The organism is Thalassospira sp. MCCC 1A02898 (genome assembly GCF_001618185.1).
Taxonomy (GTDB): Bacteria; Pseudomonadota; Alphaproteobacteria; order Rhodospirillales; family Thalassospiraceae; genus Thalassospira; species Thalassospira tepidiphila.
This window is the reverse complement of record NZ_LPXK01000001.1, coordinates 1-57,671: the sequence shown is the minus strand read 5'-3', so window position 1 is coordinate 57,671 and position 57,671 is coordinate 1. Positions and strand designations below refer to the sequence as shown.

Sequence of the window (57,671 nt, the reverse complement as noted above, 5' to 3'; positions counted from 1 at the left end):
AAGCGTCTGACCATCACGCGGATCACTTGGTGCGCTGGCGATTGAGGACGTGCAGGTCGTGCAGATATTCAGGCGGGACTTGGCGGTCATGCGGGTGATCTTATCCGGGCTGGTGACAGGTAAACGATGCGGGGGCGCATCCAATCAGCTTGCGACTGGTTTGGTCAAGTCATCATCAAGATGACGGGTGACATATTCCTGGATCGCACCGGCAAGCTGGCGATTGACCAGCGGATGGGCTTCTTCGGCCAGCATGACAGCAACACCGACGGCTGGCAGTGGCGGAAATCCGTCCCGCGCATCAAGAATTTTGAATTCGTCGGTCACACTGGCGGCAGCAAGGGCGGCAACACCCAAACCATCGCGGACCAGATGCAGCATCGAGGCCGCCTGCCGGGATGTCGCATAAAGCGTGAAGGGCCGGTTGGATTTCGAAAAGGCGTCAATCGCCCATGCATGGAACTTGCAATCTTCGGCCGGCAGAACAAGCGGCAGCGGATCAAGAAGGTGCTGCTTGTGGACTGCCGATGTCACCCAGACCCCAAGTTCATGGCGCAGGAAATATCCCTCTTCACCTTTTTCCGACCGGCTGATGATCGACAGATCAAGCTCCCCCTGATCAAGCATCCGGCGCAGCAGGATCGTCGGATTGACCGAAACAAAAAAGCGCGCCTGTGGATGCACCGCACTTATGGCGCGCAGAACAATTGGCAAAATCTTTTGCGCGTAGTCATCGGGGCAGCCGATGCGGATCGGACGGCTTTCTTCCTGAGAACGCAATTGTCCCATCGCCTCATCCGTAAGGCTCAGGATCCGTCTGGCATAGCCGACAAAGGTGATGCCTTCATGGGTCAGTTGAACGTTGCGTCCGTCGCGCTCAAACAGCTTGTTGTCGACCAGTTCTTCAAGCCGCTTCATCTGCATGGAAAAGGCCGATGGCGTGCGCCCGATACGGTCGGCAGCACGGTTGAAGCTGCCGCATTCGGCAAAGGCAACAAAGCTTCGAAGCAGATCGGAATCCATGGCTTCTCCTTTGATCAGAAAAATTGATCAGGAATTTTGAACAATAGGGTCAAAACTATTCGATTGTCCGATTACGATCCAGCGGCAAATATCAAACCCGGCCGGCCAATGCTGTTTTGAATGCGTGAAACGCATGTGCCAAAGGATGACTACAATGATTTTGAACGACTATTTGATGTCGGGTAACGGCTATAAAGTCCGTTTGCTGCTTTCGATGCTGGGTCAACCGTTTGAATATGTCGAACGCGACATCATGAAAGGCGAAACCCACACGCCCGAATACCTTGAAAAGGTCAACCCGAACGGCAAGATCCCCGCACTTGTGCTGGATGACGGCAGGAGCCTTGCCGAAAGCAACGCCATTCTGATCTATCTGGCCGAAGGCACCAATTTCATCCCAGAGGATGCCTATGACCGGGCCGATATGATGAGCTGGCTGTTCTTTGAACAATATGACCATGAACCGAACGTCGCTGTTCTGATTTCCTGGTATGCGATCAAGGGCCTGCCGGAACATGCCGATATTCTTGGACCGATGAAACAGGCAGGGGCGAAGCGTGCGCTTGATCTGATGGAAAAGCGTCTTTCAGGTCATAACTGGCTGGTGGGCGATGCGCTTACCATTGCCGATATTTCGCTTTATGCCTACACGCACCGGGCCGAACTTGGCAAAATCAGTCTGGCACCCTATCCCGGCATTCGCGCCTGGCTTGACCGGATGACGGCGGTTCCGGGCTATGTGCCGATCACCTGGACGCCTTAAAGGGCACCAAAAAGCAGCCACCACAAACAGGAACGTCACCCAAGGCTAGGGGGAGGCGGGGAAAGTTGTTCCCATCCGTGGTGGCTGAATACCCTGACGGGAGAAACGTCAGGGTGGCGGTACACTCGTCAGGCTGATTTCAAAAGCTTTTCTGGCAAAAGCGGATCGGTCTGGGCCGCAGAACTTCGCGCCTTGAAACGCGCAAAGGCATCGGCGACATTGGGCGCGTTTGCCAACATTTCAGGGCCGCCCGGCATCGCGTTCAGATAATGCATCATCGGCATGATCATCATGTCGGGAATGGTGAAACGGTCGCCACAAACCCAGCCATCGCCATAAGCAGCATCAAGAACAGAAAGATCGTGACGGATGCGGTCCGCCATCTCGTTCATACGGCTGGTAAATTCCGGGTCACGACGTTTGACATCATCGGCAAAAAATATCGGAATAACGAAATTACGGATGATGTCCGGATCAAGCCGGGTTATGGCGACACTGATCCACTGGTTCATCCGGGCCACTTTTTCGGCATGCACCGGGCGCAATAACGGCCCGGGGAAATTATCATCAATATAGCGGCAAATGGCGGCGGTTTCATAAAGCACGAACGGCCCGTGTTTCAGGACCGGCACCTTGCCAAACGGGTTGTTGCGCAACAGTTCCGGTGTTGGTGGATGGCCGGGTGGCTGGACATTCCGGCTGCTGAACGCGAACGGTATTTCCTTTTCCAGACAGGCAATGCGAACCGTGCGTGTCAGGTTGCTGCGCGGCATTCCGATAATTGTGACATCCGACATGGCAAGACCCTTTTGTTCGGTGAACTTGCAGACAGAATTACGTCCCCCATAATATGTTCAAGAACATATTATCAGAATGTGTCATGGTCGATCTGTCGCCCGATCCAAACATCCGATGACGTGCTGATTACCTGCTGGAGTTCGAAATGCCCTATGCGCCGACGCACAAGCCCAAAACCCGCATTCGCATCGTTAATGCGGCAAGTGCGCTGTTTAAAAAGCACGGATTTGAAAATGTCACGATTGATCAGGTCATGGCAGCGGCCGGGCTGACGCGTGGCGGGTTTTATGCCCACTTCAAGAACAAGGAAGCCCTGTTTGTCGCCTGTGTTGAAAACGGCATGTCGCTTTTGTCATCGCCCGTGCTGGCAAAATTGCGCAAGGCCGAGCTGTCCGGAAGCGACTGGGTGACATCCTTTGCCGAACTCTATCTGTCACGGGTGCATATTGATAACCCCGAACTTGGATGTGCGCTGCCAACCCTGTCGTCCGAAGTCTCACGCTCTGGCGATCAGGCGCGTGCAGCGTTTTCAAAGCTGATTGATCAGGCATCGGGTAAACTTGCCTGGAAACTGGCAAAGGAAGACGGTGTTCCGGGCATGGACAAGCCCGTCCCGGTCGATGGTAAGTCCGTGCTGCCAGATGTTCCTGATGGTTATCGCACCGAAGCCACATCGATGCTGGCGATGCTGGTCGGGGCGGTGGTGCTGAGCCGTGCTGTCGATGATGAGACGGCCGACGATATCCTGACTTCCACGCGTAAGACGATCCTGCAATCGCGAGATCACCTAAGCGCGAAGGCTGGTCAGAAAACCGCCTGATCAGTTGTAAAAGCCCGACAGGATTTCGGCATATATTTTCACAAGGTTTTCGATGTCATCGACCATGGCGTGTTCATCGACCTTGTGCATGCTTTGTCCGACCAGACCGAATTCGGCAACTTCGGTATATTTCTGAATGAAGCGCGCATCGGATGTGCCGCCCGTCGTGCTCATTTCAGGCCGCTTGCCGGTGACTTTCTCCGAGGCATCGGCGATCAGGTTGGCGAGCTTGCCCGGATTGGACAGGAACGCCTCGCCAGAAATTTTGACCTTAAGATCGTGCGCACCGGCATGCTCGGCACAGACATCCTCGATCCATTTTTTAAGATCGCTGCCTGTGTGCTGATCATTAAAACGGATGTTGAACGCCGCACTGACCTTGGCCGGAACCACATTGGTCGCGGTATTTCCGGCATCAACCGTGGTGATTTCAAGGTTGCTGGGCTGGAAATGATCGGTACCCTGATCAAGCGCGCGGGAATTAAGCACATCCAAAGTCTTGATCATGCGCGGGACCGGGTTGTCGGCCAGATGCGGATAGGCGACATGGCCCTGTGCGCCATAAACCGTCAGCCAACCGGTGATGGAGCCACGGCGGCCAACCTTCATCATCTCGCCCAGATATTTCGGGTTGGTCGGTTCGCCGACGATGCAGCAATCGAACTTTTCGCCCTGCTGATCGCACCATTCGACCAGTTTGACCGTGCCGTTGATCGCGTCAGCCTCTTCGTCGCCGGTGATCAGGAAAGAGATGCTTTCATCGAAATCCGGATGGGCGGCAAGAAACGCATCGACCGCACCAACAAAGCAGGCAATGCCGGTTTTCATGTCCACCGCACCACGGCCAAACAGACGGCCGTCTTTGACTTCGCCGCCGAACGGATCGACGGTCCAGGCGGCAACATCGCCGGCGGGAACGACATCGGTATGGCCGGCAAAACAGAAATTGCGCCCCTTGGTCCCCAGACGGGCATAGAGGTTGTCGATCGCATCACTGCCATCACCGTCAAAGACCTTGCGCGTGCACTTAAATCCCCGTGCCTCCAGCGCCTTTTGCAACACATCAAGCGCGCCTTCATCGGCGGGAGTAACCGACGGGCAGCGGATCAGGGATTGTGCAAGTTCAAGGGCGGTCGACATTGGCACTCTCTTGGTCTTAAGGGGTTGCGTCTTTATAGGAATTTACGCCTATTTTTATGTTTCACGTGAAACAAAATAGGAACAAATATACATTAAGGGGCGAAACAGCCATGCGTTTCGCCCCATATATCATGATCACATTGCGTGTCGCAGATCAGTCGCGCAGCAATTCATTGATCGAAGTTTTCGAGCGGGTCTTTTCATCAACGCGTTTGATGATAACCGCGCAATACAGGCTCGGCCCCGGGCTGCCATCCGGAAGCGGTTTGCCCGGAATGCTGCCCGGAACGACCACGGAATAGGCCGGAACGCGACCGACAAAAGTCTCGCCGGTGGTGCGGTCGATGATCTTGGTCGATGCGCCGATAAAGACACCCATCGAAATGACAGCACCTTCTTCGACAATCACACCTTCGACGATTTCCGAACGTGCGCCGATAAAGGCGTTATCTTCGATGATGACCGGGCCAGCCTGAAGCGGCTCAAGCACGCCACCGATACCGGCACCACCCGACAGGTGAACGTTCTTGCCGATCTGTGCACAGGATCCAACCGTCGCCCAGGTATCGACCATGACACCGGTATCAACATAGGCGCCAAGGTTCACGAAGCTCGGCATCAAAACGGTGCCCGGTGCGACATAGGCCGAACGGCGCACGATGCTGCCCGGAACGGCGCGGAAACCGGCCTTTTTGAATTCGGCTTCACCCCAACCTTCGAACTTTGACGGAACCTTGTCCCACCAGTTGGTGTTTTTGCCCGGACCACCTGCGATGGTGGTCATGTCGTTGAGACGGAAGGACAGCAGAACCGCCTTTTTGGCCCACTGATTGACAACCCACTTGCCATTGGTCTTTTCGGCAACGCGCAGGTCGCCGGAATCCATGGCGGAAAGCGTCTGTTCAACAGCCTTGCGGATTTCACCCTGGGTAGAGGAGTTAATCTCGTCGCGATTTTCCCATGCGACGTTGATCACGCCTTCAAGCTCGGTTCTGTTCATTTTTCGAAGGTCCTTGCGGTCAGCCAAAATTGCGTTGGCGGAGAATGGTCAATGCGCGCGCGCAAGTCAACTCCGCCAGTTTACGTAGAAACGCCTGTTTCAGGCAGATTTCCGTTCCTGATCCCGTATGGCCGATAGACATAGCCGATCATACCGCCAAGCTCAATCCTGGAACGATGACAAATCAGCGCTGCCGTGCCCGGTAGCGGGAAACTAAAGCACCCTGATTGGGCGCAGCTTTAACGGAGGATTACGATCCGCTGTTAAGCCCGCGCAAGAAACCGACAAGATCATCGGTTTCATGATCAATGCGCGGATCATCGCGGCCGGCCTGCGCCCATTCAAGATCGGTATGCACCCAGACGGTGGTCATGCCCATATCCTTGGCCGGCAGAAGGTTTTTGGCCATGTCTTCGAAATAGACCGCACGGGTCGGATCGATGCCATCGCGCGCCAGAAGCAGGTCATAGGGTTCCTGCTTGGGTTTCGGGATGTATTCGGCATCGACAATGTCAAAGATGGTTTCAAAATGATCAGCAATACCAAGGCGGTCCATCACCCGTTCGGCATGACCGCGTGAGGCATTGGTGAAAATCAGTTTACGGCCCGGAAGATCATTCAGCGCACTGGCAAGATCGGGTGCCGGGTCGACCACGGACAGATCGATGTCATGGACCTTGGCAAGGTAATCGGCCGGATCGATTTCATGTTCGGTCATCAACCCGCGCAAGGTGGTGCCATAGCGATGGAAATAGTCCTTTTGCACCCGGTGGGCTTCGGTTGCCTCAAGCTTCAGCGCGTCACGGACATATTGCCCGATCAGATCAGACACCTGTGAAAACAGGTTGCAGGCCGCCGGATAAAGCGTGTTGTCGAGATCAAAGATCAGAACGCTGTCATCGTCGACACGGGGCAATTCGGATCTGCGTTTCGGGGCGGTGGTCATGATCTGGGGCCTTCCGGATATGCTTGTTGGACAGACGTGCCTGGCGCGCGTGTCAGGCAGTCGACATTTGTATGCGATCCTTACGGTGTTGCAAACCATCAGGATCAATCAGAACCACAAATGGTGTACCCGTGGTCATTTGTTCGCCGTTGAATTGCATGCTGCCCGCGTGAACGGCACAGGGGTTTAAAACGGCCAAAAAGAGCAAACATATATTGGGTTCTTGTCCGGGAACCATGTCTGGAGCCTTGGGCTGCGCGTATCAAATGTGATGGAGGTTCGGCCGGGAAAACCGGGCGAGGACATTATTATCCGTCCGCATAGGAAATTCAGGTTTTGTAAAACCCTTGTTAAGTAGAAACAGTGAAAATGACCGAAAGCCATTAAGGCGATCAGACTGGTTTCCGTGCTCGGGGGAAGGGAATCACTTGTTGATCCGGGCAGCGTGAGAGGGTGCATTGGATAAACTTATAAAGGCGCGAACAACCGAACTGCGCAAAGAAAGAAACCGTTTTGCGGCATTGGCCTTTGTCTGGGGGGATCTTCTTCTGGAACTGGACGGGGATCTGCAGATTGTTTTTGCCTCTGGCGCATCAGACGGGATTTTGGGGCATCGGCCACAAGATCTGTCGGGGAAGTCGTTCATCCAATTCCTGGCCAAACAGTATCGCCCCCTGGTGACAGAGATGTTGCGGGTCGCGCGCCGTCGCGGGCGCATGGACAATATCCAGGTCCGCTTCAATCAGCAGGCCGACATGTTAAGCCCGCCGGTTTCCATGAGCGGCTATTTCCTGCCTGATCTTGGCGATCATTTCTTTGTCGCACTCAGAGTTGCGATCAATGCCCTGTCGCCCGATGTTGCCGCCAGCCTTCAGCGCGGCACTGCTACGGGACTTCTTGATGAGGAAAGCCTGTCAAAGGTCGTCACGGAACGGTTGATGGCGCGCCGGGAAACCGGGATCGAGCACAAATTTACCCTGATGACCCTCAATGCGTTTGATCCGCTATGCGCGCGGATGAAACAGATCGAACAGGCGGAAATGATGGCCAGCGTCGGAGCCTTTCTGCGCGCCCATTCGGTTGCGGGCGACACGGCCGGGCGACTGGGGACAGAACAATTTGGCATGTTACATCGCGCAGATGTCCCGATTGGCGATCTTGAAAAACGGATCGAGGAATGTGTGCGCGATGCCGATCCGACCGGGGTTGGGATCGAGGTCAGTTCATCCGTGACCGATTTTACCGCCGAGCTGATCCCGCCGGGCGATCTGGCGCGCGGGGTTTTGTATTCCATCCGGCGGTTCTGTGACCGGCAGGAGCACAGCTTTACGTTTTCGCGCCTGATGGGGCAGGCGGATAATCTGGTCAACAATACCTTTTCGGCGATGCAGGATTTTGGCATCCGGGTCGATCAGTTGAAGTTCGACACGGTGTATCAGCCGATCGTGCGCCTGCCGAATGCGGAAATCCATCATTTCGAAGTGCTGGTAAGGTTCTATGACGATGATGGCAAACTGATCCCGACACAGGAACTGGTCAGTTTTGCCGAGCAGGTCAATATGGTCCATCGTCTTGATCTGGCGATGTTGCGCCGAAACCTGAAATGGATCACCTCCCAGCTTGATCAGGGGATAACGGCCCGGGTTGCTGTGAATATTTCGGGCCATTCGCTGGGAAATCCGGATTTTTGCCGGTCTGTGATTGCGCTGTTTGAGCGCCATCGCGAAGCACTTGGCCAATTGATGCTTGAGATCACCGAAACCGCCGAAATCAGCGATATCGATACGGCGGCAAAATGGATTGCCCGTTTCCGTGAATTCGGGGTCGAGATCTGCCTTGATGATTTCGGCACCGGTGCGTCGAACTTCCGGTATCTCAGCGCAATGGATATCGATTATGTAAAGATTGATGGCGAATCAATCCGGCAATCGACCAAGACAGCCAAGGGACTGGCGTTCCTGCGATCACTTGTCGATTTGTGTCACGACATCAATGTCGAGGTTGTCGCCGAGATGATCGAGACAGACAAGATGCGCGAACTTGTGACCAAGGCCGGTTTTGACTATGCGCAGGGCTATCTGTTCGGCAAGCCAGAGGCCGACATTACGCTTTATTGGCGTGATTCTGTTTACAAGCGGTGATGCTGGCAGGCGAGGACATTTCCGGGCGGGGATATTGAGTCGCGAGATGCGGCGTTAACTGGCCCGATCAGTTTTTGCCGTCCTCGGAAGTCACGCCATATCGGGCGAGGATTTTGTCAAACAGGCCATTTTCCCGGATCGTGACAAGGCCGTTGTTTAACTCGGTCAAGAGGGCCTTTGGGTCCTTGGCTTTACGCGAGATGCAAGAATAGTAGGGATTGTTCGAAATCACCTTGAAGTGAATTTGACCGGCCCCGCTAAAATTGTGTTCCGAATTGTGCAACTCGTAATCCATCGGCGCCTTATAGGACAAGGCGGCATCAATACGGCGCGAAAGCAGCATATCAAGCAGGGTGGCTTCGCTATTAACCACGAGAACATCAAGTCCGGCATGGCGTGCAGTTACTTCGAGGCTATAGCCGTTGACGACGCCGACAATCATGTTCCTGGCATCGGCAATCTTTTCAATTGATGTCAGGGCATTCTCGCCCATGGCATAGAACGCCACGCGGACATGTCCCAGCAGATAAGAATAAAACAGGTCCTCTTCGCGTTCAGGCAGGTAACTGCACGAACACAGGCCATCGACCTGTCCGGTACGGGCAAGAAAGTAGGCCCGTCGCCAAGGGTAAAATGGCGTGATCAGGGTGATGTTACGGGTTGCAAAGGCAGCGCGCAGAATTTCGATGTCGTAACCCGGTAAAGTGGCGTTCTCGGCAATTTTTGAGGGCGGGAACGGATTGCACGCAAGTGTGACAGTCCGCTGGTTGCCAGCGGGTGGGATCAGCGTGTTCTGGGCAGATGCCGGTTTGCCAGTGCCAGTAAGGGCCAGTGCAACAAGGATCAGGCTGATGACGTGTACGAACGCACGCAAGTTTCGGCGCCCGTTGAGAACAAGGCACCGCAAAAGCACATGCAAGGAAATATCGGCCCGGTTTGTCACGAATGTGCTGCAATCATTCTAAAAAGAACAACGAGATCAACATGCTATCACGTTTCAGGTGATTGGCACGCGCTTTTCACACGATGAGTGAAGCAATTTAAAGTAGAAATACCGTTAAGATACGTCGCGCGAATAAAAAAGGCCGGTGTCAAACACCGGCCTTTTTGCAAAGTGACGTCCGAACTTATTCGGCGGCTTTGACTTCCGCGCTGTTGCGGATGGCAGCTTCGCGGACATCGTCTGCGACATGTTCTTCGAACTTCGCGAAGTTCTTTTCAAACAGGCCGGTCAGGTTGGTGGCAGCCTTGTCATAGGCAGCCTTGTCTTTCCAGCTTTCGCGCGGGTTCAGAACACTTGCGGGGATATCGCCGCAGGCGGTCGGATAGGCCAGACCGAAGAACGGATCGGTCGCGAATTCGGCATTTTCAAGATCGCCATTCAGTGCGGCATTCAGCAGGCCACGGGTATAGGCAATCTTCATGCGCGAACCAACGCCATAGCCGCCGCCGGACCAGCCGGTATTGACCAGCCAGCAATTGGCTTCGTGTTTTTCCATCATTTCGCCAAGCAGCTTGGCGTAAACCGACGGATGACGCGGCATGAACGGCGCACCGAAGCAGGCCGAGAACGCCGCAGTCGGTTCCTTGACACCTTTTTCGGTGCCGGCAACTTTCGCGGTGTAACCCGACAGGAAGTGGTACATCGCCTGTGCCGAGGACAGCTTTGCGATCGGCGGCAGAACGCCAAACGCATCACAGGTCAGCATGATGATGTTTTTCGGGTGACCACCACGACCGGTTTCCGATGCATTCGGAATGAATTCGATCGGATAGGAAGAACGGGTATTTTCGGTGTGACGGGCATCGTCGAGATCAAGCTCGCGCGATTGCTTGTTCATCACAACGTTTTCAAGAACGGTACCGAAACGCTCGGTCGTTGCAAAGATTTCCGGTTCTGCTTCGCGCGAAAGTTTGATCACCTTCGCATAGCAGCCGCCTTCGAAGTTAAAGACGCCGTCTTCGCCCCAGCCGTGCTCGTCATCCCCGATCAGGGTGCGCGATGCGTCGGCAGAAAGCGTGGTTTTACCAGTACCCGACAGGCCAAAGAACACGGCGGTGTCGCCATTCTTGCCCATATTGGCCGAGCAATGCATCGGCATGACGCCCTTGGCCGGAAGGATGTGGTTAAGAACCGAGAAGATCGATTTCTTCATTTCGCCGGCATACCAGGTGCCGCCGATGATGACCATTTTGCGCTCAAAACTGACCATCACGAAGACTTCGGAGCGGGTGCCGTCGTCTTGCGGGTCAGCCTGAAGGCCAGGTGCGTGCAGAATGGTGAATTCCGGCGCGAAGTCGCGCAGTTCTTCTTTCTGCGGCTGGATGAACATGTTGCGGGCAAATAGGTTATGCCATGCGTTTTCGTTGATCACGCGCACCGGCAGGCGGAAACGCGGATCGGAACCGGCAAAGCAATCCTGAACGAACAGTTCGGTGCCCTGGAAATATGCGCGCACTTTCTGATAGAGGCGCTCAAATACTTCCGGGCTGACCGGGCGGTTTACATCGCCCCAATCGATATCTGCCTTGGTGCTTTCTTCTTCGACGATGAAGCGATCCAGCGGGGAACGGCCGGTATGTTCGCCGGTAAGGGCGACAAAGGCACCGCCTTTGGCGATTTTACCTTCGTTGCGACGGATCGCATGTTCATAAAGGCCGGCAGCGTCAAGGTTCCAGTGAACGGCGCCAAGGTTTTTGAGGCCATGGGTTTCAAGGCCTACACGGCTGACAACGGGTCCTGATTGCAGCACGAAACTCTCCTGGTGGGAATGAAAATCTGGGGGTTAATGTCCTATTTTACACTGCCAATTGTGGGTAATCGGAAGCGCTGAGACATATTGTTACAAAGGTGTCTTAAAAGCAACCGCTCCTTTTGCCTTATACCTAGGAAAACGTAAGTGTTTTTGCGTTTGCGAAAATTACATTTTCAGGGTCGCGGGTTTAATGTTCAGAATACAAATGGTCCGACTTATGCGCGCCATATTTTGCACATTTTGACCAAAATTTCGCGTGCCTCGTCCGGCGTTCGGACCGGGGTCGGGAAGTCGATTCTAAGCGGTGCGATATCGACCGAATTGGCGGTCAGAACCATGCCATCGCAGTCAATCGATTGCATCTGCCAGCCAGCACTGGGGTCGGCGGTGGTGAAGTGACCAACGATGCCAGACAGGGCATCGGCATGGTCGGCATTCATATGCGCAACGATCCCGTCATGGCCGTCGATCAGGGGGGTGATGTTTGCGGGTATCAGCTTGTCACCCGAAAGGCGGCGTTGTTTGCCAAATCCACCTACCCAGTAGGCTGCATCGACAGAAACCCGATAGAACCCGAAATCGGCAAACCCGGCATATTGGGCAGCATCGGGATGGGTTTGCAGATAGCGTTTCTTCACCCGATCAAGGTCAGTGGCGGCTGTTACCGGCATGGCGCGCCCGAAGATGGTTAATCGGGCGGTATCGGTTTCAATTGTGGCCGTACCATCGTTGTTTTCGGCCAGATCGTGGTTTGTCACCAGAAGCGAAACGCGATTGTCGGCCTTGATATGACGGGTGTGATCGGCAAGTTCGGAAATCAGAAGGCAGGGCGTACCATCCATGTCGCAAGCCGGGACAACCATCGATGTCACCGGCCAGCCATCAGGGATCTGAGCATGATCGTACGCGGTTGTTGCCAGAACCGCCCGTCTGGCATGACGCTGCATCTGGCGCAGGGCGAGTGATGACGGTGCGGTATCTGACATAGGGTGCCGTTGCCTTGTGGTTGTTGCCTATCAACAGATAAAGCCATCTTACTGACAGCGCAACCGCGTCCAGCAGGACGTGTAGGTGCGCGTAAAAAGATCAAATCGGATATCGCATAGGTTGAAAAAATTGCGTGCCGTACGCACGTTTACCATTGGGACCGAGTTCAAGGATCGAACATCGTCGGAAAGAACCAGAAAATCGCCAATCATTGGGCTGTAATCGCGTTTGGGTGAACCCATATCGCATATCAGAGGATACTGTATCAGGAGATGGTAAGGGGTCGTTTCGGGGATATTGATTTTGCGCCCTTTGTGAGGGCATCACGCGGTTGTTCGTTCGTAAAAGCATCGGGAAATGGTTGTTTGCTGACCGATCCGGTTCTTGTCGCGGGCAGGTGCGCGAATGAACAAGGGAAACAACGTTGATTGAGCCCGTAATGCCGGAAACCTCGTCGTCAAGGATAGCTTCAAGCGCCTATGACGCGCGGCAAGGCGATACAAGCTGGCGTATTCTGGTCGTCGATGACGACAGGGATGTTCACGAGGCGACGGACTTCGCCCTTGGGCGGGTGAAAATCCTCGGGCGGTCCCTTGAACTGATCCACGTCTTTTCGGCCGAAGAGGCGCTGAAACTTCTGCGTGAAACACCTGATATCGCGGTCATTCTGTTGGATATCGTGATGGAGCGTCCCGATAGCGGATTGCGTCTGGTCGAGGAAATCCGTGCCGAAGGATACCGCGAACAGCGCATCATATTGCGTACTGGATATCCCGGCGATGCGCCGGAAAAGGAAGTCATCCGCGATTACGAAGTTGATGATTACTGGTCAAAGGACGAGTTGACCCGCACCCGTCTTGTCACATCGCTGACAACGGCGATCCGGGCGGTTGACTATGTGCGGGCTCTTAAGGGGACGCGCACCGGCCTTGAACTGGTGATCGAGGGCACGCAATACCTATATCAAAACAAGAGTATCGATATCTTTGCCGAAGGTGTTCTGACCCAGCTTGCCGCAATCCTGCGCGTCAGCCCGCAAGGCGGCATTTGTGCCCTGGGTAACTTGCCAGCCCGCGAAGATGATCTTGTGGTGCTGTCGAGTGTCGGGCGGTTTGCTTCGTGTGTCGGCAAAAACCTTTCGGAAGTCGAAGACATCGACCATCACCTGATTTCATCGGGGAACAAAGGCCGCACGGCACCGATCATTTCAGGCAACAAGATCCTGTTTAGCCATCGAAGCGATACGGGACGCCGGATGCTGATCTATTTGGTCCATGATCATGTCTTAAGCCCAGAAGACACCGTGTTGGTTGAAGTTTTTGCCACCAATCTCGGGATCTGTTTTGACAATCTGGCATTGATGAACGAGTTGGCCGAATTGGCGTTTGTCGATCAGCGCGTCGGTCTTCCCAATCAGAACGCGTTTGATCGAGAACTGATGCATATGACGCGAAATGGCAGCGATGCGGCCATCGTCGCGATGATCGCCATCGAAGATGCCGCACAGTTTTGCGTTGCATTTGGTGTCAATTATTTCGAGCGGATCATCACTGCGGTTTATGAACGCTTGCGCGGCGTGGCGGGGGACGGCGTATTTGTCGCGCGCGTCGGGGAATATACGCTTGGTCTTGTTGACAGTATCGGTACATTTGAAGTTTCCGCCATTGAGGCAATCTTCGACGATCCGTTCGATGTTGTCGGAAGCCCGGTTGTCGTGCGGGCAACCATCGGTGTTGTGCGCGGTAATCCGCAAGGGCGCCGGTCAAGCGATATACAACGGGCCGCAAGGCTGACTTTGCTGAAACAAAAGCAAAGAGGCCCAGGTGGCACGGCTGAGTTCGAGCCATCCATGGCCGATGAAGTGCAGGGCTCACTGCGGATGGTCGGCGCCTTGCGTGCGGCCGTGCGGGATCGGAGACTGACATTCGTTTTTCAACCGAAGATCTGTCTGAACACCGGCGCTGTCATTGGCAGCGAGGTTCTTTGTCGCTGGATGGAGGATGGAAAGCCGATCTCGCCGGGGCGTTTCATCCCGGTGGCCGAACGGGCAGGGTTAAGTGGTGCGATCACGTTCCAATGCCTTGATGCCGTTCGGAACCTGAACGAAATGCTTGGGCATGCGGGCCTGCCGCCCTTGAAGGTGGCGATCAATCTGGCGGCGAATGATATCGGCAATATGGATTTCATCGATCAGTTGATTGAGGCATGCAATTCCCATCATCTTGGACCGGAAACGGTTGGTTTTGAGATTACCGAAACCCAGCGATTTACCAACGATGGCGAGGCGACAGCCTGTGTTCAGAAACTGGCGGCCCTTGGGTTTGAGATTTGGCTTGATGATTTTGGCACCGGGTATTCGTCGCTCAATCATCTGAATATCCTGCCGGTGCGCGGCATCAAGATCGACAAGTCATTTATCAGTGGGCTTGCGGTGGATGTAGGGGCCAATCAGGTTACCGAAACTGCGGCAAAAATTGCAGAAACCCTTGGAATTTCTGCGGTCGCCGAGGGGATCGAGACCATCGAACAACAAAGGATCTGCAAGGATCTTGGCATTCAGTTTGCTCAAGGTTTCCTGTACAGCCCGGGAATTGTGCCGGAAGAATTTGTCGACTGGCTGAAAAGCCGGGATTGCGACGGATGGTCGGATGATGATTGATCCGGATGTACAAACGCCGTCTTCGGGTGACCAGGCCCTGCCTCTTGTCGATGGACGCGAGGCGCAGTGGTATCAAAGCAGTTATTTCTGGCAGGTCACGGGCGTTCTTGCGCTTGGCGGGATGTTTCTGTTTTTCGGGGTGATGGCGTTCTGGCACACAATTGAATCCAGCCGCGAAGACGAACGGACGGTTCGGCGTCTGCTTGTGGATGTTACCCATCGGGCGGCAGATATCCAGCAATGGTATGAAACCGCCATCCAGACCCTGAACCTGTCGATCCTGCATCCGGCAGTTGAGGAATTTCAGACCCGCCCGGACGAGACGATCAGATATTTCACGGAACTGGCGGGTGAAGTGCAACGTTTCAGCCAGCTTCGGATCATCCTGCCATCCGGTATGGAAGCCATCCGGGTTGATGCACGCGGCAACGAGGTGATCGTTGCCCCTGATGATGCGCTACAAGACAAGTCTGATCGTTATTATTTCGAAGCAGCCCGGTCTTTGCGCCTTGGCCAGGTTTATGTCAGCAGGCTTGACCTCAATGTCGAAAATGGCGAGATCGAAATGCCGCTGCGTCCGACAACCCGGCTGGTGGCACCGATCAGTGGCGTTGATCAAAGCATTGTCGGATATCTGATCGTCAATCTGGATATGCGGGTGCCATTGATCCCGTATGGCACTGCATCCGACGGTGTGACCCAAACCGAACTTATCAATCACGACGGATACTGGCTGGCCGGGGCGAGCGACGATCGCAACTGGGGCTTCATGCTTGGGCACAATGCGTCTGTGGCGCAGGCCAGTCCGGAACTTTGGCAGCGCATCAAATCAGTCGATCGACAGGCTGGTTTTGAATTTGATGGCCTGATTTACGAGGTGGAAACCCTTCCGGTTGAACGGATGATGAGCAGTTTCTCAAGCGGCAGTGTGCATTCGGAGACTGCAAGGTTTTATCTGGTCGGAAGTGCGCCCGCCTATCAGGCCTGGGCGGGGGATAAAACGGCAGAGGGGATCTTTGTTGGCCTCGTTACCATCATGATTTGGGGGCTGTCGGGGGGGATCGGGTATCTTTTGCTGCGACGACGACAAACCGCACAACTTCAGGCGCTTTTGACCAAGGATCTGCTTGTTCAGGGGCGCATGGCATCCCTTGGCCGGATTGTTGCCGGGGTATCACATGAAATGCGCACCCCGCTTGGCAATGCGCTTACGGTCAGTACCACCATGGCCGATGATCTGCAGGACTTGCAGCAAGGCCTGATCAAGGCAGGCGACTTTGATGAAGACCGCATGGAGGCGGTCAATTCACTTCTGGAAGGCAACAGAATTCTTCAGAAGAACATCATCCGGACCAAGGAACTTCTGAAACATTTCAATCAGACGGCGACGGACCAGACGGTTCATGTTCTTCGCAATTTCGATCTGACCAAGGTCGTTACCAATCTGGTCGAAACATTGCGCAAACAGTTTGAAAAGACCGGTATTGAACTGACGATGGCGCTGCCGCAATCCGCGCATCTGAACAGTTACAGTGACGCGATTGATCAGGTGCTGCTGAGTTTGATCATGAATGCCCATCAGCATGCCTTTGTCGGACGGGAAATCGGCAAGATCAGCATCAGGCTGAGCAATCGGGATGAAGAAAACTATCTTTTGGAAATTGCTGATAACGGGATCGGTATCGCGCCAGAAAATCACGAAAAGATTTTCGAGCCATTCTGGTCGGTTGACGGGTCAACCGGGGGCAGCGGGCTTGGATTGGCGATCATTTTGAATGTGGTGCAAAACACCCTTGGTGGTCAGCTCAAGATTTCGTCTGTACCTGGATCGGGGACCGTATTCCAGATGATCCTGCCAAAGGACGCCCCGTCCTACGAAGCAACGCAGGAAAGCCCGTTTTCCGTTCATGGCGACGCACAATTGGCATCCGTCCGTTCGGCCGGGTCAGTCTGAACAGCTTGCAGTGGTCGCGTTTTTGAGTTCGGCGCGGCGTTGGCGGGTCTTGGAAATAACGCGCTTTTTGGTGCCGTCGCTCATGGTCATCCAGGAACCGATTTCATCGCCGGTGCGATAACATCCCATGCAGTAACCCGATCTTGGGTCAAGCATGCAGGTGCCGTTGCACGGGGATTTGACGGGCATGATGATGGGCCTGTAAACGCGAAAACAAAGATTTCAAACCCATAAAAAGCAGTTTCGCGCGCAGCAATCAAGGGGAGGATCTTGGGCCGCGCGCGAAACGAACGGGGGGATGGCCGGTTATGGCTTAAATCAAATCACTTAAAGGCGATTGAACCACTCGCGGACCTGACGGTCGGCCTCTTCGCGTTGAATGCCATAGGCTTCCTGAATCTTGCCGACCAGTTTGTCTTGCTGGCCATCAATGGTATCGACATCATCGTCGGTTAGGCGACCCCACTGTTTTTTGACGTCACCGGTAAGCTGTTTCCAACGTCCTTCGATTTGGTCCCAATTCATTATCGTCTCCTGTTTTGGTTGACGGTTTGCTCGACCAAGGGATGTTGTGCCCTTTGCTAGAATCAACGAAGCAGCAGCGGTGTTGTTCCAAATTGTTTTGCCACGTCGGTTCAGGCAATCGGACAGAGCAAGCGGTTACAGCAACGGGTGGCAGCATTGCCCGGGGTATGCTTGCCATATCGCGCCCGGGGCGCTATAGCCCCCTACAGTTCTTTTTATGGAGTTGTTTTCGCACCGGCCTCAAATCGGCTGACTGGTGCGGCACGGAGGAAGATATGCGCGGCTATTTCGGGATTGGAATTGAAGGGGCAAGCAAGCCTTTGAATGTGGGCACCCTGTTTCGTTCTGCCCATGCCTTTGGCGCAAGTTTTGCGTTTACGGTGGATGCAGATTTCCGTGAGGAACGCTCCAACATCACCGATACATCGAAGTCGGGCGAACAGATGCCCTACTATCATTTCCCCGATCACGAAAACCTGTTCCTGCCGCAAGGCTGCCGCATGGTGGGGGTCGAACTGACACCCGATGCGATTGAACTGCCAAGCTTCAAGCATCCGTCGCAAGCGGCCTATATCCTGGGTCCAGAACGCGGCAACCTGTCAGATGAAATGCAGGAAAAATGCGATTTCATCATCAAGATCCCGATGAGTTTCTGTGTCAATGTGGCGATTGCCGCCAATATCGTGATGTATGACCGCGTGATCAATCTGGGCCGGTTTGCCCCGCGCCCAGTACGTGCCGGTGGCCCCACCGAACCCAAGCCCGAAGCCCATTACGGCGGCTGGATTTCGCGCACGCGCGATAAGCGCAAGGGTGACCCGGAAAAATTCCGTCAGGCCCCGCCGCCCGATTACTCCGTAATTGACGGCTCGCTTGATGATGACGACGCCTGATCACGGCATCACACTCCCCTGAGCAAAAAAGAAGCAACGGCCGCGAGGGAGGAGCACGGCCGTTGCTGTGTGTGATCTGCGGTTTGCTGTGCCTTGACAGGGGGGGGGGCTTGGCACGCCACGCAGATCAGGGTGTTTGGTGATGGTCAGGCGGCCTTGTGATCGGTCGCTGTCTCTTCCTTGTTTGTCGTGTCGTCCTGTTCGGGGTCGTCGATCTTGTCGTCCGGGCGTTCGCCATGCGGGTTGCGCAGAAGGTTTGCGATCATGCGCATGCCGACTTCGCCCTGAAGGGTCAAAAGGCTTTCGGGGTGGAACTGCACGGCACTGATCGGCAGGCTTTTGTGGCGGATGCCCATGATCACCCCGTCGTCACTGCGCGCCGTGACCGTAAGGTCGGCTGGCATTTCAGCCGCCTTGGCAAACAGGGAATGGTAGCGTCCGACAACGATGTCTTCGGGCAGGCCATCAAACAGCGGATCGGTTGTATCGAGTTTCACCTTTGACGGTTTGCCATGCATCGGTGTGACAAGTTGGCCGAGGGATCCGCCAAAGAATTCGACAATCCCCTGAAGACCAAGGCAAACCCCGAACACCGGCAAACCCGCAGCAAGGGCGCGTTCGATGCTGTCGCGCAGGTGATAGTCATCCGGCCGCCCGGGACCGGGTGACAGGAACACCAGATCAGGTTTGAAATCGTCAAACGCCTGATCGGGGAAGCCCGGACGGAGCGTGAGCGTTTCGGCCCCCGTCGCACGGATGTAGCTGGCAAGGTTTTGCACAAAGCTGTCTTCGTGATCGATCAGAAGCACGCGTTTGCCTACACCCGACACCGTCGGATCAAGGGTCACTTCATCCTTGGCATCGCGGGTGACGGCATCGATCATCGCTGATGCTTTAAGGACGGTTTCGGCTTCTTCGGCGTCCGGTTCGCTATCAAACAGAAGCGTCGCACCCGCGCGGACTTCGGCGACACCCTGTTTGAGCCGCACGGTGCGCAACGTCAGGCCGGTATTCAGATCACCATTGCACAGAACCGCCCCAATCGCGCCGCCATACCAGGCGCGCGCACTGCGTTCGACGGCCTCGATATGTTTCATCGCAGCACGCTTGGGCGCACCGGTTACGGTTACGGCCCAGCAATGGGTCAGGAAGGCATCGAGCGCATCAAACCCATCCCGCAGGCGACCTTCGACATGATCGACCGTGTGGATCAGGCGCGAATACATTTCGATCTGACGCCGGCCCAGAATGCGGATGCTGCCCGGTTTGCAGACGCGTGCCTTGTCGTTGCGATCGACATCGGTGCACATGGTGAGTTCTGATTCTTCCTTGGCGGAATTCAGCAAAGTGCGGATATTTTCGGCATCCTCGATCGCATCACGGCCACGTGCGATGGTGCCGGAAATCGGACAGGTTTCGATACGCTGTCCCTTGACCCGGACATACATTTCGGGCGATGCGCCAATCAGATGTTCACCGTCCCCGAGATTGATCAGGAAACCGTAAGGGGCCGGGTTGCGACGCTTGAGACGGCGGAAAATTTCCGACGGTTTGACATCACAGGCGGTGCGGAAAACGCGGCTGGGCACCACTTCAAACAATTCGCCACGGGCAAAGCGGTGCTTGGCATCCTCAACGATGGCGGCATATTCGCCCTGTTTCATATCGTTTTCGATGGCGGCGTTGTTGCCGCGTGATGGCGGATGGGGTTGTGAAATGCGCTCAAGACCCGCAGTGCTGCGACCATCGGGGGCGATAAAGTCATAATCAAACCGGGTGGCGACGCGTGAGGCATGGTCGACTGTGACCATCTGATCAGGCAGGAACAGGTGGATGTCCTTATGGTCCGCCGGGCGGTCCTGGGCCAGATTGATCTGTTCGAAATGAAGCGCGATGTCATAGCCAAAGGCGCCATAAAGCCCAAGACGCTCATCGCCCTTGTGCCCGAACAGATCACGCAGTGCGCGCACGACCGAAAACAGGCTGGGTTGCTGGCTGCGTTCTTCTTCGGGGAACCAGGCGGCGGGTTTTTTGACCACGCCATAAAGCCCGTCTTCGCCGTTGGTCAGGCTTTCGACATGGGGATGGTTTTCAAGCGTACTTGCAATGATATCAAGCAACACCCGCCCGCGATCATTGAGTGCGTGCACCGCAAAGCCGCGTTCGCGCCCGACAATTTCAAGCGGTGGGGCATCAAAGCCCATATCCCAACGTGAATAGCGCCCCGGAAACTCATAGCTTGAAGACAGCAACACGCCCTTGGTGGCATCAAGCGCATCAATCAGTCCTTCGGTTGCGTTTTCGTAAGCCACTTCGGTCATGCGGCGGATAACCGAAACACCGCCATCGGTGGTGTAGCGATATTCGCTGCTGTCAGTGGAAATGCCGGTTTGGCTTGTCGGGGTCGTCACGTTTTTTACTCCTGTGTGGGCCTTTCGCCGCAGGAGCCATGTGATCTTAAGACAAGGAAGAAGAAGTCTGAAAACACAAAGCCGCCTGCAAGAATGAGGCGGCCGGTATGTTTAGGGCACGAGTTTTGGCCGCCCGCTTAAGCGAGCCACCACCAACGATTTGCAATGCGGGTCGGGTTCATGCCGTGTGTTTTCATGGGTCAACCATGTGCGCAAAAAAACCGGGCGTCAAGACTTTTGCGGCGTGGGTGTTGTTTCGGTGTCGTGCAGTTCAAGGTGAAGCGGCTGATGGCAATGCGGACAGGTCAGGATTTCATCGCTTTCATTGCGATGGACATCGCGGATGTCCTCGATGATTGACTGCGCCTGTTCTTCGCTGATGCCGAGTTCTTCCTGATGGGATCGCAGTTTGTGGCGGACCCGTTCGGTCAAACGTTTGCCCAGCAGCTGGCGGGTGGCCTGATGGCGATACTCGCTTTCGCGCCGACGCAGTTCGGCGTTAAAGGCCGACGCCAGAATACCGGCCGGTACGGCAACAATCCCGATCCCGGTCAATGAGATGATGCTGGCCAGGAATTTTCCAAACGGTGTAATCGGCACAACATCGCCATAGCCGACTGTGGCGAGCGTAATGACACTCCAATAAAGCGCATCAAGCAGGTTGGAGAATTGTTCAGGTTGGGCTTCGTGTTCGGCGAGGTAAATCGCCCCGGCACTGAAAACCAGCATGCAGGCAAGGGCAGCACTTGCGGCACCGAAAATGCCCATTTGCTGGCGAAACACCAGCATCATCAGTTCCAGCCCCGTGGAATAGCGGGTGAATTTCAACAGGCGCAGCAACCGGACAATACGGATAAAACGCAAATCAATGCTGGTAAAGAACCACAGGAAGATCGGCAGGATCGCCAGCAGATCAATCAGTGCCATCGGTGTTAGCATATAGCGCAGACGCGCAAATCGGCCACTAAAGCGCGGATTGTCCGGGGCGGACCAGACACGCAGGCCATATTCGATGGCAAAGATCAGCGTGCAGACGATCTCGATTGTGGCAAACAGAATGAAATAGCGTTCGGCAAAGTCTTCGACCGAGTCAAAAATCACCGAGACGACATTGATGATGATCGCGCTGGCCAGAACCAGATGCACAAACAGCGAAAACCGCGACTCCCGGTCAACACCGTGCAGAAGTTTCTGGGTTCTTGATCGAAGGGTCGGTTTCATGTCGCGCTTACTCGGTCCGGGCAATGGAGTGCACTATTGCCCGGGCAGTTTTGCGCCCAATCATTTCAGAAATGGTTAAATCAGCTCTGATCGCAGTTGCTCAGAGGGATCAGTACCCTTTTGCCGCCTGGATGAAGGCCGAGATCTTGCGCGGGTCCTTGACCCCCTTGCTGCGTTCGACACCGGATGACACGTCCACCCAGGGCGCGCCTGTAATCTTGACGGCTTCGGCGACGTTGCTGGGATCAAGTCCGCCAGCCAGCATCCAGTTGCTTTGGAAGTTCTGACCGGTCAGCAGCGTCCAGTCGAACGAAACCGCATTGCCGCCGGGAAGGACGCTGTCCTTGGGCGGTTTGGCATCAAACAACAGAAAATCAGCAACGCCGTCATAGTTTTTGCGGGCCGTTTCGATGTCGTTTGCGGTGCTAACAGAAATGGCCTTCATGACCTTGAGGCCAAAGCGTTCCTTGACCTCGGCCACGCGTTCCGGGCTTTCCTTGCCGTGAAGCTGGATGACGTCGAGATTGCCGGCCTTGATCGCATTTTCAAGCGCCTCGTCACCGGCTTCGACAAACAGGCCAACCTTATAGATGCTGTTGGGGACCCGTTCGGTGAGCGTCTTGGCCCCTTTAAGCGATATATGACGCGGGCTTGGCGGGAAAAAGACATATCCAAGCGCATCTGCCCCGGCACTCATGGCTGCAATCGCGGCATCTTCGCTGTTAATTCCACAGATTTTTACCATGCAGGTCATCGGGGCATCCTGTCCTTGTCGTCGCTCTAATCTTCTTGGCAAACGCTTGTCGCGTCAGATTGACTTAACAGAAATGACCACGATCCAACAGGATATTTGCGTTTTGTCGTGGCTTTCCACTGGCAGGATAATCATTGCTGCGCTATTTTCCCGGCCATGAGCAAGAACACAGACCCTGCCGCGGGCGAAACCGGCGAAAACACAACCCACTTTGGTTTTCGTGATGTTCCCGAAAGCCAGAAGGCATCCATGGTGCGCGAGGTCTTCGACACTGTTGCGTCGAAATATGACCTGATGAACGATCTGATGAGCGGTGGGGTGCATCGCTTGTGGAAGGACAGTTTCATCAACGAGCTCAAACCGCGTCCGGGCATGAAGTTGCTCGACGTTGCAGGGGGTACTGGTGATATTGCGTTTCGCTTCCTGAAAAATGGTGGTGGCTCTGTCACGGTCTGTGACATCAACTATGAGATGCTCCATGTCGGGCGCGACCGCGCGGTTGATCACGGGATCCTGAAAAACATCAACTGGACGGTCGGTGATGCGCAGAAATTGCCGCTGCCAGACCAGTCGGTTGATGCCTATACCATCGCCTTTGGCATTCGCAATGTAACCCGCATCGAAGAAGCGCTTTCGGAAGCCTATCGCGTCCTGCGTCCGGGTGGAAAGTTCCAGTGTCTTGAATTTTCCAAGGTCGTCGTGCCCGGGTTCGATAAGCTGTATGATACCTATTCATTCAAGCTTTTGCCCGAAATCGGACGGTTTATCGCGGGCAATCGTGAAGCTTATCAGTATCTGGCGGAAAGCATTCGCAAGTTCCCCGATCAGGAAACATTTGCATCCATGATCCGGGCGGCCGGCTTTGAGCGGGTCAAATACCGCAACCTGTCTGGCGGGATTGCAGCTATTCATTCCGGTTGGCGGATATAAGGGCGTTTGACGCATGATCCGTTTTATTCGTAACAGCTTTCGCCTGCTTGCCATGGCGCGCACTTTGGCGCGCTATGATGCGTTGTTTCCACTTGCCCTTGTGCCGGGGGGGAAACTTGTCGCGTTTCTGGCCCGCCTGACAGCACCGTTTTCGCGCCGGTCTGATTTGCCACCGGGCAAGCGCCTTGCGCGTGCGCTTGAGGAATTGGGCCCGGCTTTCATCAAGCTTGGCCAGACCTTGGCGACCCGATCCGATTTGATTGGCGATGATGTGGCGGCCGACCTGTCGTCGCTTCAGGATCGCCTGCCGCCATTTTCGGCCAAGGTTGCCAAACGCATCATCACCGAACAGCTGGCCGAACCGTTTGACGTGCTGTTTGCCGAATTTGATGAAACACCCGTCGCCGCAGCATCCATCGCACAGGTGCATTTCGCGACCACGACCGACGGGCGCGAAGTGGCGGTCAAGGTCCTGCGCCCGGATATCCGGTATCGCTTTGCACGCGACATGGACCTGTTTTACTGGATTGCGGAACTTGTCGAATTGACCCAGCCGCGCCTGCGTCGTCTGAAACCGATTGAAACGGTCAAGGCGCTGGAAGACAGTGTTCATCTTGAGATGGATCTGCGTTTCGAGGCGGCAGCGGCATCGGAATTCCGCCAAAATTTCGAAGACGATCCGACCTATTACATCCCGCAGATCGATTGGGAACGCACCGCCGAACACGTGATGACCATGGAACGGGTCAAAGGTGTGCGCATCGATAATGTCGAAGCCCTTGACCGCATGGGCATTGATCGCTCCGATCTGCTGGCCAAGGCGGCCGGGGCATTTTTCCAACAGGTTTTCCGCGACGGTTTTTTCCATGCGGACATGCATCCGGGCAACCTGTTTGTTGATGAAAACGGCCGGGTCAGCCTGGTTGATTTCGGCATCATGGGCCGGGTGGATAAACAGACGCGTCTGTATCTGGCCGAGATGTTGCTGGGCTTTTTGACGCGTGATTATCACCGCGTGGCAGAGGTCCATTTCGAGGCGGGGTATGTTCCGCGTAACCAGTCGCTTGAAAACTTCCAGCAGGCCTGTCGTTCGATTGGTGAGCCGATCCTGGGCAAGGAACTGGCCGATATTTCGGTCGGGCGGTTGTTGGGGCAGTTGTTCCAGATTACCGAACAGTTCGGCATGGAAACCCAGCCACAGCTTTTGATGCTGCAAAAAACCATGATCGTTGCCGAGGGGCTTTCACGTATTCTCAGCCCGAATGAGAATATGTGGGAATTGTCGCGTCCGCTGATCGAAGACTGGATGCGTGAAAACCTTGGTCCGGAAGCCAAGATCAAGGAAGCTACCCTTCAGGCGGGCACCATGTTGCGCCGACTGCCGCGCGTGATCGAAGCCGCAGAACAGGCATCCGCCGTCTTTACCGATCAGGGATTGCGCCTGCATCCCGACACGGTTGCCGCCATGCGTGGCAAGCCAAACAACGGACAAAGCAAACCTAGCGGTTTTTCGCGCCAATCCCTTGTGATGTGGGTGGCGATTGCGGCACTGGCTGTTGCCGTTTACCTGAAATAACCCAATCACCTTATGGGGTGAAAGCTTGTGGGGCGACCATGATGGCAGATGGCGATAAAACCATTGAAATCAGCCTGGATCGGTCACGGATCGATCTTGAATATTGCTATGATTTTATCGCCGCGTCCTATTGGGCCGCCGGGCGGACGCGCGGTGAGTTTGACCGATCTGTCGAGATGTCATTTCCAGTCGGCGCCTATTGCGATGGACGTCAGGTGGGTTTTGCGCGCGTGGTCAGCGATCAGATCGCCATTGCCTATGTTGCCGATGTGTTTGTCGATCCGGATTATCGCCGCATGGGCATTGCCGCCAAAATGATTGATGCGTTGCATAACCATCCGGAACTAAAGCGTGTGAAACGCTGGCTTCTGGCGACAGCGGACATGCAACCGCTTTATCGTTTGCACGGCTATGCCGATCTCGACGACATGATGATGATGCGCCTTGATGAGGACGCAAGAAACCGCGATCCATTACGCTAGGACCACATCGAAAAACAAAAACGCCGCCACGGAAAACAGGGCGGCGTTTTTTGGTTTTAAGCCAGATGACGCTTAGCTTGCGCGCACTTCATTAAGGAAGTTGCCAACCTCACCACGCAGCGTGCCCGACTGGCTGTTAAGCTTGTCAGATGCGCCCAGTACCTGATGGGCGGCTTCGCCGGTCTGGCGCGCGGCTTCCTGCATTTCGCGGATGTGGTTGGACACTTCCTGCGTGCTTTGAACCGCCTGTTGAACCGAGGTCGAGATTTCCGTGGTTGCCTGACCCTGTTCTTCGACCGCAGCCGCCACTTCGGATGCGATATCGTTCAGGTTGGCAATGATGCCGGTAATCCCGTCAATCGCGCCAACCGCCTGCTGGGTCGAGCCCTGAATACCGGAAATCTGTTCAGAGATATCCTCGGTCGCACGCGCGGTTTGATTGGCGAGGTTTTTGACCTCGTTGGCGACCACGGCAAAGCCCTTACCTGCATCGCCGGCACGGGCGGCCTCGATGGTGGCGTTAAGTGCCAGCAAGTTGGTCTGTTCGGCAATTGCCTGAATAATCTGGACGACTTCACCGACTTTCTGAGCCGAGACATCAAGACCCTGAACCATTTCGTTGACCCGGTTTGCCTCGGTTGAGGCATTGGCGGTGATGTTCGAAGTTTCATTCACACGCGCGCTGATATCGCGGATCGAAACAGCAAGCTGTTCGGCCGCACTTGCGACGGTTTCGACACTATGGTTGGCCTGCTCAACAGCGGCAACCACGGCCTGTGATCCGGCTTCGTTTTGTTGCACGGCGGCCACCATCGTCTGGGCGACTTCCTGCATTTCACCCGATGCGCCAGATACGCCATCGACCACACCCATGACGGTTTGTTCAAACCGACCGGCAAGGGCCGCCATGGCTTCGCGACGCTTGGCCTCGGCGCGTTCGCGTTCCTGTTCGCGTTCGCGATCAAGCTGGGCGACGCGCTTGGCGTTTTCCTTAAAGATTTCGACCGAAGAGGCCATTTCGCCGATTTCGTCATTGCGCTTAAGGCCCGGGATATCGACATCCAGTTCGCCATCGACAAGTGACCGCATCGCGCCATTGATCTTGACCATCGGGGTCAGGATCTGCTGGCGCAGGACAAACCATGTGACGCCGAGCAAAACCACCAGAATGGCCGCAGCCAGAGCGACCTGAATGATAACGGCTTGCTGGACTTCGGCGTTGACGCGGTCAAGTGACCAGGCGGTAACCAGCATGCCCCGATACTGATCTTCGTCGCGGCGCTTCGAATATTTGGTGATCGGGGCACCGACGATCACGGCATCTTCGGAAATGAAGCTGATGACTTCCTTGTTTTCAAGCTGCCCGAGATAGGGCTCGATCAGGGCTGCCAGATCATGCATTTTGAGTGTTTCTGATTGATAGGTTCCGATGGCATCACCATCAGGATTTGCCGCGATCAGGCTTGCCAGCTGCGAGCCTTCCTTGTCGGTGATCTTGCGGAATTCCTTTTCGACCGATGCGCCGTCCATGGCAATGAAGCCCGGCTGAACCGCAGTTGACAGCATTTCGGTTTTTTCGACCGATTCATTATACATGATTTCGATCATGGCATTGCGCTGCGAGACGGTCTGAATGGTCATCATCGCGGCGAAGCCGACGATGAGAAGTCCCACAATCACAAAAATCACTTTACGTCCGACGGAGGCACCGGATCTCTTAGGTTCGGCCATTTACGGTCTCCCAATCCTTCAAAGGCAGAATTAACCCAATCCCTAGATCTGATGTCGGTGATCGGCCTGAAGCTCCGATCATGTTGCCGACAGTCAGGTTGTGACGAATTGTTGCCCTGCGTGATGTTCACAGTGACCAATTCGTGCGTTTATTTTTCCGTAATGAGGCACAAAGGTGTGGCGACTACATTCTGGTTTGTTGTTATGCCGCTGAGGCTACCCCATCTGGTAAAATTACTGAAACAAGAAACGATGGGCGTGGTGAATATTCCATTTCCATAAAACCAAATGAATAAATCCACTTATTGGTAAGGCTTTTTTGGTAAATTATGCTTTGTGCAGGAAAGGCCACATGCCGCCGAATCGGGCGGTCAGTGCCATGGTCAGTCTGTTAGAGATGCCTTTAATTGGGGCGATGGCTTTTGCCAGATAAGGGCAAAGGCACCGGGGGGAACAGGAATGGCGAAAGCGGCGACAACGCGCAAAAAACGACCGGCAAAGAAAGCATCAAAGCCGTCTGCGGATAATGTGGCGGCCAAACAGGATGATCCGGTGATCCCCGCCAAGGATACCATGTCTAAAACCGAAGACATTGCCAGCAGCGATCAAAGCATGCCGTCGGTCAAAAATGGCGATGCCGCGGTTCAGCGCCGCCAAGTAATCAGTGATTTGTTTCAGCGCGGTCTTGCCGCCCATCAGGCCGGCCAGATTGATGATGCCATCCGCCTTTACAGTACGGCCCTTCGCCAGAACCCCAATCAACCGGATGTCTGGAACAACCTTGGCGTGGCGCTTCGTCGCAGCAAGAAGTTCGAGGCCGCCCTGATTGCCTATCGACGGGCCGCAGACTTGCGCCCCGGCAATGCCGGCTTGTGGTCGAATATGGGCAATTGCCTGCGCGAAATGATGCGCTTTGACGAGGCGCTTGTTGCGCACAAGAAGGCGCTTGAGCTTGATGACAGTGTCAAGTCGCATACGTTTAATACCGGCCTTGTGTATCGCGATATGAACCGCTTTGAAGAGGCGCTTGACTATTTCGAGCGTGCGCTTGCGATTGACCCCGATTATGTTGATGCCAACTGGGACAAGTCATTGGCGCATCTTGCGCTTGGCAACTATGCCGAAGGTTGGGCGGGGTATGAGACGCGCCGCAAACTTGCCGATAATCCGATCCGGCCGCTTGAAACCGCCCCTGAGTGGGATGGCAAAGCCGATCTTCGCGGCAAACGCATTTTGCTGCGTGCCGAGCAGGGCTTTGGCGACATGATCCAGTTTGCGCGTTTTGTGCCGCTGGTAGCCCAAAAGGCCGCACATGTGATCCTTGAATGCCGCAAGGAACTGATCCCGATCATGAAAACTGTGTCGGGTGTGGGCACCGTTGTGGAAAAGGGCCGGCCGCTTCCGGAATTTGATGTGCATGTGCCGCTTTTAAGCCTGCCGCATGTGATGGGCATCGGATCCAAAGAGCTTCAGAAAATCTCGACCGATAGCTATATCTCCGCGCCGCAGGGCAAACGTGCGCGTCTGGCACCGCCGCCGGGCACGGTGCTTAAGGTCGGGCTGATCTGGGCGGGCAAGCTTAACCCGCGCGATCGTTCCTGCCCGCTTGAGACGTTGCTGCCGATCTTGTCGGCCAAGGGGGCGGCATTTTACAGCTTCCAGATTGATGAGCGCCGCGGCGATATCGACAAGCTTGGCCTGCATGCCTTTGTCACTGATCTTGGCGATCACATTCATGATTTCGGTGACAGTGCCGCGTTGATGCAGGCGATGGATCTGGTGATCACGATTGACAGCTCGCCGGCCCATCTGGCAGGCGCGCTTGGCGTGCCGGTCTGGATGTTGCAGCTTTACACCACCGACTGGCGCTGGATGGTGTATCGGGCCGATAGCCCATGGTATCCGACCTTGCGGATCTATCGTCAGGACAAACCCGGCGACTGGTCATCGGCCATCCAGAAACTCGGCAGTGATTTTTCAACCCTGCTGCAAGCGCGGATGAACGCAAAGTAAAAAAAAACTTACCGGCGAATACTTGCCGTCGTCCCGAACTCGGCGTCGTTAAACGGCTTTATTTTGTAGAATACGACCTCCGATAACCCCGAAATACGACCTATTTTTGGCGTATAAGGGATAAGATTATACAAAAAAATGAAGCAGGGCATGTGCATACCCCACTTCATCTTAATATCAACAAGTCGCATCAGAAATTAACGCACTTTGAAAATATCCAAGTTCTTGCTTAACTTAAGCAGTTCTCCACTGCTGCCACCTATGGCAACCGTATCCTTCGACTGTGACAGATACCACCATCTATTTGTTGTAACCTCATATTGAAGAACATCGCCCTTTTCATCAACAAACTCGACGTTGCCCGGCTCCGACGCGTTTAAGTCAATCGCTTTTGGCGCATTGATTGCCCGCCACTTTCCAGCATGAAATCGGTTCAGCTGCCCGCTTTTATCGATTATCCAAGGGTTATCCGAATCATCGAGTTCAACCTTTACAGCATTAACATTCACGCGCGCCCAGCCGCCGACTCCATTGTTAAAAGCCAGCTGATCTTGCGACGCTACAAATTCAAGGGTTCCTTGTGGCACATAGCGAAAAATCTCGTCATTTGGTGTCGTGATCCATACGGTATCACGACCCGCACTAATATCTTTCGCGATCGGTGCCGGTACATTTCTCCAGGTTGGGCCACTTTCATAAAAAACCTGACCCTGTGTATTCACAATCCAGGCTTGTTTGGGTCTCGCCGTTATGCGTACAGCTTCACCATTCATTTTTTGCCATGCCGCAGAGTTTGCCGCCCACTTGTAAAGGGCATAGCCATTCATGCCTTTTTGGGACCCTACCGCATATCTGTTCCCCAGTTTATCTACGGCAATATCATGCGCTTTACCTGGAAGAAGATTGGCGTTCTGAGCATTTGCATTACCGCCAGCGCCTTGATTTTCCAGAGATTCAATACTCTGCCCGCCGCCGGTATCGCCAATAATTTCTATGTTTTGCTCAACACCATGAGCATCAACATAAGGATAAATCAGTGCACTTGCCGCGACAAATAGACCGCCGATCCTGGCTTTTGACATAATTTTTAACTTCATCGTCTTTCCAACACTTTTTTAAGTTTTTGTCTCCTTGTTCCCTACATCCAAACTCAAACGTTTAAAACGATGTACAAACCGCACTTTGTCGTTTTTGTCTTGATTCGGATATCCGTGACCAAATTCGGATAAATCTCGTTTTATGCTGCGCAAAACCGATCCAGAAAATTAGCGTTGATTTTTCCAGCACTCCTGTAAGCAAGGCTGAATGCCGAGTAAGAAACGAACACGCCAGCGAATACTTGCCTTCGGGCCCAACAGGGCGTAGTTAAGCGGCTTAATTTTGTGGAATGCGGGTCTGGATGGTGATGCCTTTGGGTGACGCCTTTAGGTAATCTCTGGGCACATTCATTTGGCGAACCGATCTGGCGCAGGAGAATTCTTGTGAGCGAAGCTGCTTATAACAAAGGTTTCCCGGTTTCCTGGGAACAGATGCATCGCGATGCCCGTGCACTTGCATGGCGACTGTTGGAAAAAGGCCCGTTCAAGGGAATCGTGGCAATCACCCGTGGCGGTCTTGTACCGGCGGCGATCATTGCCCGCGAACTTGATATTCGCCTGATTGATACGGTGTGCGTACGCAGCTACTCTGACAAGACGCGTGGCGATCTGGAATGGCTAAAAGACATCAAGGGTGACGGCACCGATATGCTGATCATTGATGATCTGGTCGATACCGGCAAAACCGCCAAGGCTGTGCGCGAAAAACTGCCGCATGCGCATTTCGCAACCGTTTATGCCAAGCCGCTTGGCCGTGAAATCGTTGACAGCTTTGTGACCGAAGTCTCCCAGGATACCTGGATTTACTTCCCCTGGGACATGGAACTGTCGGTCAACGCCCCGATCTCTGAACGCGTTCGTTAATCGACCTGGGGAAACTGTCCGTATCCCTTGTAAGGCCGATTGCCAGACAAGGAGATTTCACGATGACCCAATATTTACGCCCGGACTTCCGTCGCCAGTTGCACACCGCACGCCGATGGGCCGGGCGTTTGTGTTTGGGGGCTGCCTCTGCCGTGGCTGTGACGGCGCTAAGTATATCAGCCCAAGCCCAACAGGTTTCCGAACGGGTGGCGCGCGTTCAATCGATGCTAACGGCTGAAAGCGGATATCGCCTTTCGGTGTTTGCCGAGGTCAGCAACGCGCGGACGATTGCGGTCGCCCCGGAGCTTAACGGCGCTTTTGTTGGGACGCGCGGACCGAACCTTTATTTCGTGCGCGACCAGGATGGTGATGGCTTTGCCGAGGACGTCAATCTGATTGCCGATGACTTCAAGCTGGCCAACGGGATTGCCTATAAACCCGGGACCCTGTTTGTTGCCGATCAACACCGCATCGTGTCCTATGATCTTGCCAATTTCGATGGAGAAAGCCTCGGTCGCCCGAGGATCCTGTTTACCAATCTGCCTGATGAACGCCATCATGGTTGGCGCTATGCCGCGTTGTCACCCGATGGCGATCGCCTGTTTGTGGCGGTCGGGGCACCGTGCAATATCTGCAAGGTCAGCGGCCTTGAAGGCACGATCATCTCCATCCCGGTTAATGGTGGGGCGCCGGACATTTATGCAAGTGGCATTCGTAATTCTGTCGGGCTGAGCTTCCATCCGGAAACGGACGAGCTTTGGTTTACCGATAACGGCGGCGATATGCTGGGCGATAATATCCCGCGTGAGGAACTTAATCGTGCCAGCCAGTCTGGCCAGTTCTATGGCTACCCGTGGTATGCGGGGAACGACACCAGAAGCCCGCAATTTTCCGATGAAACGGTGCCAGAAGAAGTCACCTTCCCGGAATTTACCTTTAATGCCCATAATGCGCCGCTTGGCTTCACCTTTGACGGTGGGGATGCACTCGTTGCATTACATGGATCCTGGAACCGCACAATTCCCGATGGGTACGAGGTTGTCCGGGTCGAATTCATCAACGGCAAACCGGTGACAGAAAACCCGTTCCTTGTTGGTTTCCTGCGCAGCAATGGCGAAGTGATCGGCCGTCCGGTCGATGTGAAACACTATGTCGACGGATCGATCCTGATTTCCGATGACCATGCCAGTGCGATCTGGCGCATGGTCCCGGAAGGCTAAAGTTTTCCGGTATTTGGTCGGGCAATTAATTGGATGGATCTGGATGGGACCGGCTTGCGTTGATCGGAAAAGCGGGCTATAAATCGCGCGCTTCGCGGGTGTAGTTCAATGGTAGAACGGCAGCTTCCCAAGCTGCATACGAGGGTTCGATTCCCTTCACCCGCTCCAAGCCTTTTCCCCAAAGACATCATCACATCCGGTCCGGCGCACAGGCGCCTGTATTTTGGCATGCGCCATTGCATGCCGTGGCATCGCCACTTGCATCCCCAATGTCACCTCCGTTGCCTAGGTCGCCACCCGGACAGCAGGCAACCAATCGATCACGCAGACGGTTTCGGGCGCGTTGGACGCGTGACTTCACTGTGGGGAGGGCGATGGCATTGCGGGTGGCGAAGTCGGTTTGTCGTTTGCCGTTGATGTCGATTTCTTCAAGTACGGTCTGGTCGGTTTCGCTCAATCGGCCAATGAAGCCCATCACGCAGTCATGCAAACCGGGTTTGTCGTGCGGTTCGTCATGGTTCAACAGGGTCGGATCGGTATTGAGGGTCCGAAGTGCGGTATTTTCGCGCCCCTGTCGTCGATAGAAGTCCGCCACCTTGCTGCGTGCGACGGCATAAATCCAAGCAGATGGATTGGCAGCCGTGCGAAGATCCGATTTTTTACGGATGATCGTTTCAAGGATGTCGGCAACGACATCGTCGACCGCGTCCTGTGGCAAGCGGTGATAGACAAAACTGCGCAGGCCTTTTTGCAAGGCCTGCCAGTCTGAGTTTGTGTGATGTGTCGATGCAAACTTCATGGTTCTTTACGCGCAGCACACCTGATATGGGTGCAGTTCCTTGCCCGACTGCTGGCCACAACAGCCAGCCCCGGACGTTTGTTGATCGGCAGGCTGGTCATGTGGCGCATCGTCAAGAATACGATACCACTCCCAGTCAAGTTCGTCTGGTCCTGTTGCCCAGAACTTGGTCTGCTTTGCGTGACAACATCCGGTTTCAGCAATGTCGCTGGTGACAAGATCACTTTGATGCAGCCGGGCTGAGGCGGTTTCAAACGCCTGCTCGCTCAGACATTCGACACCGATATGGTTCAGGTTTTCGGTTGCTGCCGGGTGTTCGAACAAAACCAGCTTAAGCGGCGGGTTTTCAATTTCGAAATTGGCATATCCCGGCCGTTGTTTGTGCACCGGGCTTGCGAACATTTCGCTGTAAAACGCAATGGCACGGTCAAGGTTTTTCACATTCAAGGCAAGTTGCAATCGCATCTTATTCTCCTGTTTGATCGAAGCGATAAACAGGAAGACGCGCGAAAACGCCAAAAGATGCACCTGCCACGAAAAGGGGCCGGTTAAGGTGACGGTGGCAGATAGTTCAGGTTCATGTCCCGCGCCTCTTCGTCGCTGCAGATTTTGGTGTCTGAGGCAAAATCGGCAAAGCGCGGATCAAGGGTGCTGAGGTAATTGCCCTTGCCGTCAGCGATGAACAGGCAGCGTCCGGTGGTTTCACCGTCGAGCCGTTTGCCCGCCCGCCAGTCAGACGGGTCAATCATATCGCCACCATGGATGCCAATGCCGGCATTGTCGGCATCGCGCGACAGCCGGTCATAGCGATGGGAATAGCCCGCAATCGGCAGGGCTTCGCCGTCACTGATCATTGCCGCCGCCACATCGCGTTCGCCGATGCCGCATTCGACGATGGGGAAATCACCGGCCTTGCCCGCGCGTTCCTGATCACCGGGCCAGCAATGGACATCAAACGGCGCCATGGCGAAATATTTGCGCAATTGCATGGCCGAAGACATGCCGCAATCCCAGAAACTGCCGTTATGCAGGCATTGCTGACCGAGTTCCGGGGCGTCCATGCCCGCGATATCAAGCACCTGACCGGCAATCATGATGGTATCGCCGTCAATCACCTGAACATCGCGGCCTCTGGCTTCCAGCCCGGCCGGATCAGCAAGTTGGGTCGCGTTGTCAGCCGCACGGACCGGCGCGCTGTGCCAGTGAAGGCCAATGGCAATCAAGGCCGGAATGGCAAGAAGGATGATCAGGCGGGTAACGCGTTTCACACTGGCCTCAAAGATCTGCGGGGTGAGTATTTGGCAAGAATGACACAACGGTCATGGCAAAAGAACAAGCAAAAAGAACGGCAAAATGATGACGCCCATCTCGGGTGGGTGGCGGGCAGCGGCAATTGCCATCAATGGTGTCATGCACAATAACCGGATGCATCAATTGTCAATTGGCGCTACAAGCGGGTTTGTCTTTTGCTGTCAGGGAAGCTTGCTTGTTCCGTCTGCAACCCATCTTTTTCGTTGTCGGGGTCATGGTCATTATCATCGGTATATCGATGATGGTGCCAGCTGCTGTTGATCTTGCATATGGCAACCCGGACTGGAAAATTTTTGCCCAAGCCTCGATCACGACCATCGGGCTTGGCGGTATGGCGTGTCTTGCCTGCCGGTCGGATATCGGCCCGCGTGTGACAGCACGTCAGGGTTATGTCCTGACCGTGGTGTCATGGATTGCGATCAGCCTGACCGGGTCCTTGCCGCTTTGGTATTCATCGCTTGAAATCAGTTTCTGTGATGCGGTGTTTGAAACTGTATCGGGCCTGACGACGACCGGATCAACCATCCTGTCGGGATTGGACGAACTGCCGCCGGGATTACTGATCTGGCGATCGATCATGCAATGGCTGGGCGGGATCGGGATCATCGTGACTGCCTTGGCCCTTTTGCCGATGATGCGGGTTGGCGGCATGCAGCTTTTCCAGATGGAAAGTTCGGATCGATCCGAAAAACTTAGTGGTCGCATGCGCGATATGTGCCTGCAGATCGTGATGATCTATTCTGTTCTGACCCTGGTGTGCATTGTGCTGTATCGCATCTTTGGCATGGGATGGTTTGATGCGATCAATTACGGCATGACGACGCTGTCGACTGGCGGCTATGCCACCTCGGACCTTTCATTTGCCAAGTTTGACACCAGCCTGTCGCTGCACTGGATTGCCATCCTGTTCATGTTCTTTGGTGGTTTGCCGTTTACCGCCTATGCGGTCTTTCTGCGCAAACGCGCGATCAAGGCCGTGATCGGCAATCAGCAAATCAAACTGTTCTGCCTGATCATTGCAGGTTTTACATTTTTGCTGACCTTGCGGCTGTTGCAGATTTCAGATGACGGGTTCTTCCGGTCGCTGACCATGGCGGCGTTCAATCTTGTGTCGGTGATTACGACCACGGGCTATGCATCGGGGGATTACCTGTTATGGGGCCCGGCCGCGGTCATGCTGTTTTTCTTTGCGACCTTTATCGGCGGCTGTTCGGGATCAACATCGGGCGGGTTCAAGATGTTTCGCCTGTATGTCGTGTTCACCGGGCTTCGTGCCCATTTCATGCGCCTGCGCAGCCCGTCAGCCGTTGTGGTCAGCCGCATTGATCGCCACGAAATTTCATCCGACATCTATAACGCGGTTACGGTCTATGTATTTCTTTTGACCATCAGCTATATCGCGGTGACGATTGCCCTTGGTTTGACGGGTCTTGATCTGATTACGTCAATGAGTGCGGCGGCAACAGCACTTGCCAATGTCGGGCCGGGGCTTGGCAATATCATCGGACCGGCGGGCAATTTCCAGTCCTTGCCGGACTCCGCAAAGTGGATTTTGGATGTTGCGATGGTTCTGGGCCGGCTTGAGTTCGAGACGCTTCTTGTGCTGTTGATGCCGTCCTTCTGGCGCGACTGATCCCTGATTCTCATTTTGCCGATTGTTGCTGTCGGTCTGTGACGGTTGCCACAGACCGAAGGTTTACTTTGCGTCATTTTCGCGCCGTGTATAAGTTTGTAGCGTCAATAACAAACACACAAACAGTGGACACGGACATGAAACTGCAGAAAACGATCACGACCAAAATCGCCGGGGCCCTTGCGGTCCTTTTCCTGGCTGGTGCTGTTTCCGCATGCTCGCCCGAGGTGGGCAGCGAGGAATGGTGCAATGACCTTAAGGAAAAGCCGAAGGGCGACTGGACGGCAAACGAGGCGACCGATTTCGCCAAACATTGCCTGATGTGATCAGCGCATTCGCCTGATCGGACATTAAAACGATCAGCCGATTCTCTTTCATAGTCTGGATATGTCGTCTTTATGGCGGCTAAATCCGCCCTTTGACGTCTGCTTGGCGGTGGTACTGTTGAAGGGCGGATTTTTTATGTCAGCCCGTTTAAAATCGCCATGGAACAATCTGTTGTCCGGTGCGTTTTTACCCAATCAGAACCGCGCATAAATGCAATGCAGCAAGGTGCATTTGCGTTACCTTGATTAATCCTTATAATGCGCGGCCCGCGAATGATCGCGGCAGTCGAATATGACAACAAATTTATTGCGAGGTTAGACAACTATTATGAGTGCCGAAAATCTCCATGTCGGTGTCATTGGCGCAACCGGTGCGGTTGGCGTCGAGCTGATCAATGTAATGTTTGATCGCAAGTTCCCTGTGGGTGAACTCACCCTGTTCGCGTCAGAGCGTTCAGCGGGCAAGACCGTGGAGACTAAATTCGGCACTAAGACCGTCGCGCTGTTTTCTGTTGAAGAAGCCAAGCAGTGCGACATTGTCTTCCTTGCTGTTTCCGGTGATTTCGCCAAGGAATATGCGCCCAAGATTGCCGAAGGCGCGCTGGTGATTGATAACTCCTCGGCGTTCCGTCTCAATGACGATGTTCCGCTGATCGTGCCGGAAATCAATGGTCACCTTGCCAAAACGGCGAAACTGATCGCAAACCCGAACTGCACCACGGCGATTGCCGCAGTTGCCCTTTGGCCGCTGCATCAGGCCTTTGGCCTGAAGAAAGTGATCGTGTCGACCTATCAGGCCGCATCGGGTGCCGGTCAGCCGGGCATGAACGAACTGCGCGAAGGTCTGGCGGCTGGTCTTGCTGGCAAGCCGGTTCCGGCAGAGGTGTTTTCATCGCCGCTGGCGTTTAACGTGATCCCGCATATCGATACTTTCCAGGACAACGGTTACACCCGTGAAGAAATGAAAGTAACCTGGGAAACGCGCAAGATCTTTGGCGCGCCGGATCTGCCGGTATCGTGCACTGCGGTTCGTATTCCGACCGAGCGTACTCATTCCGAGGCCATCGTGGTTGAAACCGAAAAGGTTGTTACCCCGGAGGCGGCCCGTGAAGTGCTGGCAAAGGCCAAGGGTGTCAAACTTGTCGATGATCCGGCAAACAACAAATACCCGATGCCGCTGACCGCGACCGAACAGTATGACGTCGAAGTTGGCCGCATTCGTACCAACCTGATCTTTGGTGATCATGGTCTGGAACTGTTTGTTGCCGGTGACCAGTTGCTTAAGGGTGCTGCGCTTAACGCTGTTCAGATCGCCGAGGCATCTATCGCCGACTGATCGCGCACCAGAGCAAATAAACAAAAACACCCCCGGCAGATTGTTCTGCCGGGGGTGTTTTGTATCTGGTCGCGGCCTGAGGGATCAGGACAGGGAGATGTGATCGCGGCCGGATGCCTTGGCGGTATAAAGCGCGTTATCAACACGGGCCATCAAGGTATCAAGATCCTCGCCATCGCGGTATTCGGTGATGCCGGCACTGATGGTAACCGGAATATGATCACGCCCGAAACGGACCGGGGCATTGCGGACAGAGTCGGCAAGTTCGCGGGCCTTTGTCATGGCTTCCTTGCGATCTTTTCCGGGGAACAGAATGACGAATTCATCCCCGCCCCAGCGACAGATCACGTCGGAGTCCTGCACATTCTGGCGGACCATGGTCAGAACTTCGCGAAGTGCCGCGTCCCCGCCCGGATGGCCATAGCCATCGTTGATTGCCTTGAAGCCATCAACATCAAAACACATCACCGACAGTACCGATTTTTGCCGTTTTGCGTTCTGAACCGCCTGATCAAATATCATGTCAAAGACCTGACGGTTAAACGTGCCGGTCAGTTTGTCGCGCGATGCCAGTTCTTCGAGGCGCTTCTGATAATTGCGCACGGTCAGGAAGGCGATCAGCCCGACCACAATCGTGATCAGCAACGAAATCGCGATATTGATGAACAGCGTGTTTTGAAGACGTGCATCAGATGAATAGTCACTTTGTTCAACAATCAGAAGCCAGCCAAATTCAGGCACCAGACGGCTGTTGACGAAATAGGTGTGACCTCCATGTTCGTAACTGATCGACGCGCCGGGCGAGGTCAGGATTTTGGTGGCCTGGGTGCGCATGCCCGGCCGTTCCTGCAGGCTGTGGGCATCGCCAAAGCCGCTACCACGCAGGGTGACATGGCCTTCGGTGTCGATGAAATAGATCGTCCGGCCATAGCGTGCCTGATAGGTTTCGATCAGATTGGTGACCGAACTGACGGCCAGGCCAACACCGGTGATGCCGATGACATTGCCGTCATAATCACGCACCTGATAATTGACAAAGATCGACAGGCGCGACCGATCAACCGTGTCGTGGTCGATATTGATCTCGTAAGGTTGCTTCGCGTTGCGTGCCCGGAAATACCAGCCATCGGCCGGGTCATCTTCGCTCACCTGTTTGATCACGCCGGTCGGGTGATAATAGTTCCGGGTTTCTTCAGAGATGAAATAGGCCGTGATCGTATCGTAGCGCGACTGGATTTCGGCGAGGTACTTGGTGATCCGTTCTGGATCAGTTTCGCCGGAAAGGGCCCAGTCGCGAAAGAACGTATCATGGGCCATCAACGAAGAAATAAAGATCGGCTGCAACAGATCGCGCTGAATCTCGGAATAGATATTGTCGCTGGTCAGCGGAAGCGTGCTTTCGGAAATCTGTTCTTCAAGAGAATCCCGGGCGACATAGAAGCTTACAAAACTCGTGGTCAGAAACCCGACCGCCAGCAGAACGCACAGAATGATCGCGAAGTATAATTTCTTTCCCCACACGGGAAGCTCCCCAAGGATAGTCACAAGGCAGGCACCGATGATTGAACTCATCGTTTTTGATCCGGCTAATTTAGGGGAAAGCGCGCCATGTTGCACGACACAATATCAAATACAGGCAGGTTTGCGTTCTTTGAGCGATGAGGAAAGAGCCAAAAGAAACCGGCGATTATATTGGAGTGATTCTGATCAACAGGTGAACTATCAGAAATCAATAAGAATTATAGACATCCTTATGTGGTGATGGTCGCGCAGTGTGGCGATATTGAAAGTCGGATCAAAGGTGACGGTCGTTCATTAATCAGGGTGCGGGCGCGAACAAATCGTGTTGATGATCGCGAAATTCCGACGGCAAGGCAGCTTGCAACAGCTTAAAAGGACTGGACATTGTGGCCCCATATGCCAAGAATTTCGCTGCTTGTGATGAAGGGGGTACATGCAGACCGAATTTTCGGGTATGCAGTGGCTTCCGAAAACAGAACATCAGACGCACCATATGCCGTTTGTCCGGGGGGATTTCGCGGTGTATGTGCCAAGAGGCGCTTCATTGATCGATTTCCGTCCCATTCTTTTCATCGTCGGCATTTTGCTCTGTACGTTGTCGATTGGCATGTTCATCCCGGCGTTGGTCGACCTTTACTACGGGCAGCGTGACTGGATCGTGTTCTCGGCGGCGTCCTTTGTGTCGCTGTTTGTCGGCGGGGCATTGATCATGATGAACCGCATGGACAATCTTAAGATCAATTCACGCCAGGCCTTTATCCTGACCACGCTGAGCTGGCTGGTTTTGACGGCGGCATCGGCGTTGCCATTTGCCTTTTCCGATCTTGATATGTCCTATACCGACGCGTTTTTCGAAGCGATGTCAGGTATTTCCACCACCGGATCGACCGTGATTGTCGGCCTTGATACCGCGCCGCAGGGGATCTTGCTGTGGCGAGCACTTTTGCAGTGGCTTGGCGGGATCGGGATTATCGTGATGGCGATTGCCGTCATGCCGATGCTGCGCGTTGGCGGGATGCAGTTGTTCCGCATGGAAAACTCCGACAAATCGGACAAGGCGTTCCCGCGCGCAACCCAGATCGCGATGGGTATCGCGATGCTGTATCTGAGCTTCACCGGGCTTTGGGCGATTATGTTGTGGTCGGCGGGGATGACGCCATTTGATGCGATTGCGCATGCCATGACGACGATTGCCACCGGCGGCTTTTCGACCAAGGATGCGTCGATCGGGCATTATGACAGTGCGGCGATTGATGTGATCATCACCCTTGGCATGGCGACGGGGGCGTTGCCGTTTATTTTGTATCTGCAGATGCTGCGCGGGCAGGGTCGGGCCTTGTTCCGCGACAGTCAGGTGCGCTGGTTTATCACAATTGCGGTTTCCATCGTTGTCGGCCTCGCCCTTTGGCATTCGGAAACCAACAATGTCGATTTCCTGTATGCGCTGCGCTTTACGTCCTTCAACATTGTGTCGGTGATGACCGGTACGGGCTATGCCACCACCGATTACGGGCTTTGGGGCCCGTTTGCGGTGACGGTGTTCTTCTTTGTCATGTTCATTGGTGGCTGTGCGGGATCGACAACCTGTGGGGTGAAGATCTTCCGCCTTCAGGTTCTGTATGAAATCGCCAAGATCCAGCTTTCGCACATGCTGCGTCCGCATGGCGTTTTCATTGCCTATTACAACCGCAAACCGCTTTCGGAAGATGTTACGGAATCGGTGCTGAGCTTCTTCTTCCTGTTTGTGTTCTGCTTTGTGGTTCTGGCCGCAGCACTTGGCGCGATGGGGCTTGATTTTATCACCGCAGTCTCGAGTGCCGGCACAGCGATTGCCAATGTCGGACCGGGACTGGGCCCGATTGTCGGCCCGTCGGGCAACTTTGCGACGCTGCCGGACGGGGCGAAGTGGCTGATGTCGATTGGCATGCTGATTGGCCGTCTTGAAGTCTTTACCGTATTGGTTCTGCTGTTCCCGGCCTTCTGGCGCGACTGATCAAAACCCAGGATATTTATCACCGAATTTTCCGGCACCCGCAGGCGATGCTTGCGGGTGTTTTTTGTCTTATTGACAGAATAGGACAATTGACCTAATTTCGAGATTGGGACATTTGTCCTAATTCTTGGTCAATCGGGCGGCATATCTGAAAATGGCAGCAGAAACACGAGAACGGATTGTCGAGGCAGCGGACCTGCTGTTTTACCAGCACGGGTTCGAGGCAACATCGTTTGCCGATATCGCAGCCACCGTCGGCATATCGCGCGGCAACTTTTATCATCACTTCAAGACCAAGGATGACATCCTTGATGGGGTGATCAATCGCCGCCTTGCCAATACCGAGCAGATGCTTGATCGCTGGGAAATTGCCGGATCAGACCCGGCGGAGCGTATTCGAAGCTTCATTCATATCTTGATCGCCAATGGCGAGAAAATCCGAAGATACGGCTGCCCGGTGGGTACGTTGTCGTCAGAACTGGCGAAGCTGAACCACACGGCAAAAAGCGATGCGGCGGCACTGTTTACCCTGTTTCGCAGTTGGTTGTGCCGACAGTTCGAACGGTTGGGTTTTGGCGACAAATCCGATGAACTGGCCATGCATATCCTTGGCCGAAGTCAGGGGGTGGCGACCCTTGCCAATGCGTTTGACGATGACCGGTTCCTGCATCACGAGGTCGAGCTGATGTGCGCCTGGTTGGATGACCAGATTGCGGGGCTTGCTAACAAAAATAACCCAGACAGGGAGTAGACGATGTTTGCGATCTTTTTGAAATTTGCCGAAAACCGCCCAAAGGCCCCGGAATTCATGGACGCGCACAAAGCCTGGATCAAGCAGGGCTTTGATGATGGTGTGTTTCTGATGGTCGGCAGCCTGCAACCCAATATGGGCGGTGCGGTTCTGGCCCACGGTGTGTCGCGCGACGAGATTGAAACCCGTGTGAATGAAGATCCGTTCGTTGTCGAAGGGATCGTTAGCGCCGAGATTCTGGAAATCTCGCCCGCGCGTGCCGATCAACGTCTTGATTTCCTGATGGCCTGAGCGATGAGCAAAACAACAATCGGAACGGATGGAAAATGCCGGTGTACCTGGTGTGATGCGGCGCCGGAATTTAACGCCTATCACGACACGGAATGGGGTTTTCCGGTGACCGATGACATCCGCCTGTTTGAGAAAATCTGTCTTGAGGGATTCCAGTCAGGATTAAGCTGGCGCACGATCCTGACCAAGCGCGAGAATTTCCGCAAAGCCTTTGCCGGTTTCAATTTTCACAAGGTCGCGCAGTTTGATGATGCGGATGTTGAGCGACTGCTTGGTGATGCCGGGATCATCCGCCATCGCGGCAAGATCGAGGCATCGATCAACAATGCCAAACGGGCTTGCGAGATGGTGGCCGAGGAAGGATCACTTGCCGCCTATTTCTGGCGGTTTGAACCGAAACCGGATAAGGTTGACCCACCACAGTCGATGTCAACGTCGCCGACGTCCGTTGCCCTTTCCAAGGATCTCAAGAAACGCGGTTGGAAGTTTGTCGGGCCGACCACGGTGTTTGCGTTCATGCAGGCGATGGGCCTGATCAATGATCACGCGCAAGGCTGCTTTTTGCGCCAACAGATTGACGACATGCGTGCGTCATTGATCCGCCCACGCTGATGTGATGTCAAAAAAACACCCCTTGTCCGTATCGGGACAAGGGGTTTTGAGGGCGGGGACCATTTCAGATCCCCTGATGATAATCCGGCAAGGATTATGGGGCTTCGACATGCGGTCTCACTTGAGGTGCCAACGTCAAGGGAGGGTGCAACAGGGGTAGGAAGGCTTCAAAAGAATACGGTGCACACTCAAGCGAGTTTGGCGATACCGAACTTTGGGTCAGGAGCGGATCGGGGATCGGGATCAAGCCCGGCATCGCCATAACCCAAGGTCGCAAATACTGATCAAAAGATAAAATCGAATATAAAATAAAAATAGATAGGAAAAATCTATCGATGGGATGCGCTGCAGCACAGGAATACAGCGAAATCAGTTACCAAGTGGCAATTTGACTGTGAAAACAGCACCATCCGGCCCTGTTGCAGTGAGGCGAAGTTCACCGTTATGGGTGCTGATCAGTTCGCGTGCGATGGCAAGGCCAAGTCCGGTACCGCCTTGGCGCCCGCTGCCGGCAAACGGGACGAACAGGTTCTTGATCGCCTTTTCGGGCAAACCCGGCCCGTTGTCGGCAATGAAAACTTCAATAGAGCGGCGGGCCTTGGCCGATTCGTCACCCTTTTCAGGTTCGGTTTGAATTTTATGACTGATGGTGACGGTGGTCGCCCCGGCCTCCAGCGGGTTGCGCATCAGGTTGCTGAAGGCGCGAAACAGCATGTCATAGTCCGCTTCAAGCATGACATCATCAGGCAGGTCGATCTCAATCCGCGCCGGGCAGGGTTCATTGGCCGCAGGTGCGTCGCCCATGCCGCCATCAAGCAACGGTTCGCATTTTTGCAGCAGGATCTGATCGCGGATTTCCTCGATCAGTTCAATCAGGGTGAAGGTTGCCAGATCGCGCGGTGGTGGCGTCTCGCGGGCAAAGGACAGGGTTTGTTCGCTGATATAAACCGCACGTTCCATCGATGACAACAGGCGCGGCACCACGGCACGGACTTCGTCATCTTCACTTTTGGCAAGCTGTTCTGTCATCAGCATCGAGGTCGCCAATGCATTGCGCAGATCATGGCTGATTTTGGTGGCGGCCGTACCAAGGGCAGCAAGACGGCGACGCTGATTGAGCATCGCCTGGATGTCTTGCTGCATCATGGCGAGTTCCTGGCGGGCAACACCGATTTCATCATCACGTTCGCCGGGATTGATCAGCGATGCCTTGTCCTGTGGGTCTTCGCGAAAACGGATCATGTCGCTGGTCAGGGTTCGCATCGGGCGCACCAGCAACCGATTAAGCGCGAAATAGACAAGCCCGGCTGTAAAGAATGAAATCATCAGAGACAGGCCAAACACCCGCCAGCCGAAATTGCGCATCGCCTCGGTCAGGCGGTCTTCATGCACAAGGACCTCGATCTCGAAATCCGGCGCCATGGAGGGCATGCCAACCACGCGCAATACCCGGTTTTCGGTCTGGCTGAGTGTTGCCAGCCCCTCCATCAAGGCCATCGGGATCGAGAAATCGCTCAGATTGACGTCCTTGTCGACCTTGGCGGGCATATCATCGCGTTGCAGCAGTAATTTGCGATCTTCACGGCGCAGGATGACCGCTTCGATCCCGGCATTGGACAGAAGTTCGCGTTCAAGATCATCAGGGATCATCTGATCGGGGGTGGCTTCAAGGGCAAGGGCCGCAAGGTAGCCTGAATCAAGATGCGCCTTTAACCAGTCGATCCGAAAGCGGGCGACAGAGGGGGCAAAGACAAACACCTCGGCAAGCATCACAAAGCTTACCGTCAGCACCAGCAGGCGCGCGGAAAGCGATTTGGCCCATGGGGGCAATTTCAAATGCCGGTTATTCATTAACTGATGTTAGGCCGATAAAACGAAAAAAGTACAGCAATACAGATGCTTGTTTTCATGCGCGATGGCAAGCAAGCCGCTTATGCGAACCTCAGCAGGAAACGCACAAGCCTGCGGGTTTTTTCGCCAAACAGGCTGGGTGTGTACCAGGCCCCGGCGACACGTTTGGAAAGTTCGCCCAAGGTCGGGTAAGGCGCGATCATGCCCGCAATCGCGCCAATCTTCATCTTATTGCTGATCGCCAGCGACCAGACGCCGATCAGTTCACCGGCCTGCCGTCCGACGATGGCAGCCCCCAGAATCCGGCCGTTTGGTTTGGTGATGACCTTGATGAAGCCGTCGGTCTCGGCCTCTGCCCGGGCGCGGTCATTTTCGGCGTAATCCCAGGTCACAACGCGGATGTCATCGCCATATTGTTCGCGGGCGGCCTTTTCGGTCAGGCCGACCTGTGCCAGTTCCGGATTGGTGTAGGTCACCCATGGCACGGCACTGTGATCGACCTTGGCCGGAAGACGGAACAGCGCATTGCGAATGACGATGCCGGCATCATATCCCGCCATATGGGTAAATTGCAGGCCGCCGGTGATATCGCCAATAGCAAAGACCTTTTTGTTTGACGTCCGCAATCGCGCATCGACGGAAATGCCGCGGTCGGTATATTCAATACCGGCATCCTTCAGGCCGAGGTTCTCGACATTGGGTTTGCGTCCGGTTGCCAGCAACAGGTGGCTGCCTTCCAAGGTAATCTCGATACCCTGATGTTCGATCACGACCCTGATCTGGTCATTCACATCAAGGATTTCCTTGGTTTTCGCCCCTTCATAGAGGCTTATGCCATCGGCCTTGATGCGGTCACGGACAACGGCCACCAGATCCGGATCGTCCTTGGGCAGGATGGTGCCCTTTTCAATCACGGTGACCTTCGCACCCAACTGATGATGGGCCTGCGCCATTTCAAGCCCGATGGGGCCACCGCCGATGATGATCAGATGTTCCGGGCGAACGCGATTTTCGAAAATGGTTTCATTGGTGAAATAGCAAACGGTTTCAAGGCCCGGGATCGGCGGTACGGCCGCACGTGAGCCGGTGGCGATGACAAAGCGTTTGGCCTTGATTGTGGTGTCACCGGCAACGACTTCACCCGGACCGGTAAAACGGGCTTCGGCCTGAATGACCGTGCAGCCGAGTTCTTCGAACCGTTCGACCGAATCATGGGGCGCGATGCCTGCGATCACGGAATGAACATGGTCGATAGCCCGGCCAAAGTCGATCTCCACCGGCCCGGTCGATACGCCAAACCGTGAAGCCCTGCGTGCATTTTCCGCGGCATGGCCAGCCGCCAGCAGCGCCTTGGACGGAACGCAGCCGGTATTAAGGCAATCACCGCCCATCTTGCCCTTTTCGATCAGGACAACCTTTGCGCCCATCTGGACGGCCCCGGCCGCAACCGAAAGGCCCCCCGATCCAGCCCCGATGACACAAATGTCGGTCGTGATGATCTTATTCATCGGCGTTCGCCCCGATTTTACGTTTGCGCAATTTCTTATAGGCCACCGGCAAAAGCGCCAGCACGGCGAGCCCGATGATCGGGGTCAGAATGCGGGGTTCAAAGATGATGCCAAGATCAGGTGTCTTGCCCTGATCAAACAGCGCCCCCAGACCATCCCCGATGGAGGCATAGACAAAGGTGCCCGGAATGATGCCGATCATGGTGCCAAAAACAAAGGATCGCAGTTTGACACCAAGAAGTGCCGGCACAAGATTGACCAGCCAGAACGGGAATATCGGAATCAGGCGCAAAACCATCAGGTAGCTGAACGCGTTTTCAGCAAAGCCTTCCTCCATCCTGCGGACGGCGTTTCCGGCCTTGGCGCGCATCAGATCATAAAACGCATAGCGGGCCGCAAGGTAAACGATCGTCGCTCCGATGGTGGCGGAGACCACAATATAACTGGTGGCAAGAAATGCCCCGAACAGAAAGCCACCCGTGATGGTCAGGATCGACCCGATTGGCAGGGAAAGTGCGACCGAAACGACGTAAAGTCCCATAAAGACCAGAACGCTGGAAACCGGGTTATCTGCGACAAAACCCTGCAACAGGTCGCGGTTTTCACGCAGGGACTCAAATGACAGCAAATCGAGAATGCCGCTGGCCCATGCAATGACAAGTCCGACAACCAGAACAATCACCGGCAAAAGCTTGCGCCATAGGGGCTTTGACGTGCCTTTGATTTCGCTGCGGGTATCTGGTTTCTGGTCGGACAAGTGTGACGCCATTGAACTGGTTTTGGTCATTGATTTCAGGCTCTTGCAAGTCGTTCGTTTGGTTCGAAATGCAAATCCCTGAAGACAGGATCGCATTATTTGACCCAACATTAGAGAGAAATTTCAAAACTTGCTTATGAACTGCCTTCACCATTGCGTGAGGGCAAATTGTACAAAGCCTGGCCGGATGGCGCAGGAACATGCGCAATAAACCTGAGGGAGTGGCGCTTGACGTAGGGGAAAACTGGACGTATCGTCTGCGCATCGTGGGATTTGTCGACCGGCTTGCGGCCACGTAAAAAATCGCTAAAGAGGGGTGCTATGGCTTCGGCCCTGACCCATTCATGCCGGTCAGGGTTTTTTTGTGTCCGGATTACGGTATGCGTACATTCCGGGCATGTAGGAGCAAGACGATGACGACCGACAAAAAGGCTTCCGATAACTGGCGCGCAGCGACCCGATCCGTGCGCGGTGGTACAGCGCGCAGCGGATTCTGCGAGACCTCCGAAGCCATCTTTATGAATTCCGGCTATGTGTATGAAACTGCCGCCGAGGCCGAGGCCTCCTTTGATGGCAGCGGTCCGGAACGTTTTGTGTATTCGCGTTTCGCCAACCCGACCGTTGGCATGTTCGAAGAACGCCTTGCCCTGATCGAGGGCGCGCAATATTGCCGCGCGACGGCATCGGGTATGTCGGCTGTCTGGAATGCATTGGCGGCCAGCACCAACGCCGGTGGCCGTGTGGTTGGATCGCGGGCGCTGTTCGGGTCGTGCGAATTTATCCTGACCACGCTTTTGCCGCGGTTTGGTGTTGAGACCGAACTGGTGGACGGCACGGACAAGGATGCCTGGGAAAAGGCGCTTTCGAAACCGGCCGATGCGGTTTTTCTTGAAACACCGTCGAACCCGACCCTTGAGGTTCTTGATATCGCCTTCATTTCCGAACTGGCGCACAAGGCCGGTGCCAAGGTGATTGTCGATAACGTCTTTGCCACACCGATCCTGCAAAAGCCGATGGAACTGGGGGCGGATATTGTCGTCTATTCCGCGACCAAGCATATCGATGGTCAAGGGCGCTGCCTTGGCGGGGCGATCCTGTTTAATGACAAGGAATGGCATGACGAACATCTGACCACCTTCCTGCGTCATACCGGGCCAAGCATGAGCCCGTTCAATGCCTGGGTTCTTCTTAAGGGGCTTGAGACACTTAGCCTGCGTGTGGATCAGCATATTCGCAATGCAACTGCATTGGCTGAGTTTCTTACGGAACAGCCGCAAGTGTCACGCGTTCTATATCCGGGGCTGAAAAGTCACCCGCAGCATGAACTGGCAATGAAGCAAATGTCTGGCCGTGGTGGTGGATTGATCGCAATCGAGCTTGCCGGTGGTAAGAAAGCAGCCTTCTCGTTGCTTGATAATCTCAAGCTGATTGATATTTCCAACAACCTTGGCGATGCAAAAAGCCTTGCAACCCATCCCTCGACCACCACGCATCAGCGTGTGCCGGCCGAGGACAAGGTTGCAATGGGCATTACCGAGGGCATGCTGCGTCTATCTGTCGGTCTGGAAGATATTGATGACCTCAAGGAAGACCTGTTGGCGGCCCTTGCCGTTTAAAAGCATGGACCAACAGTAATCCTGACATCGATCCGGCCCGTACATTGTGCGGGCCTTTTCGTTTCCGATCCGGGGGATAATGCCAGTTTGTTTTGACTGCTGACTGGTACTTTCGGGAAGGATTGTCTACATAAAGGGTCCATCCATCGCATTCTTGGCTGATGCAAATTGACTGGAACACACTTGGCCCGGAGATATGCATGTATTCGACCGTAACCCACGACATCAAGGTATCGGTAAAGCCGATGTTCCTTGAGGACGAATCAGACCCGGACACCCATCGTTATATTTGGGCTTATCGCATCGAAATCGAGAATCTCGGCTCGAAAACTGTTCAGTTGCTTAACCGTCACTGGCGGATTACGGATTCGCGTGGCGAAACCCAGGAAGTCAAAGGCCCGGGTGTTGTCGGCGAACAGCCTGTTTTGGCATGTGGCGAAAGTTTCAACTACACAAGTGGCGCGCCACTGACCACGCCAAGCGGCTTCATGGTGGGCACTTTCGAAATGACGGATATGGACGGCAATCATTTTGATATTGCGATTCCATCCTTTTCGCTGGACAGTCCGCATGGGCAACACACTGTGAACTGATCGCGTCAAAAAACAGTATCAGGTAGCGCGGGCCGAGAGCCCCACCAAGGCAGGTTCAATCCTGTAATAAAATGACAAAGGATTTGGTATGTGCAGCGAACATAACCCGGTGAAGCGTCCGACACGCGAAGAAGCAGAAGAAGCGGTTCGGACACTTCTACGTTGGGCCGGGGATGATCCCGACCGCGAAGGTTTGCGCGGAACCCCTGACCGTGTGGCACGGTCTTATGGTGAATTCTTTGCTGGCTATCAGCAGGACCCGGCCGAGATTCTGCGTCGGACATTCGAAGAAACCGACGGCTATGACGAAATGGTCGTTCTGCGCGACATTCGCGTCGAATCCTATTGCGAACATCACATGGTGCCGATCATTGGTGTGGCACATGTCGCCTATCTGCCGCGCCGCCGTGTTGTTGGCATTTCCAAACTGGCCCGCGTGGTCGAGGTCTATGCCAAACGCCTGCAGATTCAGGAAAAGATGACCGCACAGGTTGCCAACACCATTCAGGAAGAGCTTGATCCGCTTGGTGTGGCGGTGGTGATTGATGCCAATCACCAATGCATGAGCACCCGTGGCGTGCACAAGACCGGCGTTTCAATGGTGACCAGCCGGATGCTTGGCGCATTTCGCGATGACCCGATCACGCGCCGCGAATTCTTTGCCATGATCGGTCGCTAAGACGCAGTCAGTTGATCCAAAAAGAAAGGTCGCAGCACCAAAATGCTGCGACCTTTTTTGCGTCGGGACCGCAAAATTTGTCCGATCTATTCCTTGAAATCGCTATGGCAGGATTTGCAGGTTTGCATCATTTCACCAAGTGATGCCTTGAAATCGTCTTCTGATCCGCCGGAAACTGCGACCGATTTAAGATCGCTGGCCTTGGCGTGCAGTTCGTTTGCCAGATTGGTGAATTTTGACCAGTCTTCCCAGATGTCTGACAGTGCTTCAGACGGTTTGCCATTACTGCCTTCCGGGAAAAGGGCGGTAAAGGTCTCGCCTGAGTGACCTTCGATAATCGTCGCGGCTTTCGCGACCTGATCCGGGTCATAGGGCAATGCACCCTTCATCATCGGGACCATGATTTTGACCTGTTGGCCAATGGCCTTCATGCCTTCCATGCGTTCCTTGACAACACCGGTCGCGCCTTCATGGGCGATGGCGGCGATGCTGACCGTCATGGTCAAGGCGATGGCGGCTCCTGCTAGTACTTTCAACTCTCTCTTCCCCATTCTAGGTGTGCCTAACTGATGGTATTTTGTGTTTGTTCACGTGCTTTAGTGCCCAAATCGGGCAAGGATATGGTCAACCGAACCGACATAATGGCCGCCAAACAGGCGAACATGGACCAGTAACGGATAAAGATTATACAAATCACGGCGTTCTTCAAAGAACCCCGGCTCTATCGGCAATATTTCATTATACCGCGCGAAAAATTCCGGTTTTAGATCCCCAAACAACGTCCCAAAGGCCAGTTCGATTTCCCGATCGCCGTAATAGATCGCCGGATCAATCAAGCCTGCAAGCTTGTCAGACTGACACAGGATATTGCCACCCCACAAGTCACCATGCAGCAGCACCGCTGTGCTCCGGTCTGGCAAAAGATTATCAAGCCTTTCGACCAATCGATCAACGCGTGCGGCCATACTACCTGGCAGCTTGCCTTCGCGATGTGCGTGTTGCGCCATATGACGCAAACGGTGTTCGGCGAAGAACGTGATCCAGCTTTCCTCGGGTGTATTTGGTTGCGCCAAGCCGCCAATTAAAGTGTCAAAGCCAAGTCCGAACGTTTCGGACGTTACCTGATGCAGGCTTGCCAGCTGTTCGGCAAGGTCGCGCTGCACAGGTCCCGTCATTCGGTTGTCATTGGCGATAAATGTCATCACCAGACAATTTGCGTCGGCATGGATGACCTCGGGACAAGGGATCGGGGAGTGCGTTTTGAAATAACGCAGCATTTCCGCCTCGATCAAAAGACCTGCATCATTTTCCGCGTCATTTGTCGTGCTGTGCTTGATCACCAGTTGCCGCCCATCATCCAGATCGGCGCGCATTACATCGGCAACGCACCCACCCGAAAGTGGTGCGACGGATCGCACCGACGCCCCGGCGTGGCGTTTGATCAAATCTGCAAGCGCGCGTTTATCCATAATCCTTTCCGGGGGCTAAGGGCCTAGATTTCGTGTTTTTCGCGGATGTGCGACAGCAGGTTGCTTGAGGCTTCCTCTATCATGTCAAACACATCGACAAACCCGTTGGCACCGCCGTAATAGGGATCGGGGACACTTTGTCCGGCCATCGACGGATGATAATCCAGAAACAGCTCAATACGGTGCTGATGGGTGTTGGGTGCCTGGCGGCGCATATCGCGCAAATGCCCGTCATCCATGGCCAGAACATAGTCAAATTCGTGATAGTCGGCAGGCCTGATCTTGCGGGATCGAATGTCGCTAAGATCAATGCCGCGACTTTTGGCCATTTCGCGCGATCGCGGGTCGGGCAATTCACCAACATGATAGGCCGACAACCCGCAGCTATCGACGCTGATATGGTCATCCAGTCCGGCGTCACGAACCATCTTGCGAAAAACGCCATCGGCCGTGGGCGAACGACATATATTGCCGGTGCAGACGAAAAGAACCTTGATCACACTATCAATCCGTATTGTCTGGGAAGGGGCAGGAGATGTTTAAAAGTGCCATGCCCGCACCCGGTCGGCAATGGCTTGTCGTTGCGCCAAGTGACCTTCATCTGAGCGGGTTTTTTAAAAATCGTGATCAATGTAACAGCTTCGTGACATTTTGAATGTGACACTGACAGGTCAGTCATTAGTTTGTATGATCGCGCCAATTACCTTTAATTTGGCGCGTTTTGATGCAGGAATTTGTTTCTTTTGGTTTGCATGTTGCCCTGATCCGGCAACTGGCATGGTTGCCGCGGGGCTATGACCTTGTCCCGGGCGGGACGGTTGTAACTTCTGCCAAGCTGCGCAGCATCATGCTGGCACTCGAAGAAATCAATGGACCGGCGGTGCTGGTGCGTCTTGGGCGGTATCTGGCGGCAAAGGAACAGGAACCGATCCTGACCATGTTGCGTCACTCGGCAACACCGTCGGTGATTGCAGATCGCTGGCGCCGACTTGAAGGCTATTCCCATGCGCGTGCGCGCAGCGATTTTTCCGTAACCGGAAAATCCATCACCATCCATCGCGGGGTCGTGCGCGGTCAGCCCCCGGCACGGGTGGAAAACCTGCTTTTGCTGGGATTTTTGATCGGCTTGCTTGAGGCGGCCGGAGCCGAGAATATTGACGCCACCATTTTGCCCAGTCACGGTCCGGCAGTGAGTGTGACGCGTAAAGGCCGCATTAGCGACAAACTGGCATTTTCCGGTCGTGGCCTTCGTTTTCGGATTAACTGGGGCAGTTTCGAACAGGTTTCGTCATCCTATCCATTCATGGCCAATATGCCCGGAACCGCGCCGTCGATCGGGGCGCAGCGCCCGATCGTGCAACAACTTTGTACGGTGTTGGAACATGACATCGGGCGCAGTTGGACCATTGATGAAGTGGCTGCTGCGCTTGATACATCCGGGCGCACCTTGCAGCGCCGCTTGCAACAGGCCAACAGCCGGTTTTCCGACCTTCTGCGCCTGGTGCGTGTGCGCGAAGCCTGCCGGCTTTTGTATGGCACTACCCTCTCGGTTGGTGAAATCGGGTTCTGGTGCGGCTTTACAGATAACGCGCATTTCTCACGCGATTTCAGACGTTTGATAGCGATGCCGCCCTCGGTCTACCGCGAGGCCAGCATCGGCCATGCCGGTTTGACCCGGGCGTAATGCCTAACCCGTCTGGTGCTGGCCGCGGCCATTCAAGGTGTGCTGGCTGATTGTCGGGTGATTGACCTGCCCGGTTTCCTTGGGTATCAGCAGCGCCATGAATGATTTCATTTAAATCATCGTGCCCCTTCGCATCCATGAGGCTGCCATGACTGACCCCATCCGTCCTGCAAACGAATATTCCGGTTTTCTGCCGCCGCGTTTTGACAATCGACCGGATGCCGATGATGTCTTGGTCAAAACCTGGACCGTTGGGGACGCACTGACCGATCATAGCGTGCCGGAAATGCCAGCACCGTTGTCGCTGTTTTTTGATCTGGTTGCCCCGGCAGCGGGCCGGTCAAATGCGACCGGTTTTGCCATGTTGTGGCTGGATCGTCATCCCCATGAAGAACCCGGCTGGCGTCTGTCCATCGGGCATGTCGGATCCGAGGATGATCTGGAATTGGCAGTGGCCAAACCGTTGGCGCGCCTTGTTGATGCCCTGCCAATGGCCAGTTTTGAATGCGAAAGCTGGCACATGACCCGCCCGCTTTGGCGCAAACGTGCAGAGCCGGTAAAGCTTGTTTTCTGGGGTGATTTTGCCAAGCATGCCCGCGCCATTCTTGGCCACAGTGACGCGGCATCTTTCTATCAGCCACTTGGTGCGGGACTTCGGTCTGACAATGTCACAAGCATGCTGCCCTTGCTTGAAGATATGCTCGGTGATGCTTTCTTGCAAAACGGCATGGGGTTTGAAGATGCCCTGCGCCTTGGTATCGCATTGGGGCGCGCACACCTGATCGAAAGCTGGATCGAAGCCGGCGGTGCGGAAAAGGAGCCCTATTTCCGTCCGATGAAAATCTGGCATCAGGCGTGGCTTGCCAATGCCTTGATTGATCCGGCGGTGGCAAGTCTTGCCATGTCGGGCAAACCGCCGATGCCTGCCCTTGATTTCGGGAATGACAGCACACCGGCATCGCGCCGGGCAGCCCTTGATGATGTGTCATCCTGGCTGACGACCGTTTTCTTTAGTGATGAATATCCGGCCCTTCGCAATGCCTTTGTGGCAGGCGTGCAAAATGCTGTCTGGCTTGATCATGACCTGCAACAATATGTCCAGCCGCAACAACGCTCCGAGATATTGCAAGGTCTGATGCCCTATTGCCGCTGGTTCCTGGCGATGGCGCTTTATAACCATCTGGGCAATCTGGCGGCGGGAACAGCGCGCGAGGATCAGGTCGCATTTTACGCGATCATGGTTGATGCCTTGCCGGAACTGGCACCGCTTGGCGCGTTTGCCACCCAGCGCGATATCGAACAGCACATCATCCGGATTGATGCCGCGCGCGCTGCATCGGCGTTCGACACACTGGTCCTGCCGTTCTGTGATCTTTTGATGACGAAGCGCCAATTTGATGCTGCGCGTTCCTGATCACGTGCATGGTATGGGTAAAAAAAAGCGCCGCCGGGCGAAACCGGCGGCGCTTTTTGTGTGTTGGCTGTCGATGCCTAGATCTGTTCGGGATGTTCCGGAATGTCGCGCGATGACACGATCAGGAACCGGATCGCCAGACCGCTGACTGCGACAAGGCTTGCAATCGCAATCCCCCAAAACAGGCCGCGGACCCCCATCTCAAGAACGAATGACAGGTAATAGCCAACCGGGATCATGACAAAGATATAGGACACCAGATGCAAAATCGTTGGTGCCCATTTATCGCCAGCGCCACGTAGGGCACTGATCGCGGCATTCTGCCCGCCATCAGTCGGGAAAATGATCGGCATCAAAATCAATACAGAAACCGTGGTGGCAAGCACCGCGACGTCTTGGGTAAACAGATGCGCAACCGCATCAGGGAACAGATAAAGCGGAATGCTCAGGACCAGCATCACGCACATCGTGGTCAAAAGACCAATCCAACCTGCAAGCGCCATGTCCGGTCGGTCCCGCCTGCCATAGGCAATGCCGACCCGAACCGATGTTGCCGACGCCAGACCAAGTGCTACCATAAACATCAATGCCAAAAGCGTCATGCTGATGCCGTAACTTGCCGCGGCAATCACGCCAAGACGACCGGCGAAAAGCTGCATGGCGGCAAAGGCACCGGTTTCCATCCCCTGACTGGCACCCGCAGCATAGCCCAGGTGGCGGGCATCGCGCGATCCGCGCCACCAACCGGCAAAGCCGTTGCGAATGCCATAAAGATGATGGCTTTTCATCAGCAGGATATAACCCAGCAGACCAAGTGCCATGAACCAGCGGATGACGCTTGATGTCCATGCCGCACCTTCGGCACCCAGTTCCGGCAAGCCGAACGCCCCGTAAACCAGCCCGTAATCAAGAACGAGGTTGACCAGGTTGGCCGCGATCATCAACACCATGCCCGGCAGCGGACGCTGCAATCCTTCAAGGAAAAAGGCACAGGTAATGTAAATCAGTGCGGCGGGCATTCCGATTGCCAGAATCATGGCCAGATCGCCGGCATGGTCGGTGATTTCGACCGGCTGACCGGTGATTTTAAACAGCCAGTCCGATTGCATGGTCAGAACGGTAAAGACAATGCCGATCAGGACAGCGTAAGGCATGGCATTGCGCCACACAGCCCCGGCCGCCATCAGGTTGTCGCGACCCTTGGCATGCGATGTCATGACCATCACCCCGGTCAGAAGTCCGATGCCGGTCACCATCAAGGATGTAAAGGGCGCATGTGCAATATTAAGGTAGGCCAGTGCCGCACTGTCATAGTTGCCAACCACAATGGTATCGACAACCGCCATGATCAGCATGCCAAGACGGGCAATCGTCACCGGCAGTGCCAGTCTGAACAATTCGCTCAGATGACGCTTTACCCGGTTATTGGGATAAAGCGGGGTTGGCGAAAGTGTCGGATCAAGTGCCGGATCAAGTGGCGGCGGAGCCGGAGCACCATCTTGTGGGGCTATGGACATTGGACTGTTTCCTGTTTTTATCTGGCGATCGGGCTCTGGGGCGTGGTGGCGATCAGAGCCGTGATGCCGTTTTGCCCTGGTTTGATTTGATCCAGGGTCTATCTGTGGGCGGCGAACGGTCGGCGGGGAATCGCCATCAGCAATTTGGCCGGATCATCGGTAATCACCGATGTTACCCCCCAGGAGAACAGCTCCTTGGCGCGTTCGACATCATTGATGGTATAGCAAACCAGCGGGACACCAGCATCGACAATCTCGGCAGCACTCACCGGTGTCAGTGCCTTGTGGTCAATATGAATGGCCGATGCGCCAAGGCGCGCATACTCTGCCTTCCAGTTTTTTGGCAGGGTTTCCAGCAACCAGCCGCATGGCAGGTCTGGCATATGCTTGCGCATATGGGCAACCGCGGTGTCATCAAAACTTGAAATCAGAATTGGCGGTACGGTCTTTGATGTGTGAAGTTCCTTGATGACTTCCTCGCACAGGCGCACCGGATCGCAGCCTGATGGCTTGATTTCAAGGTTGGCCCCCATATCCATGAAATACAGGGTTTCGAGCGTATCTTTCAGGCTGGGGATTCGTTCGCCTTTATATATGTCTGAAAACCATCCCCCGGCATCAAGATTGCGCAGGGTGTCAAAATCGCTGTGATGGATGGGGCCGGTACCGTTGGTGGTCCGTTCAAGCGTGTCGTCATGGATAAGCACGCATTTGTCATCCGCGCTTAGCGTGACATCACACTCAATCCATTTGGCGCCGCGTGCGCCGGCAACCCGGAATGCGGCAATGGTGTTTTCCGGGGCTTCAATCGAAGCGCCGCGATGGGCGACAATGTGCGGGATCTCGATCACGGATGTTGGCCTTATGATATGGGTGGGCAGCAACACGGAAAACGGCTGATGGATGGATCCATCGGTTGTGTTGGCGTTGCAAGATCATCAATGGGATTCTCTTACGCGACTTGGATTGTGTGAAAAAGCGAAAATCTTGTTGCGATTTGAACGTTTCCCTTTTCGTTTTTGCTGCGAAGTCATTGGACTCCATATTGTAATCACTAAGCCAGAGTCCGTTTTCCCCATGGGTTTCCGTGTTATGCGCCGATGTGGGTCGAGCTATGCGCATATCCGGTTTCTACGTGAAACCCCCGAAAGCCAAGGGTTTGTGCGGACCGTTTCGGGGGTGAAAAAAACAATCGCCGAAAAACTCCAAAAATCTCGAAAAAAGGTGTTTACAGGTTCGGATTGGGGCCCTATAACCCGCCTCCACCGACGGGGTGCGGCGCCAACGAGACGGCGACGCGGACTTT

Annotated in this window: 52 protein-coding genes, 1 tRNA gene and 1 riboswitch (1 of these 54 running past the window's edge); of the genes, 25 read left to right on the top strand and 28 right to left on the bottom strand. The window is 54.7% G+C overall.

The genetic code is table 11. From position 1 onward, the window contains the following. Both AUQ41_RS00280 and AUQ41_RS00275 read right to left on the bottom strand, forming a co-directional pair. Positions 1 to 90, bottom strand: partial view of a DUF1636 domain-containing protein gene (locus AUQ41_RS00280; protein ID WP_063085752.1) — the 5' end (the start) only. 279 nt of this gene lie to the left of the window's left edge; 90 of the gene's 369 nt are visible here — the first part of the coding sequence; its start codon is at positions 88 to 90; its stop codon lies beyond the left edge, outside the window. A gap of 54 nt (positions 91 to 144) precedes the next feature. Beyond that, on the bottom strand, positions 145 to 1,023 hold the full coding sequence (locus AUQ41_RS00275) for a LysR family transcriptional regulator (RefSeq protein WP_063085749.1): 879 nt from the start codon (positions 1,021 to 1,023) through the stop codon (positions 145 to 147). A 154-nt stretch (positions 1,024 to 1,177) separates the two neighbouring features. On the opposite strand from AUQ41_RS00275, the gene AUQ41_RS00270 reads away from it, so the two are divergent. Further along, positions 1,178 to 1,786: a glutathione S-transferase family protein gene (locus tag AUQ41_RS00270; RefSeq protein WP_083952888.1), complete on the top strand. Its 609-nt coding sequence runs from the start codon at positions 1,178 to 1,180 to the stop codon at positions 1,784 to 1,786. A gap of 128 nt (positions 1,787 to 1,914) precedes the next feature. On the opposite strand, the gene AUQ41_RS00265 is transcribed toward AUQ41_RS00270, so the two are convergent. Next, on the bottom strand, positions 1,915 to 2,583 hold the full coding sequence (locus tag AUQ41_RS00265; RefSeq protein WP_063085742.1) for a glutathione S-transferase family protein: 669 nt from the start codon (positions 2,581 to 2,583) through the stop codon (positions 1,915 to 1,917). A gap of 146 nt (positions 2,584 to 2,729) precedes the next feature. Here AUQ41_RS00265 and AUQ41_RS00260 point away from each other — a divergent pair, with 146 nt between their 5' ends. Continuing rightward, positions 2,730 to 3,404: a TetR/AcrR family transcriptional regulator gene (locus tag AUQ41_RS00260; protein ID WP_063085739.1), complete on the top strand. Its 675-nt coding sequence runs from the start codon at positions 2,730 to 2,732 to the stop codon at positions 3,402 to 3,404. On the opposite strand, the gene dapE is transcribed toward AUQ41_RS00260, so the two are convergent. The 3 genes from dapE to AUQ41_RS00245 all read right to left on the bottom strand — a co-directional run bounded on the left by dapE (position 3,405) and on the right by AUQ41_RS00245 (position 6,490). After that, positions 3,405 to 4,544, bottom strand: a complete 1,140-nt coding sequence (dapE, locus tag AUQ41_RS00255; RefSeq protein WP_063085736.1) for a succinyl-diaminopimelate desuccinylase — start codon at positions 4,542 to 4,544, stop codon at positions 3,405 to 3,407. A 154-nt stretch (positions 4,545 to 4,698) separates the two neighbouring features. Then, entirely contained in the window at positions 4,699 to 5,544 is an 846-nt protein-coding gene (gene dapD / locus AUQ41_RS00250) for a 2,3,4,5-tetrahydropyridine-2,6-dicarboxylate N-succinyltransferase (protein ID WP_063085734.1), read from the bottom strand. 250 nt (positions 5,545 to 5,794) lie between these two features. After that, positions 5,795 to 6,490: a pyrimidine 5'-nucleotidase gene (locus AUQ41_RS00245; protein ID WP_008889093.1), complete on the bottom strand. Its 696-nt coding sequence runs from the start codon at positions 6,488 to 6,490 to the stop codon at positions 5,795 to 5,797. 458 nt (positions 6,491 to 6,948) lie between these two features. Between AUQ41_RS00245 and AUQ41_RS00235 the strand changes: the two genes are divergently transcribed. Beyond that, positions 6,949 to 8,631 (top strand): EAL domain-containing protein, encoded by a 1,683-nt coding sequence (locus AUQ41_RS00235; protein ID WP_063085728.1) that lies wholly within the window; start codon positions 6,949 to 6,951, stop codon positions 8,629 to 8,631. A gap of 67 nt (positions 8,632 to 8,698) precedes the next feature. Here the strand turns inward: AUQ41_RS00235 and AUQ41_RS00230 are convergent, their stop codons facing one another. The 3 genes from AUQ41_RS00230 to AUQ41_RS00220 form a co-directional block, all read right to left on the bottom strand. Next, positions 8,699 to 9,505, bottom strand: a complete 807-nt coding sequence (locus tag AUQ41_RS00230; RefSeq protein WP_168173433.1) for an ABC transporter substrate-binding protein — start codon at positions 9,503 to 9,505, stop codon at positions 8,699 to 8,701. Between the two features lie 253 nt (positions 9,506 to 9,758). Further along, the gene (locus AUQ41_RS00225) at positions 9,759 to 11,384 is read right to left on the bottom strand and encodes a phosphoenolpyruvate carboxykinase (protein WP_063085723.1); all 1,626 of its coding nucleotides are present in this window, start codon (positions 11,382 to 11,384) and stop codon (positions 9,759 to 9,761) included. Positions 11,385 to 11,602: 218 nt separating this feature from the next. After that, the gene (locus AUQ41_RS00220) at positions 11,603 to 12,373 is read right to left on the bottom strand and encodes a HugZ family protein (RefSeq protein WP_063085720.1); all 771 of its coding nucleotides are present in this window, start codon (positions 12,371 to 12,373) and stop codon (positions 11,603 to 11,605) included. Positions 12,374 to 12,798: 425 nt separating this feature from the next. On the opposite strand from AUQ41_RS00220, the gene AUQ41_RS00210 reads away from it, so the two are divergent. Both AUQ41_RS00210 and AUQ41_RS00205 read left to right on the top strand, forming a co-directional pair. Further along, the gene (locus AUQ41_RS00210) at positions 12,799 to 15,033 is read left to right on the top strand and encodes an EAL domain-containing protein (RefSeq protein ID WP_143588761.1); all 2,235 of its coding nucleotides are present in this window, start codon (positions 12,799 to 12,801) and stop codon (positions 15,031 to 15,033) included. Beyond that, positions 15,023 to 16,987, top strand: a complete 1,965-nt coding sequence (locus AUQ41_RS00205; RefSeq protein ID WP_063085711.1) for a sensor histidine kinase — start codon at positions 15,023 to 15,025, stop codon at positions 16,985 to 16,987. Before AUQ41_RS00210 ends, AUQ41_RS00205 begins: the two co-directional genes overlap by 11 nt. On the opposite strand, the gene AUQ41_RS00200 is transcribed toward AUQ41_RS00205, so the two are convergent. After that, on the bottom strand, positions 16,979 to 17,176 hold the full coding sequence (locus tag AUQ41_RS00200; protein WP_063085708.1) for a DUF1289 domain-containing protein: 198 nt from the start codon (positions 17,174 to 17,176) through the stop codon (positions 16,979 to 16,981). The genes AUQ41_RS00205 and AUQ41_RS00200 overlap by 9 nt on opposite strands. Before the next feature lie 138 nt (positions 17,177 to 17,314). After that, the gene (locus AUQ41_RS00195; protein ID WP_063085705.1) at positions 17,315 to 17,512 is read right to left on the bottom strand and encodes a CsbD family protein; all 198 of its coding nucleotides are present in this window, start codon (positions 17,510 to 17,512) and stop codon (positions 17,315 to 17,317) included. A 275-nt stretch (positions 17,513 to 17,787) separates the two neighbouring features. Between AUQ41_RS00195 and AUQ41_RS00190 the strand changes: the two genes are divergently transcribed. Continuing rightward, complete coding sequence (locus AUQ41_RS00190) at positions 17,788 to 18,405, top strand: RNA methyltransferase (RefSeq protein ID WP_063085702.1); 618 nt, start codon at positions 17,788 to 17,790, stop codon at positions 18,403 to 18,405. Between the two features lie 146 nt (positions 18,406 to 18,551). Here the strand turns inward: AUQ41_RS00190 and AUQ41_RS00185 are convergent, their stop codons facing one another. From AUQ41_RS00185 to AUQ41_RS00175, 3 genes are all read right to left on the bottom strand, one after another. Next, positions 18,552 to 20,816 (bottom strand): anthranilate synthase component I, encoded by a 2,265-nt coding sequence (locus AUQ41_RS00185; RefSeq protein ID WP_063085699.1) that lies wholly within the window; start codon positions 20,814 to 20,816, stop codon positions 18,552 to 18,554. Positions 20,817 to 21,044: 228 nt separating this feature from the next. Continuing rightward, on the bottom strand, positions 21,045 to 22,037 hold the full coding sequence (locus tag AUQ41_RS00180) for an ion transporter (protein WP_063085695.1): 993 nt from the start codon (positions 22,035 to 22,037) through the stop codon (positions 21,045 to 21,047). Between the two features lie 109 nt (positions 22,038 to 22,146). Beyond that, positions 22,147 to 22,791 carry a phosphoribosylanthranilate isomerase gene (locus AUQ41_RS00175; RefSeq protein WP_063085692.1) on the bottom strand — a complete coding sequence of 215 codons (645 nt, stop codon included), beginning with the start codon at positions 22,789 to 22,791 and terminating at the stop codon, positions 22,147 to 22,149. 156 nt (positions 22,792 to 22,947) lie between these two features. Between AUQ41_RS00175 and ubiE the strand changes: the two genes are divergently transcribed. Genes ubiE through AUQ41_RS00160 form a run of 3 tightly spaced genes read left to right on the top strand, consistent with a single transcriptional unit; the run spans position 22,948 to position 25,779 of the window. Beyond that, complete coding sequence (gene ubiE / locus AUQ41_RS00170) at positions 22,948 to 23,721, top strand: bifunctional demethylmenaquinone methyltransferase/2-methoxy-6-polyprenyl-1,4-benzoquinol methylase UbiE (protein WP_063085689.1); 774 nt, start codon at positions 22,948 to 22,950, stop codon at positions 23,719 to 23,721. A gap of 13 nt (positions 23,722 to 23,734) precedes the next feature. Continuing rightward, a complete protein-coding gene (gene ubiB, locus AUQ41_RS00165) occupies positions 23,735 to 25,297 on the top strand; it encodes a 2-polyprenylphenol 6-hydroxylase (protein ID WP_063085686.1) in 1,563 nt (520 codons plus the stop codon). Positions 25,298 to 25,335: 38 nt separating this feature from the next. Beyond that, positions 25,336 to 25,779 carry a GNAT family N-acetyltransferase gene (locus AUQ41_RS00160; RefSeq protein WP_232308272.1) on the top strand — a complete coding sequence of 148 codons (444 nt, stop codon included), beginning with the start codon at positions 25,336 to 25,338 and terminating at the stop codon, positions 25,777 to 25,779. A 72-nt stretch (positions 25,780 to 25,851) separates the two neighbouring features. On the opposite strand, the gene AUQ41_RS00155 is transcribed toward AUQ41_RS00160, so the two are convergent. Continuing rightward, positions 25,852 to 27,510, bottom strand: a complete 1,659-nt coding sequence (locus AUQ41_RS00155; protein WP_063085683.1) for a methyl-accepting chemotaxis protein — start codon at positions 27,508 to 27,510, stop codon at positions 25,852 to 25,854. Between the two features lie 459 nt (positions 27,511 to 27,969). Between AUQ41_RS00155 and AUQ41_RS00150 the strand changes: the two genes are divergently transcribed. After that, positions 27,970 to 29,523, top strand: coding sequence for a tetratricopeptide repeat protein (locus tag AUQ41_RS00150; protein WP_063085680.1), 1,554 nt, complete (start codon positions 27,970 to 27,972; stop codon positions 29,521 to 29,523). A gap of 197 nt (positions 29,524 to 29,720) precedes the next feature. Here the strand turns inward: AUQ41_RS00150 and AUQ41_RS00140 are convergent, their stop codons facing one another. Continuing rightward, positions 29,721 to 30,620: a tectonin domain-containing protein gene (locus AUQ41_RS00140; protein WP_063085675.1), complete on the bottom strand. Its 900-nt coding sequence runs from the start codon at positions 30,618 to 30,620 to the stop codon at positions 29,721 to 29,723. 384 nt (positions 30,621 to 31,004) lie between these two features. Here AUQ41_RS00140 and gpt point away from each other — a divergent pair, with 384 nt between their 5' ends. The 3 genes from gpt to AUQ41_RS00125 all read left to right on the top strand — a co-directional run bounded on the left by gpt (position 31,005) and on the right by AUQ41_RS00125 (position 32,872). Beyond that, positions 31,005 to 31,484: a xanthine phosphoribosyltransferase gene (gpt, locus tag AUQ41_RS00135; RefSeq protein ID WP_008889111.1), complete on the top strand. Its 480-nt coding sequence runs from the start codon at positions 31,005 to 31,007 to the stop codon at positions 31,482 to 31,484. Between the two features lie 62 nt (positions 31,485 to 31,546). Next, positions 31,547 to 32,704, top strand: a complete 1,158-nt coding sequence (locus tag AUQ41_RS00130) for a sorbosone dehydrogenase family protein (RefSeq protein WP_063085672.1) — start codon at positions 31,547 to 31,549, stop codon at positions 32,702 to 32,704. Between the two features lie 94 nt (positions 32,705 to 32,798). Then, a tRNA-Gly gene (locus AUQ41_RS00125) sits at positions 32,799 to 32,872 on the top strand. Between the two features lie 22 nt (positions 32,873 to 32,894). Here the strand turns inward: AUQ41_RS00125 and AUQ41_RS00120 are convergent. The 3 genes from AUQ41_RS00120 to AUQ41_RS00110 form a co-directional block, all read right to left on the bottom strand. Continuing rightward, entirely contained in the window at positions 32,895 to 33,503 is a 609-nt protein-coding gene (locus tag AUQ41_RS00120) for a sigma factor (RefSeq protein ID WP_063085670.1), read from the bottom strand. 6 nt (positions 33,504 to 33,509) lie between these two features. Next, a complete protein-coding gene (locus tag AUQ41_RS00115) occupies positions 33,510 to 33,968 on the bottom strand; it encodes an ArsI/CadI family heavy metal resistance metalloenzyme (protein ID WP_063086808.1) in 459 nt (152 codons plus the stop codon). A gap of 83 nt (positions 33,969 to 34,051) precedes the next feature. Continuing rightward, positions 34,052 to 34,771, bottom strand: a complete 720-nt coding sequence (locus AUQ41_RS00110; protein WP_063085667.1) for a thermonuclease family protein — start codon at positions 34,769 to 34,771, stop codon at positions 34,052 to 34,054. 218 nt (positions 34,772 to 34,989) lie between these two features. Between AUQ41_RS00110 and AUQ41_RS00105 the strand changes: the two genes are divergently transcribed. The 3 genes from AUQ41_RS00105 to AUQ41_RS00095 all read left to right on the top strand — a co-directional run bounded on the left by AUQ41_RS00105 (position 34,990) and on the right by AUQ41_RS00095 (position 38,109). Continuing rightward, a complete protein-coding gene (locus AUQ41_RS00105; RefSeq protein WP_232308271.1) occupies positions 34,990 to 36,447 on the top strand; it encodes a TrkH family potassium uptake protein in 1,458 nt (485 codons plus the stop codon). A 137-nt stretch (positions 36,448 to 36,584) separates the two neighbouring features. Continuing rightward, the gene (locus tag AUQ41_RS00100; protein WP_008889117.1) at positions 36,585 to 36,773 is read left to right on the top strand and encodes a DUF3012 domain-containing protein; all 189 of its coding nucleotides are present in this window, start codon (positions 36,585 to 36,587) and stop codon (positions 36,771 to 36,773) included. Positions 36,774 to 37,101: 328 nt separating this feature from the next. After that, positions 37,102 to 38,109 (top strand): aspartate-semialdehyde dehydrogenase, encoded by a 1,008-nt coding sequence (locus AUQ41_RS00095; RefSeq protein ID WP_008889118.1) that lies wholly within the window; start codon positions 37,102 to 37,104, stop codon positions 38,107 to 38,109. A gap of 84 nt (positions 38,110 to 38,193) precedes the next feature. Here the strand turns inward: AUQ41_RS00095 and AUQ41_RS00090 are convergent, their stop codons facing one another. Continuing rightward, positions 38,194 to 39,681 carry a sensor domain-containing diguanylate cyclase gene (locus AUQ41_RS00090; protein ID WP_083952889.1) on the bottom strand — a complete coding sequence of 496 codons (1,488 nt, stop codon included), beginning with the start codon at positions 39,679 to 39,681 and terminating at the stop codon, positions 38,194 to 38,196. A 382-nt stretch (positions 39,682 to 40,063) separates the two neighbouring features. On the opposite strand from AUQ41_RS00090, the gene AUQ41_RS00085 reads away from it, so the two are divergent. The 4 genes from AUQ41_RS00085 (at position 40,064) to AUQ41_RS00070 (ending at position 43,277) form a co-directional block, all read left to right on the top strand. Further along, positions 40,064 to 41,623 (top strand): TrkH family potassium uptake protein, encoded by a 1,560-nt coding sequence (locus AUQ41_RS00085; RefSeq protein WP_232308270.1) that lies wholly within the window; start codon positions 40,064 to 40,066, stop codon positions 41,621 to 41,623. A 154-nt stretch (positions 41,624 to 41,777) separates the two neighbouring features. Next, complete coding sequence (locus AUQ41_RS00080; RefSeq protein ID WP_063086804.1) at positions 41,778 to 42,374, top strand: TetR/AcrR family transcriptional regulator; 597 nt, start codon at positions 41,778 to 41,780, stop codon at positions 42,372 to 42,374. A gap of 3 nt (positions 42,375 to 42,377) precedes the next feature. Further along, complete coding sequence (locus AUQ41_RS00075; protein WP_063085664.1) at positions 42,378 to 42,665, top strand: YciI family protein; 288 nt, start codon at positions 42,378 to 42,380, stop codon at positions 42,663 to 42,665. Positions 42,666 to 42,668: 3 nt separating this feature from the next. After that, entirely contained in the window at positions 42,669 to 43,277 is a 609-nt protein-coding gene (locus tag AUQ41_RS00070; RefSeq protein ID WP_063085661.1) for a DNA-3-methyladenine glycosylase I, read from the top strand. Between the two features lie 369 nt (positions 43,278 to 43,646). Here the strand turns inward: AUQ41_RS00070 and AUQ41_RS00065 are convergent, their stop codons facing one another. The 3 genes from AUQ41_RS00065 to AUQ41_RS00055 form a co-directional block, all read right to left on the bottom strand. Further along, positions 43,647 to 45,113, bottom strand: coding sequence for a PAS domain-containing sensor histidine kinase (locus AUQ41_RS00065; RefSeq protein ID WP_232308269.1), 1,467 nt, complete (start codon positions 45,111 to 45,113; stop codon positions 43,647 to 43,649). A 95-nt stretch (positions 45,114 to 45,208) separates the two neighbouring features. Then, a complete protein-coding gene (locus AUQ41_RS00060; protein ID WP_063085656.1) occupies positions 45,209 to 46,636 on the bottom strand; it encodes an NAD(P)/FAD-dependent oxidoreductase in 1,428 nt (475 codons plus the stop codon). Beyond that, positions 46,629 to 47,423 (bottom strand): TVP38/TMEM64 family protein, encoded by a 795-nt coding sequence (locus tag AUQ41_RS00055; protein WP_063085653.1) that lies wholly within the window; start codon positions 47,421 to 47,423, stop codon positions 46,629 to 46,631. The genes AUQ41_RS00060 and AUQ41_RS00055 overlap by 8 nt, the downstream gene beginning before the upstream one ends. Positions 47,424 to 47,649: 226 nt before the next feature. After that, positions 47,650 to 47,724, top strand: a riboswitch (SAM riboswitch). An 82-nt stretch (positions 47,725 to 47,806) separates the two neighbouring features. Here AUQ41_RS00055 and metZ point away from each other — a divergent pair. The 3 genes from metZ (at position 47,807) to folE (ending at position 50,281) form a co-directional block, all read left to right on the top strand. Next, the gene (metZ, locus tag AUQ41_RS00050) at positions 47,807 to 49,009 is read left to right on the top strand and encodes an O-succinylhomoserine sulfhydrylase (RefSeq protein WP_063085650.1); all 1,203 of its coding nucleotides are present in this window, start codon (positions 47,807 to 47,809) and stop codon (positions 49,007 to 49,009) included. Positions 49,010 to 49,209: 200 nt separating this feature from the next. Then, complete coding sequence (gene apaG / locus AUQ41_RS00045; protein WP_063085647.1) at positions 49,210 to 49,602, top strand: Co2+/Mg2+ efflux protein ApaG; 393 nt, start codon at positions 49,210 to 49,212, stop codon at positions 49,600 to 49,602. Between the two features lie 88 nt (positions 49,603 to 49,690). Continuing rightward, a complete protein-coding gene (gene folE / locus AUQ41_RS00040) occupies positions 49,691 to 50,281 on the top strand; it encodes a GTP cyclohydrolase I FolE (protein ID WP_008889129.1) in 591 nt (196 codons plus the stop codon). A gap of 86 nt (positions 50,282 to 50,367) precedes the next feature. On the opposite strand, the gene AUQ41_RS00035 is transcribed toward folE, so the two are convergent. Genes AUQ41_RS00035 through AUQ41_RS00025 form a run of 3 tightly spaced genes read right to left on the bottom strand, consistent with a single transcriptional unit; the run spans position 50,368 to position 52,250 of the window. Next, positions 50,368 to 50,817: a cytochrome c gene (locus tag AUQ41_RS00035; RefSeq protein WP_158586094.1), complete on the bottom strand. Its 450-nt coding sequence runs from the start codon at positions 50,815 to 50,817 to the stop codon at positions 50,368 to 50,370. Positions 50,818 to 50,877: 60 nt separating this feature from the next. Beyond that, positions 50,878 to 51,750 carry a fructosamine kinase family protein gene (locus tag AUQ41_RS00030; protein WP_063085640.1) on the bottom strand — a complete coding sequence of 291 codons (873 nt, stop codon included), beginning with the start codon at positions 51,748 to 51,750 and terminating at the stop codon, positions 50,878 to 50,880. Between the two features lie 23 nt (positions 51,751 to 51,773). Further along, a complete protein-coding gene (locus AUQ41_RS00025) occupies positions 51,774 to 52,250 on the bottom strand; it encodes a low molecular weight protein-tyrosine-phosphatase (RefSeq protein ID WP_063085639.1) in 477 nt (158 codons plus the stop codon). A gap of 224 nt (positions 52,251 to 52,474) precedes the next feature. On the opposite strand from AUQ41_RS00025, the gene AUQ41_RS00020 reads away from it, so the two are divergent. Both AUQ41_RS00020 and AUQ41_RS00015 read left to right on the top strand, forming a co-directional pair. Then, entirely contained in the window at positions 52,475 to 53,434 is a 960-nt protein-coding gene (locus tag AUQ41_RS00020) for a helix-turn-helix transcriptional regulator (protein ID WP_063085637.1), read from the top strand. A 148-nt stretch (positions 53,435 to 53,582) separates the two neighbouring features. Next, a complete protein-coding gene (locus AUQ41_RS00015) occupies positions 53,583 to 54,848 on the top strand; it encodes a hypothetical protein (RefSeq protein ID WP_063086803.1) in 1,266 nt (421 codons plus the stop codon). A gap of 77 nt (positions 54,849 to 54,925) precedes the next feature. On the opposite strand, the gene AUQ41_RS00010 is transcribed toward AUQ41_RS00015, so the two are convergent. Beyond that, complete coding sequence (locus AUQ41_RS00010) at positions 54,926 to 56,365, bottom strand: MATE family efflux transporter (RefSeq protein ID WP_063085635.1); 1,440 nt, start codon at positions 56,363 to 56,365, stop codon at positions 54,926 to 54,928. A 98-nt stretch (positions 56,366 to 56,463) separates the two neighbouring features. Beyond that, the gene (locus AUQ41_RS00005) at positions 56,464 to 57,216 is read right to left on the bottom strand and encodes a glycerophosphodiester phosphodiesterase family protein (RefSeq protein ID WP_063085633.1); all 753 of its coding nucleotides are present in this window, start codon (positions 57,214 to 57,216) and stop codon (positions 56,464 to 56,466) included. Positions 57,217 to 57,671: the final 455 nt, after the last annotated feature.

Coding starts and splice junctions, on each gene's coding strand:
- AUQ41_RS00275 (WP_063085749.1), bottom strand. CDS start 1,023: ATGGATTCCGATCTGCTTCGAAGCTTTGTTGCCTTTGCCGAATGCGGC.
- AUQ41_RS00270 (WP_083952888.1), top strand. CDS start 1,178: ATGATTTTGAACGACTATTTGATGTCGGGTAACGGCTATAAAGTCCGT.
- AUQ41_RS00265 (WP_063085742.1), bottom strand. CDS start 2,583: ATGTCGGATGTCACAATTATCGGAATGCCGCGCAGCAACCTGACACGC.
- AUQ41_RS00260 (WP_063085739.1), top strand. CDS start 2,730: ATGCCCTATGCGCCGACGCACAAGCCCAAAACCCGCATTCGCATCGTT.
- dapE (WP_063085736.1), bottom strand. CDS start 4,544: ATGTCGACCGCCCTTGAACTTGCACAATCCCTGATCCGCTGCCCGTCG.
- dapD (WP_063085734.1), bottom strand. CDS start 5,544: ATGAACAGAACCGAGCTTGAAGGCGTGATCAACGTCGCATGGGAAAAT.
- AUQ41_RS00245 (WP_008889093.1), bottom strand. CDS start 6,490: ATGACCACCGCCCCGAAACGCAGATCCGAATTGCCCCGTGTCGACGAT.
- AUQ41_RS00220 (WP_063085720.1), bottom strand. CDS start 12,373: ATGTCAGATACCGCACCGTCATCACTCGCCCTGCGCCAGATGCAGCGT.
- AUQ41_RS00205 (WP_063085711.1), top strand. CDS start 15,023: ATGATGATTGATCCGGATGTACAAACGCCGTCTTCGGGTGACCAGGCC.
- AUQ41_RS00200 (WP_063085708.1), bottom strand. CDS start 17,176: ATGCCCGTCAAATCCCCGTGCAACGGCACCTGCATGCTTGACCCAAGA.
- AUQ41_RS00195 (WP_063085705.1), bottom strand. CDS start 17,512: ATGAATTGGGACCAAATCGAAGGACGTTGGAAACAGCTTACCGGTGAC.
- AUQ41_RS00190 (WP_063085702.1), top strand. CDS start 17,788: ATGCGCGGCTATTTCGGGATTGGAATTGAAGGGGCAAGCAAGCCTTTG.
- AUQ41_RS00180 (WP_063085695.1), bottom strand. CDS start 22,037: ATGAAACCGACCCTTCGATCAAGAACCCAGAAACTTCTGCACGGTGTT.
- AUQ41_RS00175 (WP_063085692.1), bottom strand. CDS start 22,791: ATGACCTGCATGGTAAAAATCTGTGGAATTAACAGCGAAGATGCCGCG.
- ubiE (WP_063085689.1), top strand. CDS start 22,948: ATGAGCAAGAACACAGACCCTGCCGCGGGCGAAACCGGCGAAAACACA.
- ubiB (WP_063085686.1), top strand. CDS start 23,735: ATGATCCGTTTTATTCGTAACAGCTTTCGCCTGCTTGCCATGGCGCGC.
- AUQ41_RS00160 (WP_232308272.1), top strand. CDS start 25,336: ATGATGGCAGATGGCGATAAAACCATTGAAATCAGCCTGGATCGGTCA.
- AUQ41_RS00155 (WP_063085683.1), bottom strand. CDS start 27,510: ATGGCCGAACCTAAGAGATCCGGTGCCTCCGTCGGACGTAAAGTGATT.
- AUQ41_RS00150 (WP_063085680.1), top strand. CDS start 27,970: ATGGCGAAAGCGGCGACAACGCGCAAAAAACGACCGGCAAAGAAAGCA.
- AUQ41_RS00140 (WP_063085675.1), bottom strand. CDS start 30,620: ATGAAGTTAAAAATTATGTCAAAAGCCAGGATCGGCGGTCTATTTGTC.
- AUQ41_RS00130 (WP_063085672.1), top strand. CDS start 31,547: ATGACCCAATATTTACGCCCGGACTTCCGTCGCCAGTTGCACACCGCA.
- AUQ41_RS00120 (WP_063085670.1), bottom strand. CDS start 33,503: ATGAAGTTTGCATCGACACATCACACAAACTCAGACTGGCAGGCCTTG.
- AUQ41_RS00115 (WP_063086808.1), bottom strand. CDS start 33,968: ATGCGATTGCAACTTGCCTTGAATGTGAAAAACCTTGACCGTGCCATT.
- AUQ41_RS00100 (WP_008889117.1), top strand. CDS start 36,585: ATGAAACTGCAGAAAACGATCACGACCAAAATCGCCGGGGCCCTTGCG.
- AUQ41_RS00095 (WP_008889118.1), top strand. CDS start 37,102: ATGAGTGCCGAAAATCTCCATGTCGGTGTCATTGGCGCAACCGGTGCG.
- AUQ41_RS00090 (WP_083952889.1), bottom strand. CDS start 39,681: ATGAGTTCAATCATCGGTGCCTGCCTTGTGACTATCCTTGGGGAGCTT.
- AUQ41_RS00085 (WP_232308270.1), top strand. CDS start 40,064: ATGCAGACCGAATTTTCGGGTATGCAGTGGCTTCCGAAAACAGAACAT.
- AUQ41_RS00080 (WP_063086804.1), top strand. CDS start 41,778: ATGGCAGCAGAAACACGAGAACGGATTGTCGAGGCAGCGGACCTGCTG.
- AUQ41_RS00075 (WP_063085664.1), top strand. CDS start 42,378: ATGTTTGCGATCTTTTTGAAATTTGCCGAAAACCGCCCAAAGGCCCCG.
- AUQ41_RS00070 (WP_063085661.1), top strand. CDS start 42,669: ATGAGCAAAACAACAATCGGAACGGATGGAAAATGCCGGTGTACCTGG.
- AUQ41_RS00060 (WP_063085656.1), bottom strand. CDS start 46,636: ATGAATAAGATCATCACGACCGACATTTGTGTCATCGGGGCTGGATCG.
- AUQ41_RS00055 (WP_063085653.1), bottom strand. CDS start 47,423: ATGACCAAAACCAGTTCAATGGCGTCACACTTGTCCGACCAGAAACCA.
- metZ (WP_063085650.1), top strand. CDS start 47,807: ATGACGACCGACAAAAAGGCTTCCGATAACTGGCGCGCAGCGACCCGA.
- apaG (WP_063085647.1), top strand. CDS start 49,210: ATGTATTCGACCGTAACCCACGACATCAAGGTATCGGTAAAGCCGATG.
- folE (WP_008889129.1), top strand. CDS start 49,691: ATGTGCAGCGAACATAACCCGGTGAAGCGTCCGACACGCGAAGAAGCA.
- AUQ41_RS00030 (WP_063085640.1), bottom strand. CDS start 51,750: ATGGATAAACGCGCGCTTGCAGATTTGATCAAACGCCACGCCGGGGCG.
- AUQ41_RS00020 (WP_063085637.1), top strand. CDS start 52,475: ATGCAGGAATTTGTTTCTTTTGGTTTGCATGTTGCCCTGATCCGGCAA.
- AUQ41_RS00015 (WP_063086803.1), top strand. CDS start 53,583: ATGACTGACCCCATCCGTCCTGCAAACGAATATTCCGGTTTTCTGCCG.
- AUQ41_RS00010 (WP_063085635.1), bottom strand. CDS start 56,365: ATGTCCATAGCCCCACAAGATGGTGCTCCGGCTCCGCCGCCACTTGAT.